This is a genomic window from Blastococcus sp. SYSU DS0828, from assembly GCF_054050975.1.
Genome location: NZ_JBJHAK010000017.1, coordinates 1 through 57671, shown reverse-complemented (window position 1 = coordinate 57671; position 57671 = coordinate 1). Strand labels below are relative to the sequence as shown.

Here is a 57671-nt window from a genome sequence, read left to right as displayed (position 1 = left end):
CACTGCGACTGGCCGAGTACGACGTCTTCGAGACCGTCGTCCTCACCGACATCGTGGAAGGCAAGCCCGAGGGGCTCGCGCTGGACATGAACCAGTCGCGCCCGATCGAGGGGTTCGAGACCCAGGTGGTGGGCGTCGGCGGAGGCTCCTACGAGGGCACCGAGGGCTCCGACGTCGTCGTCGTCACCGCCGGTCTGCCGCGCAAGCCCGGCATGAGCCGGATGGACCTGATCGAGACCAACGCGGGCATCGTCCGCCAGGTCTCGGAGAACATCGCGCGGACCTCGCCCGACGCCGTCGTCATCGTCGTCTCGAACCCGCTGGACGAGATGACTGCGCTGGCGCAGCTGGCGACCGGCTTCCCGAAGCGGCGGGTCATGGGGCAGGCCGGCATGCTCGACACGGCCCGCTTCACCAACAACGTCGCCGAGGAGCTCGGTGTCCCGGTCTCCTCGGTGCGGACCCTGACCCTGGGCTCGCACGGCGACACCATGGTCCCGGTGCCGTCCCGGTGCACCGTCGACGGCAAGCCGCTGGCCGAGGCGATGGCGCCGGACCGCATCGAGCACCTCGTCCAGCGCACCCGCAACGGTGGCGCGGAGGTGGTGGCCCTGCTCAAGACGGGGTCGGCCTACTACGCTCCCTCCGCCGCTGCCGCCCGCATGGCCCGGGCGGTCATGGAGGACTCCGGCGCCGTCATGCCGGTGTGCGCATGGGTCGACGGCGAGTACGGCATCTCCGGGGTGTACCTCGGGGTGGAGGCCGAGATCGGCCGGGAAGGCGTCCGGCGGGTCGTCGAGAGCGACCTGGCGGAGAGCGAAGTGGCGGGCCTGCGTGAGGCCGCCGAAGCAGTGCGCGCGAAGCAGGCCGACGTAGCCGACCTCTGAAGAACTAGAAGGACCCCGTCCTCCTCACCCCTCGCACGCTCGGGGCGAGCCTCGGGACGGGGCCGTGACCGCACAAGGAGAACGCGTGAGCAAGATCAAGGTCGAGGGCACCGTCGTCGAGCTCGACGGCGACGAGATGACCCGGATCATCTGGCAGTTCATCAAGGACCAGCTGATCCTCCCGTATCTCGACGTCAACCTGGAGTACTACGACCTGGGGATCGAGGCGCGGGACGCGACCGACGACCAGATCACCGTCGACTCCGCGAACGCCATCAAGAAGCACGGCGTCGGCGTCAAGTGCGCGACGATCACGCCGGACGAGGCGCGCGTCGAGGAGTTCGGGCTCAAGCGGATGTACCGCTCGCCCAACGGGACGATTCGCAACATCCTCGGCGGCGTCATCTTCCGCGAGCCGATCATCATGGAGAACGTGCCGCGGCTGGTGCCGGGCTGGACCAAGCCGATCGTCGTCGGCCGCCACGCCTTCGGTGACCAGTACCGCGCCACCGACTTCAAGTTCCCCGGCGAGGGCACGCTGACGATCAGCTTCCAGCCGGCCGACGGGTCCGCGCCGATCGAGCACGAGGTCTTCCAGTCGCCCGGCGGCGGCGTCGCCATGGCGATGTACAACCTGGACGACTCGATCCGCGACTTCGCGCGGGCCTCGATGAACTACGGCCTGCAGCGCGGCTACCCGGTCTACCTGTCGACCAAGAACACGATCCTCAAGGCCTACGACGGCCGCTTCAAGGACCTGTTCGAGGAGGTCTTCCAGGCCGAGTTCAAGGAGAAGTTCGACGCCGCCGGCATCACGTACGAGCACCGGCTGATCGACGACATGGTCGCCGCGTCCCTCAAGTGGGAGGGCGGCTACGTCTGGGCCTGCAAGAACTACGACGGCGACGTGCAGTCCGACACCGTGGCCCAGGGCTTCGGCTCGCTCGGCCTCATGACCTCGGTGCTCATGAGCCCCGACGGCCGCACGGTGGAGGCCGAGGCCGCTCACGGCACGGTGACCCGGCACTTCCGCCAGCACCAGCAGGGCAAGGAGACCTCGACCAACCCGATCGCGTCGATCTTCGCCTGGACCCGGGGCCTGGCCCACCGCGGCAAGCTGGACGGCACGCCCGAGGTGACCCGCTTCGCGGAGACCCTGGAGAAGGTCTGCATCGACACCGTCGAGAGCGGTCAGATGACCAAGGACCTGGCGCTGCTGATCAGCAAGGACCAGCCGTGGCTGACCACCCAGGAGTTCCTGGCGGCCATCGACACCAACCTGCAGAAGGCCATGGCCTGAAGGAGGACCCCGTCCTCCTCACCCCTCGCACGCTCGGGGTGAGCCTCTGGACGGGGCCGCTGCGCGTCCGGGGTCGGGTCGGCGGCGAGATGCGTCGAACCGGGCTCCCGAAGGGCTCGGGGAGCCCGATGTGCCGCATCTCGCGCCGCCTGTGGACGGCGCTCGCCGGGGTGCGCAGCCAAGGCGGGTAGGCGAGACCGGGCGAGTCAGCCGAACAGCTGGGTCCACCAGGGCCCGCCGGAGCCGGTCGCCACACCGACGCCCAACCGGGTCAGCCCGCAGTTCAGGATGTTGGCCCGGTGGCCGGGGCTGTTCAGCCACGAGGCCATGACGGCGGCCGGGTCGGCCTGGCCGCGCGCGATGTTCTCCGCCCGGGCGGAGACGCCTGCCCGGTCGGCCCGGTCGAACGGGTCGAGCCCGTCGGGGTCGACGTGGTCGAAGAACCCGCGGTCGCGCATGCCGGCGCTGTGCGCCCGGGCGACCGCGGCGAGCCCGGCGTCGGCCGCCACCCGGACCGCAGCCGGCCTGAGAGCGCTGGGCGTTCACCAGGGCCACGACCTCGCCCTCGGCGCCCGGGGCCGCCGGCGCGCTCGCGGCGCCGGGGGGCGGTGCCGCCGCGGCGGCCGTGGGGGCAGGGGCCCGGCTGGTCGACGCGGAAGGGCCGGCGGGCGCGGACGGCGGCGCAGCCCCGTGACCGGGCGCGGGCGCCGGCTCGGGGACGGCCGCCGCAGGCTGCCCGGAACCGGTTTCCGGCGCCGCGGCGGTGTCGCCGGACGGCCCGGGCGCTGCCGGGGCGGTGCCGGGCACCACCGACGTGGAGGAGTGGGGAGCGGATCCGGCCGAGGACGACGGGTCGAACGGGCGGGGCGCCTCCTCCGGCCCGGAGACCACGGGGGCGGTGAGCACGACGGCGGTGGCGCCGAACGCCATCGCGACGGCGAGACCCACCCTCGGGGACCGTCGGGTGGGCAGCAGGGGGCCGGACGGCCGGTGGCGCATGCGGCTCCTCAGAAGATCACGATCCGTTATCGATCGAAGACTATCCGTACGCACCCTGCGGCGAAAGCGCCTGGGAGTGCGCACACTCACGCACCCGACCGGGGTTCCCGGGCGTGCGGGCGCGGTCGCCGGGCAGCATGGACCCGGCACCATGGAACGGTCCGCCCCATCCCGAACCCCTGAGGAGCACGCCGCCGGTGAGCGACGTATGGCTCAACATCGTCATGGTCGTCGTCTTCATCCTGATCGGCGGCGCGTTCGCCGGCGCGGAGATCGCGCTGGTCTCGCTGCGGGAGTCGCAGGTCCGGGCCATGGCCGAGCAGGGTGGCCGCCGCGGCAAGGCGGTGCAGAAGCTCCTCGGGGACCCGAACCAGTTCCTCGCCGCCGTGCAGGTGGGGGTCACCCTCGCCGGGTTCTTCTCCGCCGCGTTCGGTGCGAGCACCCTTTCGGCGCCCCTGGCCGACTGGCTGCAGGACCAGGGCGTGAGCCAGAGGCTCTCCGGCACCCTGGCGCTGGTCCTGGTCACCGTCGCGATCAGCTACGTGTCCCTCGTCGTGGGTGAGCTGACCCCCAAGCGGCTGGCCCTCCAGCGGGCCGAGGGCTTCTCCCTCATGGTCGCCGCACCGCTGAACGCCATCGCCAAGCTGTCCCGGCCGGTCATCTGGCTGCTGTCGAAGTCGACCAACGGGCTCGTCCGGCTGGTCGGCGGTGACCCCAAGGCCAGCGGTGAGTCGATCAGCCAGGAGGAGCTGCGCGACCTGGTGGCCGCGCACGAGTCGCTCAGCAGCGACGAGCGCCGGCTCATCGACGAGGTGTTCCGCGCCGGCGAGCGCGAGGTGCGCGAGGTGATGACGCCGCGCACCGAGGTGCAGTTCCTCGAGGCGTCGATGACCGCCAGTCGCGCGGCCAAGCTGGTGGCGGAGTCGAACTGGTCGCGGTTCCCCGTCGTCGGCCAGGACGAGGACGACGTCGTCGGCTTCGTGCACGTGCGCGACCTGTTCCTGCCCAACCACCCGGCGGGGCGGGCGGCGACCGTGGGGGACCTGGCCCGCGAGGTCACCAGGCTGCCCGGCACCGCCGCGGTCCTGACGGTGCTCAGCGAGATGCGCCGGGACAACCAGCACCTGGCGATCGTCGTCGACGAGTACGGCGGCACCGACGGCATCGTCACGCTCGAGGACCTCATCGAGGAGGTCATCGGGGAGATCTACGACGAGTACGACGAGGAGGTCGAGCCCGAGGCCCGGCAGTCGCCCGACGCGCCGCGGGAGGTCGACGGCCTCCTCAACCTCGACGACTTCGCCGAGGCCACCGGGCTGCGGCTGCCCGAGGGGCCGTACGAGACGGCCGCCGGCTACGTCCTGGCCGAGCTCGGCCGGCTGCCCCGGGTCGGGGACACCGCCGAGGCCGAGGGGCGCAGCATCGAGGTGCTGGAGCTCGACGGCCGGCGGATCGCCCGCCTGCGCGTCGGCCCGCCCCCGGCCCCCGACGTCCCGGAGGACGACGAGCGCAGCGAGACCCCGACCGCCTAGGAGCGCCCGCTGCGTCGGGCGTCAGCGGGACCGGGCGACCGCCCAGGCGTCGCGCACGATGCCGACCAGGTCGGTGTGCTTCGGCGCCCAGCCGAGGTCGGCGCGGATGCGGTCGCTGGAGGCCACCAGCTGCGCCGGGTCGCCGGCCCGCCGTTCGCCGATGGTGACCGGGATGGGGTGGCCGGTGACCGTGCGGGCGGCCTCGACGACCTCCTGCACGGAGAAGCCGGTGCCGTTGCCCAGGTTGTAGATGCGGTGCTCGCCGGCCGCCGGTGCGGGCAGCGCGAGCAGGTGGGCGTCCGACAGGTCCTCGACGTGCACGTAGTCGCGGATGCAGGTGCCGTCGGGGGTCGGGTAGTCCTGGCCGTAGACGGTCAGCGACTCACGCTGCCCCGCCGCCACCTGGAGGGCGATGGGGATGAGGTGGGTCTCGGTGGCGTGCCGTTCGCCGAGCCCGTAGGCGGCGCCGGCGACGTTGAAGTACCGCAGGCTCACCGCGGCGAACCCGTGGGCGACGGCGTACGAGGTGAGCATGTGGTCGACGGCGAGCTTCGAGGCGCCGTAGGTGTTGGTCGGCCGGGTGGGTGCGTCCTCGCGGATGGGCACCTGGTCCGGCTCCCCGTAGGTCGCGGCGGTGGAGGAGAAGACGATCCGCCGGCAGTCGACCGCGCGCATTGCCTCCAGCAGCGCGAACGAGCCGCCGACGTTGGTGTGCCAGTAGTCCTCCGGCTGCTGCTGGGAGACCCCGACCAGCGACTTGGCCGCGAAGTGCAGCACCGCCTCGGGCCGGACCTCGGCGAGCACCGGCGCGGAATCGTGCAGCGACACCTCGGCCAGCGTCGCGCCCTCGGGCACGGCGTCGGCGTGCCCCGTCGAGAGGTCGTCGAGGACGGTGACGTCGTGACCGCGGTCGAGCAGGGCGGCGGTCACTACGCTGCCGATGTAGCCGGCGCCGCCGGCGACGAGTACGCGCATGGGCACACCTTAGAAGGACGGCCCGTGGGAAGCGGAGGATCTGGTGGTCAGTGCCCGACCGGCGGTGCAGTCGCTGCCCGCGTACCGGCCCGGCCGGAACCCGGCGGACCTGGCCCGCGAGATCGGCGTCGAGCGCGCTGTGAAGCTCGCGAGCAACGAGGTCGCGTTCCCGCCGCTGCCCGCCGTCGTCGAGGCGGTCACCGCCGCGGTCGCCGAGACCAACCGGTACCCGGACAACGGCGCCGTCGTCCTCACCGGCGCGCTGGCCGAGCGCTACGGGGTCGACCCCGCGCAGGTCGCCAGCGGCTGCGGGGCCGTGGCGATCTGCCAGGAGCTCGCCCAGGCGTACAACGACCCCGGGACGAGCATCGCCTTCGCCTGGCGGTCGTTCGAGATGTACCCGCTGCTCGCCCGGGTCGCCGGCGCCCGCGCGATCCAGGTGCCGCTGGTCCCCGGCCGGCCCGGCGGGTCTCCCGACACCCACGACCTCGAGGCGCTGGCCGCCGCATTGGACGACGCCACGCGGCTGGTGTTCGTCTGCAACCCCAACAACCCCACCGGGACGGCGGTGCGCCGAGCCGAGCTGGAGCGCTTCCTCGACGCGGTGCCCGCGGAGACGCTGGTCGTCCTCGACGAGGCCTATCGCGAGTTCGTCACCGACCCCCGGGTCCCCGACGGCGTGGAGCTGATGCGCGGGAGACCCAACGTGGCGGTCCTCCGCACCTTCTCCAAGGCCTGGGGGCTGGCCGGGCTGCGCGTCGGCTACCTGCTCGCCGAGGACCCGGCGGTCGCCGAGGCGGTGCGCAAGACCCACCTGCCGTTCAGCGTCGGCATGGTGGCCCAGGCGGCGGCGGTCGCGGCGCTGGCCAGCGAGGACGAGGTGCGGGTGCGGTGCGCCGCGGTCGTCACCGAGCGCGAGCGGCTCACCGCCGCGCTGCGCGACCGGGGGCTGGAGGTCGCCGACAGCCAGGCCAACTTCGTGTGGCTGCCGACGGGGGAGCGCACGGCCGAGCTCGCGGCTGCCCTGGAGGCCCGGGCGGTGATCACCCGGCCGTTCGCGGGGGAGGGCATCCGGGTCACCGTGGGCACGCCGGAGGAGGACGACGCCTTCCTCGCCGCGCTCGACGACGCGCTCCCGGTCACGGCACGCTGACCAGCACCGACCCCGCCCCTGCGGCGGCCGGTGTCCCGGCGGTGCGGGGGAGCCCGGAACGGGCGCCGGCCCCGGCTGGTTTGATGGCCGACGTGGCTCTTCCCCGAGTGCTCTCCGGCATCCAGCCGACGGCGGACTCCTTCCACCTCGGCAACTACGTCGGCGCCCTCCGGCAGTGGGTGAGCATGCAGGAGGACCACGACGCCTTCTACTGCGTCGTCGACCTGCACGCGATCACCCTCGAGCCGCCGGACCCGGCCGTGCTCCGCCGGCGCACGCTGGTGTCGGCGGCACAGCTGCTCGCCCTGGGCGTGGACCCCGCCCGCAGCACCCTGTTCGTGCAGAGCCAGGTGCCCGAGCACGCCCAGCTGGCCTGGGTGCTGCAGTGCCTCACCGGCTTCGGGGAGGCCGGCCGGATGACCCAGTTCAAGGACAAGAGTTCCCGCGAGGGGGTCGGTCCGACGTCGGTGGGGCTGTTCACCTACCCGGTGCTGCAGGCCGCGGACATCTTGCTGTACCAGGCGCACCGGGTGCCGGTGGGAGAGGACCAGCGGCAGCACCTGGAGCTCACCCGCGACCTGGCCGGCCGGTTCAACGGGCGGTACGGCGAGACGTTCACGATGCCCGAGGCCTACATCCCGGCGGGCGCGGCCAAGGTGCTGGACCTGCAGACGCCCGAGAAGAAGATGAGCAAGAGCCTTCCCCCGGCCGGCTGCATCAACCTGCTGGACGACCCGAAGGTGACGGCGAAGAAGATCCGTTCCGCGGTCACCGACACCGGGCGGGAGATCGTCGCCGACCCCGAGAACAAGCCGGGCGTGACGAACCTCCTCACCATCCACTCCGCCTTCTCCGGACGGAGCACCGCGGAGCTGGAGGAGCACTTCGCCGGCCGCGGGTACGGCGACCTGAAGAAGGAGCTCGCCGAGGTCGTCACCGACGCCCTTGCCCCGGTGCAGCGGCGCACGGCGGAGCTGATGGCCGACCCCGCCGAGCTCGAGCGCCTGCTCGCCGCGGGAGCGGCACGCGCCCGGGAAGTGGCCGGCCGCACGCTGGCCACGGTCTACGAGCGGGTCGGCTTCCTGCCACCCGCGGGGCCGGTGGCATGAACGACGACACCTTCGTCGGCCGGCTGGGGACGCCGCCGGAGACGGCGGTGCTCGGGGTGATCGTGCCGATCCCCGAGCCCTGGGCGTCCCTGCTCGTCGACTGGCGCGCCAAGGTCGGCGACCCGCAGGCGACGCTGGTCCCGCCGCACGTGACCCTGCTCCCGCCGACGGAGGTGCCGGTCGCCGACCGCGCCACCATCACCGAGCACCTCGCCGACGTCGCCGCGGCGCACCCGCCGTTCGACATGCACCTGGCCGGTACCGGCACGTTCACGCCGGTCTCCGACGTCGTGTTCGTGGCCGTGGCTCGGGGGATCGGCAACTGCGAGCTGCTGGCCAACGACGTCCGCCGCGGTCCGCTGGCCCGTTCGCTCTCCTTCCCGTACCACCCGCACGTCACCGTCGCCCACGACGTGCCGGCCGACATGCTCGAGCTGGCCTACTGCGGGCTGCAGGACCTCTCCGCCGAGTTCCGGGTGGACCACTTCACCGAGTTCGAGCAGACGGCGGCCGGCGCCTGGGAGATCGCCCGCGAGTACCCCCTGACCGGCCGGGAGCGCTGAGGGCGCGCACCCGGCGGCCAGCCGCCAGACTCGGGCGGTGAGCTCCGCCCCTCCCCGCGACGCCCCCGCCCGGAAGGGGTTGCCGGCGCGGACGTGGGACCGCGTCGAGGGGACGGTCGACGCCGCTCGGCGGCGGTCCCCCTGGTTCGACCACCTGGCCCGTGCCGGTGGGCGGTACCGGCGGACGCAGGGGGACCTCATGGCCGCGGGCGTCACCTACTTCGTGTTCCTCGGGTTGTTCCCCGTGCTGCTGCTGGTGGCCTCGGTGATCGGGCTGGTGCTGGCCGGGAACGAGCTGCTGCAGCGGGAGCTCTACGAGGCGATCCGGGAGGCGTTCCCCGGCAGCACCGGGCGGGACATCGTCGCGGACCTGCGCGGGGCGGTCGGCTCGGCCGAGGTGGTCGGCGTGATCGGCCTCGTGGGGTTCGTCTACGCCGGGCTGCGGGCGATGGACAAGCTGCGCATCGGCATGGAGCGCATCTGGAAGGGGCGCGCCGATGAGCCGGAGTTCCTCCGCGACAACGTCCAGGACCTCTTGGCGCTGGTGCTGCTGGGCGCGGTCGGGCTGGCGAGCCTCGTGCTGACCGGGGTCGCCACGGGGGCGACGTCGTGGTTCCTCGACGTGCTCGGGCTGACGGACGCGACGGGGCTCGCGGTGTTCACGACCGTGGTGGGGCTGGCGCTGGCCTTCCTCGGCGACACCGTCGTCTTCCTCTGGCTGCTGAAGGTGGTCCCGGCCACGCCGCACCCCGTGCGGCGGCTGCTGCCCGGGGCGCTGTTCGGCGCCGTGGGCTTCGAGGCCATGAAGCTGATCGGGAACCTCTACCTGTCGCTCATCTCCGGGAGCGTGACCGCGTCGGCCTTCGGCGGCGCCGTCGGCATCCTGGTCTGGATCAACATCGTGTTCCGGTTCGCGTTCTTCACCGCCGCCTGGACCGCCACCCTCCCCGCGGTGGAGGGCGCCGGCCGGCAGCCGGAGGAGCGGGCGCCCGTCGCCGCCGCCGCGCCGTCGCGCTGACCGCGCCGAGCGCGCCGAGCCCCAGCCCGGCGAGGGCGGCCACGGCCCAGGGCGACGCGGCCGCGTGCGGCGCGGGCGCGGCGAGCATCGGGCGACGCGGCGCCGGGGAGGTCGGGGCGGAGGGTGCGGGCGGGGTGGCGGGCGCCGCCGGCGTGGCGGGGGCCAGGTCGGCGGGGCGGACCAGCGTCCCCACCCCCGGGACGGTGGTGGGGACGGCGAACCCCCAGTCGAGCAGCAGCGCCGCCTGGTCGGCCGCCCGCAGCGGTCGGTTCTCCGTGTCCAGGACGCTCACCACGAGCCGGCGGCCGTCGCGCTCGGCTGCGGTGACGAACGTGTGCCGGGCGGCGTCGGTGAACCCCGTCTTCCCGCCGAGGTTGCCGGGGTAGCCGGTCAGCAGCGGGTTCTGGTTCTGGATCTGGAAGCCCGGGAACCGGTCCCCGACCGCCGGCATGTCCGCCGTCGGCGTGCGTAGCACCGCCGCGGTGACCGGGTCCTCTACGAGCGCGCGGAAGATCAGCGCCAGGTCGTAGGGGGAGGAGGACTGGCCGGCGACGTCCAGCCCGGACGGGGTGCCGGCGACCGTGTCGTAGGCACCCAGCTCCACGGCCGTCCGGTTCATCGCGGCAACCGTGGCCGCCTCGCCGCCGGCCGCCCGCGCCAGCGCCGATGCGACGTCGTTCCCCGACTGCAGCATCAGCGCCGTGAAGAGCAGCGGGACGGGGTAGCGCCCGCCGGCCACGAGCCCGACGCGGCTGCCCTCGATCTGCTCGTCCTCGACCGTGCCCACCACCACCTCGGCCGGGTCGAGCCGGTGCGCCAGCGTCAGGAGGGTCAGGGTCTTGAGGGTGCTCGCCGGGTAGTACCGCCCGTGCGGGTCGCGGGCGGCCAGCACCGCCCCCGTGCCCGCGTCGGCGACCAGCCAGCCGGACGCGACCACGCCGTCGGGGAGCGGGGGAGCGCCGTCGGCGACGACGAGGCCGCGGGTGCGCAGCCGCTCGCCGCCCACCGTGCTGCCGTCCGGGGCGGTGCCCCGCGGGGGCAGGCCCGTGCGGGGCGCGGTCGGCGTCGGCGCGGTGAGGTCGACCGTGGGGCGAGGCGGGGTCGCCGTCGTGGTCGGCGGCGGCGGGGTCGCTCCGGCCGGGCCGGCCGGGCCCGCCACGAGAGCGAGTGTCACGGCGCCCGCCAGACAGGCCGCACGTCGTCGTCCCATGCCCGGAGGCTATGCGGAGGTGAGGTGGGACACGGCTTCCGGGGAGAAGGCGGCCCGATCGGATGAGGGTTCGCAACGATCGGGTTTCAGTCCGCCGCAGAGTTTGGGGCGTGCCGGGTCCGCGCGGTTAGCGTCCTGGGTCGTGGCCCACGACGGCCCGCTCCACGCGGGCCCGCGAGCCACCGCAGTTCACACCCCCGGGAGAACCCCGCCACGCGTGGGTCCTCCCCCCAGAGAGGAGATCGTCTTGCGCCGAGCGCGGATGACGAAGGCCGCGGCGCTGCTGCTGGCCGGCAGCCTGGCCCTGGCGGCCTGTGCCAGCGACGAGGAGCCCACGGCCGGCGGCGACAGCGGCGGCGGCAGCGGTTCGGGTGACCTCCAGGTCGGCCTCGCGTACGACGTCGGTGGCCGCGGCGACCAGTCGTTCAACGACTCGGCCTACGCCGGTGTCGAGGCGGCCATCGGGGCGCTGGACGGCGAGGTCCAGGAGTTCAGCCCCAACGACGACGGCTCCGACCGCGTCGAGGGCCTGGCCAACCTGGCCGAGGCGGGCTACGACCCGGTCATCGCCGTCGGCTTCGCCTACAGCGACTCGATCGGCGAGGTCGCCGAGGACTTCCCCGACACCACGTTCGCCGTCGTGGACGTCCGCACGGAAGAGGAGGGGATCGAGACCGAGAACCTGACCGGCCTCGTCTTCGCCGAGGAGGAGGGCAGCTTCCTCGCCGGCGTCGCGGCGGCGCTGAAGAGCGAGACCGGGCACGTCGGCTTCGTCGGCGGCGTCGAGATGCCGCTGATCCAGAAGTTCGAGGCCGGGTACGTGGCCGGTGCCAAGGCCGTCAACCCGGACATCCAGGTCGACGTCGAGTACATCTCGCCGGCCGGCGACTTCTCCGGGTTCGGTGACCCGGCCCGCGGTCAGATCCTGGCCCGCAGCATGTACGACGCCGGCGCGGACATCGTGTTCCACGCGGCGGGCGGCTCGGGCACCGGCGTCTTCCAGGCGGCGGCCCAGACCGGCAACCGGGCGATCGGCGTCGACTCCGACCAGTACCAGACGGTCGACGACCCCGCGCTGCAGGCGGTGATCATGACTTCGATGCTCAAGCGGGTCGACAACGCCGTCGAGAGTTTCATCACCGACTACGCCGAGGGCAACGTCCAGGGCGGCATCGACCTCGTCTACGACCTGGAGAGCGACGGCGTCGGCCTGGCCACCTCGGGTGGGCAGATCGACGACATCCAGGGCCAGCTCGAGGAGTGGCGCCAGCGCATCGTCTCCGGCGAGATCGAGGTCCCCACGACCCCGTGAGGCCGGGTGCGCCGGCCGGACAGCTCCGGCCGGCGCACCGGAGCGACCCTCCGACGGCGGGTCCGGGCATCCCGCCCGGGCCCGCCGTCGTGGCGAGCGGGCCCCGACCCCGCGGGGGGCACGGTCCCGGTCGCCGCGAGGGTGCGACATCATGCGCAGGGCGGGTGCCCGAACCCCGGTCACCCCGCCCGACCACCGGTCATCCGGGGGACGACGACCCGACCGGCGTCGTCACCGGTGCGCCGGATCGAGACCAGCGCCGCCCGCGCGGCGCACCGTCAGAGAGAGGCCCACCCATGGCCCAGGCTCCAGCCGCCGGCGCCACGTCCGGCGACGAGGCGGCCCGATCGCCCTACGCGGTCCAGCTGCGCGGCATCACCAAGCGCTTCCCCGGCGTCGTGGCGAACAAGGACATCGAGCTGGCGGTCCGCCGCGGCGAGGTGCACGCCATCGTCGGGGAGAACGGGGCCGGCAAGTCCACGCTGATGAAGACGCTGTACGGCGAGCACCGGCCGGACGAGGGGACGATCCTCGTCGACGGCCGCCCCGTGCAGTTCCGCAGCCCGGCCGACGCCATCGCGGCCGGGATCGGCATGGTCCACCAGCACTTCATGCTGGCCGACAACTTCACGGTCCTGGAGAACGTGGTCCTGGGCAGCGAGCCCACGAAGGGCGGCCGGCTGGACCGGGACGGCGCCCGCCGCCGGATCGAGGAGATCTCCGACCGCTACGGCCTCGGGCTGCGCCCCGACGCGCTGGTGGAGGAGCTCGGCGTCGGTGACCGCCAGCGGGTCGAGATCGCGAAGGTGCTCTACCGCAACGCCCGCACTCTCATCCTCGACGAGCCGACCGCCGTCCTGGTGCCCCAGGAGGTCGACGAGCTCTTCGGCAACCTCGCGGAGCTCAAGCGCGAGGGCCTCACCGTCATCTTCATCTCGCACAAGCTCGACGAGGTACGCAAGGTCGCCGACACGATCACCGTGATCCGCCGGGGCACCACGGTGGGGGAGGCTGATCCGCGCACGACCACGGCCAAGCAGCTCGCCGAGATGATGGTCGGCGCCGAGCTGCCCACGCCGGAGCTCCGCAGCTCCACCGTGCGCGAGGTCCCGGTGCTCCGGCTGTCGGGCGTCACCGTGGCCTCGGACATGGGGCGGCCGCTGGTCGACTCCGTCGACCTGACCGTCCGCGAGGGCGAGGTCGTGGGCATCGCCGGGGTCGAGGGCAACGGCCAGGCCGAGCTGGTCGACGCGATCATGGGCCTGCGCCCGCTCGCCGCCGGCAGGGTCCGGCTCGGCGAGGACGACGTCACCGGGTGGAGCACGCGGGCCCGCCGCGAGGCCGGCATCGGCTTCATCCCGGAGGACCGCCACCGGCAGGGGATGCTGCTCGACGCCCCGCTCTGGGAGAACCGGATCCTGGGCCACCAGACCCGGCCGCCGGCGGCCCGGGGCCCGTTCATCGACCGGAAGGCGGCCCGCGCCGACACCGAGCGGATCATGCGCGAGTACGACGTCCGCGCGCCCGGCCCCGAGACGCTGGCCGCCGCGCTCTCCGGCGGCAACCAGCAGAAGCTCAACGTCGGCCGCGAGATGAGCGCCGGCCCGCGGCTGCTGATCGCCGCCCATCCCACCCGAGGGGTCGACGTCGGCGCCCAATCGGTCATCTGGGAGCTGCTCAAGGACGCCCGCGGCGAAGGGATGGGGATCGTGCTGGTCTCTGCCGACCTCGACGAGCTGATCGGGCTCTCCGACACCCTCCACGTCATGTTCCGCGGCCGCCTCGTGGCCACCGTGGACCCCCGCCAGGTCACCCCCGAGGAGCTCGGCGGGTACATGACCGGCGCCCGGACCGCGGCGGGTGCCGCGTGAACCGCCTGCGCCGCACCGGCCTGACGCTGCTGGGCCCGGTGCTCGCCGTCCTCGTGGCGCTGGTGATCTCCGCCCTCGTCATCGCCCTCATCGGGGAGAACCCGTTGCGGGCGCTGCAGGTCATGGTCGACCTGGGCGAGCGGCCCTCGCAGCAGGTGCAGTCGATCGTGGTGATCCTCAACCGCGCCGTCCCGCTGTTCCTGGCCGGGCTCGCCGTCTCCATCGCCTTCCGCATGGGGCTGTTCAACATCGGCGTCGAGGGCCAGTACCGGCTGGCCACCGTCGTCGCCGCCGCCGTCGGTGCGGCCGTGGCGCTGCCCGGCCCGCTGCACGTCCTGCTGGTCATCGTCGTGGCCATGGTGGTCGGCGCCTTCTGGGCCGGCATCGTGGGCGTGCTCAAGGTGACCCGCGGTGTCAGCGAGGTCATCAGCTCCATCATGCTGAACTTCATCGCGCTCGGGCTGGCGTCCTTCCTGCTCACCGGTCCGTTCCGGGGCAGCCCGGAGGGCGCGTCGATCATCACCACGACGCCGCTGCCGGAGTCGGCGTGGTTCCCGGGGCTGGGCGGGGTGCTCGGCGCCTTCGGGCTGGCCGAGCCGCGCACGGAGCTGTTCGGCTTCCTCGTCGTGGCCGTCGTGGTGGGGATCGTGATCGCGGTGCTCGTCCAGCGCACCCGGTTCGGCTTCGACCTGCGGGCCACCGGCATCTCGGCGTCCGCCGCCACCGCCAGCGGTGTCGACGCCCGCCGCATGGTCGTCACGACCATGCTGCTCTCCGGTGCCGTCGCGGGGCTCATCGGGTTGCCCGACCTGCTCGGCGAGACGCGCGCCTTCGGCACCGAGTTCACCGCCGGGCTCGGTTTCCTGGGCATCGCCGTGGCCCTGCTCGGGAGGAACAACGTCCTCGGCATCGCGTTGGCGGCGCTGCTGTTCGCGTTCCTCGACCGTGCGGCGCTGCCGCTGCAGTTCGCCGACATCCCCGCGTCGGTGGTGACGATCATCCAGGGGACGATCGTGCTCGCCGTCGTGATCGCCAACGAGGTCGCCCGCCGGCTGGCCCTGCGCTCGGCCGAGCGGTCCGCTGCCGAGGCGACCGGCGCGCCGCCGGACCCGGGTGGCGGTGCGGGCCCCGGCGGTCCCGGCCCCGGCGCCGGTCCGGACGGCGGGCACCGGGTCCGCACCGGAGTCCCGGGCTCTTCCGAGGAGGCGCGCGCATGACCACCGCGACCCCGGCCGGCGGCAGCACCGCGACCCGGCCCAGCCGTGGCCCGCTCACCGACCGGCTCACCGGCGGGAGCCGGGGCAGCAGGATCCTGTGGCTGGTCGTCGGCCTGCTGTTCGTCTTCTCCGTCACCCGGGCGGTCTCCGGCGAGGAGGCGCTGACCTCGTCGTCGACGATGCGGGCTGCGCTGCTGCTGGCGGTGCCGATCGGGCTCGCGGCGCTGGGTGGCCTCTACTCCGAGCGCGCCGGCGTGGTCAACATCGGCCTCGAGGGGATGCTGATCCTCGGCACCTGGGGCGCCGGCTGGGCCGGCTGGCAGTGGGGCTGGGTCGGCGCGATCATCGGCGGCACCGTGCTCGGGGCCATCGGCGGCCTGCTGCACGCCATCGCGACGGTGACCTTCGGCGTCGACCACGTCATCTCCGGGGTGGCGATCAACATCCTCGCCGCGGGTGTCGTCCGCTTCCTGTCGGAACTGGTCTACGTCCAGGGCACCGGGGGCGGCCCGACGCAGTCGCCGTCGGTGGGCGGCGACCCGCCGAGCTTCTCGATCCCGGTGCTCTCCTCCGGGCCCGACCTGCTGGGCGACCTGGAGGACACCGGCTGGTTCCTGCTGAGCGACCTCGCCGGGGTGCTCCGCGGGCTCACCAGCGGGCTCGGTGTGGTCACCCTGCTGGCGATCCTGCTCATCCCGATCTCGTACGTGATCCTCTGGCGGACGGCGTTCGGGCTGCGGCTGCGGTCGTGCGGCGAGAACCCCGCGGCGGCGGACTCGCTCGGCGTCCCGGTCTACCGGATGAAGTACATCGCGGTGATCATCTCCGGCGCGCTGGCCGGGCTCGGCGGCGTCTTCCTCGTGTTCGTGGCCGGCATCTACCGCGAAGGGCAGACCGGTGGCCGCGGCTTCATCGGCCTGGCCGCGCTGATCTTCGGCAACTGGCGGCCGGGAGGCCTGGCCGCCGGCGCCGGGCTGTTCGGCTTCTCCGACGCCCTGCAGCTGCGCAGCCGGACGGCGGTCGTCGCGCTGCTGCTCCTGGTCGCCCTGCTGCTCGTCGGCGTGGCCGTGTACCAGGCGCTGCGCCGCCGCTGGGTGCCCGCGGGCCTCGCCGTGGTGTTCGCCGCCGTCGCGCTGGTCGGCTTCCTGACCATCGACGAGCTGCCCGACGGCATCGTCTTCTTCACCCCGCACCTGACCACGCTGCTGGTCCTCTCGCTGGCCTCCCAACGGCTGCGGATGCCCAAGGCGGACGGCCTGGTGTACCGACGAGGGGAGCACTAGTGCCCGACCTGCCCGAGCCCGACTGGGATGCCCTTCGGACCGCGGCCCGCGAGGCCATGACCCACGCCTACGCCCCCTACTCGAGGTTCCCGGTCGGGGTCGCCGGGCTGGTCGACGACGGCCGCGTCGTCACCGGGTGCAACGTGGAGAACGCCTCGTACGGGCTGGGCCTGTGCGCCGAGTGCGGGATGGTCAGCGACCTGGCCCGCACCGGAGGCGGCCGGCTGGTCGCGGTGGCCTGCGTCGGCGGGGACGGTCAGCCGCTCATGCCGTGCGGCCGCTGCCGGCAGCTGCTCTGGGAGCACGGCGGCGCCGACATGCTGATCGAGACGGTGTCCCTCGGCATCGTGCCGATGCGCGAGGTGCTGCCCGACGCCTTCGGTCCCGAGGACCTGACGGCTGCCGCCGAGCGGGGCCAGGGCTGATGGCCGGTCACGACGCCATCGACGTCATCCGCGCCAAGCGGGACGGCGTGCCGCTCACCACGGAGCAGATCCGCTGGGTGATCGGGGCCTACACCGCCGGTCAGGTCCCCGACGAGCAGATGAGCGCGCTGCTCATGGCGGTGTTCTTCCGCGGGATGACCGCCGACGAGCTCGCGTCCTGGACCCAGGCGATGATCGACTCCGGCGAGCGCAAGGACCTGTCGTCCCTCGGCCGGCCGACCGCCGACAAGCACTCCACCGGTGGCGTCGGCGACAAGATCACCCTTCCTCTGGCGCCCCTCGTCGCCGCCTGCGGGGTGGCCGTGCCGCAGCTCTCCGGCCGGGGCCTCGGCCACACCGGCGGCACGCTGGACAAGCTCGAGGCGATCCCCGGGTGGCGGGCCGACGTGCACGAGGAGGCCTACCTGGCGCAGCTGCGCGACGTGGGCGCGGTCATCTGCGCCGCCGGCCACGACCTGGCGCCGGCCGACAAGCTGCTCTACGCGCTGCGCGACGTCACGGGCACCGTCGAGTCGATCCCGCTGATCGCCAGCTCCATCATGAGCAAGAAGATCGCCGAGGGCGCCGACGCGCTGGTCCTGGACGTCAAGACGGGCTCCGGGGCGTTCATGAAGGACCCCGCCGCGTCGCGCGAGCTGGCCCGCACGATGGTCGGGCTCGGGGAGGCGGCCGGGGTGCGCACCGTCGCCCTGGTGACGGCGATGGACCGGCCACTGGGCCGCGCCGCGGGCAATGCCGTGGAGGTCGCGGAGTCGGTGGAGGTGCTCGCCGGTGGCGGCCCGGCCGACGTCGTCGAGCTGACCCTGGCGCTGGCGCGGGAGATGCTGGTCGGTGCCGGGCGCGACGACGTCGACCCCGCCGAGGCGCTGGCCGACGGGCGGGCCATGGACGTGTGGCGGCGGATGATCGCCGCGCAGGGCGGCGACCCCGACGCCCCGCTGCCGCGCCCGGCCGAGACGCACGTGGTGACCGCGCCGGCCACCGGCATGCTGACCCGCCTGGACGCCTACGCGCTCGGCGTCGCCGCCTGGCGGCTGGGCGCCGGCCGAGCCCGCAAGGAGGACCCGGTGTCGGCCGCCGCGGGGATCACCTGGACGGCCGGCGTGGGGGAGCTGGTGACCGCCGGCCGGCCGCTGCTGGAGCTGCACACCGACGACGCCGCGCGCATCCCGCGGGCGCTCGCGGCGCTCGAGGGGGCCATCGGCGTCGACACCGGTGACGAGCCGCTCCCGCTCGTCCTCGACCGCATCACCGCAGGGTCGTAGGGGACACTGGTCTCTCGTGCAGAAGGACTCCCTCCTCCCCACCACTCGCACGCTCGCGGCGGGCCCCGAGAGGGAGCCGTTGAACCCGGACGCAGCCATCTCCATCCGCGGCCTGGTCAAGCGGTACGGCGACCGTGCGGCCGTCGACGGCCTGGACCTCGACATCCACCGCGGGGAGATCTTCGCCCTGCTGGGTCCCAACGGTGCGGGGAAGACGACCACCGTCGAGATCTGCGAGGGCTACCGCGATCGCGACGGTGGTGAGGTCCGCGTGCTCGGGGTCGACCCGGCGCGGGGCGGGCGCCGCTGGAAGGCCGAGCTCGGCATCGTGCTGCAGTCCGGTGCGGGGGACAGCCAGCTCTCGGTGCGCGAGCTGCTGTCGGCGCAGGCGTCCTACTACGCCGATCCCCGCGACCCCGACGAGGTGCTCGACCTCGTCGGTCTCACGGAGAAGGCGGGCGCCCGCGGCCGCACGCTCTCGGGTGGGCAGCGGCGCCGGCTGGACGTGGCGCTGGGCATCGTGGGCCGGCCCCGGCTGCTGTTCCTGGACGAGCCCACCACCGGGTTCGACCCCGAGGCCCGCCGCCAGTTCTGGGCGCTGATCCGGTCGCTGCGCGAGCTGGGCACCACCATGCTGCTGACCACCCACTACCTCGACGAGGCCGAGGAGCTGGCCGACCGGGTCGGGGTCATCGCCCACGGGCAGCTGGCCGAGGTCGCCGTCCCCACCGCGCTCGGCGGCCGCGGCACCGCGCCGGCCGTCGTCAGCTGGACCGAGGCCGGCGCCCGGCGCACCGCCGAGACCGCCACGCCGACCGCCTTCGTCTCCGAGCTCGCCGCGCGCTTCCCGGGCGAGGTGCCCGACCTCGCCGTCAGCCGGCCGACGCTCGAGGACGTGTACCTGAAGATGATCGGGGACCGCTCGTGACCACCACCGCCCCAGGGCGCGCCGCGCTGCCCTCGGTCGCCCGGGTCTCCCGCACCCGGGCGGGGGTCGAGCTCAAGGAGTTCTTCCGCCAGCGTGAGTCGGTGGTCTTCACGCTGCTGTTCCCGGTCATCCTGCTGCTGGGGCTCGGCGCGGTCCTGGACTACGACCTCGGCTCCGGCGTGGACTTCCCGCAGTACTTCATGGCGGGCGTCATCGCCGCGGGGATCGTCGGGGCGAGCCTGCAGAACATGGCGATCCACATCGCCGGCGAGCGCTCCGACGGCACCCTCAAGGCGCTGGCCGGCAGCCCCATGCCGAAGACCGCCTACTTCGTCGGCAAGGTCGCGCAGGTCGTCGCCGTGACGATCGCGACGATCCTCGCGCTGCTGGTCGTCGGCGTGCTCGTGTTCGGCATCAACCTGCCGACCGGGGCGGACTGGCTGACCTTCGCCTGGGTGACAGTGCTGGGCGCGGCGGCCTGCACGCTGCTCGGCATCGCCGTCTCCTCCCTCGCCCGCAACGCGCGGTCGGCCTCGGCGACGGTCACCCCGATCGCGCTGGTGCTGGAGTTCGTCTCCGGCGTCTTCATGCCGTTCGACCAGGTGCCCGGCTGGCTGCAGGACGTCGCCTCGGTCTTCCCGGTGAAGTGGCTGGCCCAGGGACTGCGGTCGGTGTTCCTGCCCGACTCCCTCGCCGCCCGGGAGCCGGCGGGCTCCTGGGAGCTCGGCACCGTCGCGCTGGTGCTCGGGATCTGGTGCGTCGTGGGCCTGCTGCTGTGCGTGCGCACCTTCCGCTGGCAGGACCGGGACGGCCGGTAGGTAGCGTTCTCCCGTGCCCGCTCCGCTCACCGCCGACGACGTCCGCCGCGCCCCGAAGGTCCTGCTGCACGACCACCTCGACGGCGGGCTGCGGCCGCAGACGGTGCTCGACCTGGCCGCCGAGCTCGGCTACCGCGACCTGCCCGCGGGCGATGCCGAATCCCTCGGCCGGTGGTTCCGCGAGGCCGCGGACTCCGGCTCCCTCGTGCAGTACCTGGAGACGTTCGCGCACACCGTCGCCGTGATGCAGACGCCGGACGCCGTGGCGCGGGTCGCCCGGGAGTGCGCGCTCGACCTCGCCGCGGACGGCGTGGTGTACGCCGAGGTCCGGATGGCGCCCGAGCTGCTCACCGCCGGGATGCCGATGGAGGCGGCCGTCGAGGCGATGCTCGACGGGTATGCGCAGGGGAGCCGGGAGGCCGCCGCCGCGGGCACGCCGATCCGGATCGGCACGCTGCTGTGCGGGATGCGGCAGAACGACCGCTGGGAGGAGGTCGCCGACCTCGTCGTCCGCTACCGGGACGCCGGTGTCGTCGGCTTCGACCTCGCCGGCCCGGAGATCGGCTTCCCGCCGGACCGCATCCCCGCCGCCATCGCCCTGCTGGACCGCGCGGGGGCGCACCGGACGGTGCACGCGGGGGAGGCCGCCGGCATCGCCAGCATCGAGGCAGCGCTGGACGGCGCCGGTGCCGAACGGCTCGGCCACGGCGTGCGGATCGCCGACGAGGTCGCCGCGGACGGCGCCCTCGGCCCCGTGGCCCGGCGGGTGCGCGACGCGCAGGTGACGCTGGAGGTGGCGCCCTCCTCGAACGTGCAGACCGGCGCCTACCCCTCGCTGGCCGAGCACCCGGTGGACCGGCTGCACCGGCTCGGCTTCGCCGTCACGCTCAACACCGACAACCGGCTGATGAGCGGCGTCTCGGTCACCAGCGAGGTCACAGCGGTGGCGACGACGTTCGGCTGGACGTGGGACGACGTGCAGACGGTGACCGAGCGCGCGCTGGCCGGTGCCTTCCTGCCCGCGGAGGAGCGGCAGCGGCTTCTCGACGACGTGGTCCGCCCGGGCTACGCCGCGCTGCGGGGCTGACGGCGGTGGACGTCCTGCTCGCCGAGGCGGCCGGGCAGTCCTGGGACCGGTTGGGCGACCTGGGGGTGGCCTTCCTCCTCTCGGCGCTCATCGGGTTCGAGCGGGAGCTGCGGCAGAAGGCGGCCGGGCTGCGGACGCTGACCATCGTCGGGTTCGCCGCGGCGCTGTTCATGGTGATCAGCCGGGCTGAGTTCGGCGACTCGCGCGTCGCCGCGCAGGTGGTCTCCGGGCTGGGGTTCATCGGCGGCGGCCTGATCTTCGTCCGGCGCGACGCCGTCCGCGGGCTCACCACCGCGGCCGTCGTCTGGCTGACCGCGGCCGTCGGCATGGCCGCCGGCGCGGGGCTGTGGCTGTACGCCGTCGTCGCGACCGCCGGCCACCTCCTGGTGGCCTACGCCTTCACCCCGCTGGCCCGCCGCTTGTCGGGGCGGGCAGCGCACTCCTACTCCCTGGTGCTGACCTACCGGGACGGCGAGGGCGTGCTGCGCCGGGCCCTGGCCGAGTGCACGCAGCAGGGCTTCACCGTGCGTCACCTCGACACGGCGGTCGAGGCCGAGCGGCGGGGCGGCGCCGGCCCGCAGGCCACGGTGCGGATGACGATGGAGGGGGCGGGGTCGGTCACCGCGCTCGCCGCCCGGCTGGCCGACCTCGAGGGGGTGCTGGCGGTGTCGGCCGGGCACCAGGACGAGGACCGCGACTGACCGCCGGCGCGCACGGGCCGGCCGCGGGTGGGGGGCGTCACTCCGGCCTGCGGGAATCGCGTCGTGATCTCCGCTGCTACGGTAAGTGCACCGGCACAAGGCCGGTCATCCTCCCGGACGGTTTGTCCGGGCACGAGCGCATCCGTGCAGATCCAGCGTTCCATCCCTGGGCGCAGACGATCGCCAAGTGAGGACGCCGGTACGTCACGGTGCTCCTCCTCTTTCACGGGACGCGCTCCGAGCAGTATCGGAGCCCCACCCCGCATGACTTTGGTCCACCCTGCCGCGTTCGAGTCGTCCACGACCGAGAACGCTGTCGAGAACACCACCGAGAACACCATCGTGAACACCACCGGCAACACGGCCGAGGACGCCGCGGCGGAGACCGTCGCCGAGACCCCGGCCGGCCCCACCTTCGGTCAGCTGGGTCTGCCCCAGCAGCTGGTGACCGCGCTCGAGCGGCGCGGCATCCACCGCCCGTTCGCCATTCAGACCTCGGCCCTGCCGGACGCCCTCGCCGGGCGTGACGTGCTGGGCAAGGCCGCCACCGGCTCGGGCAAGACGCTCGCGTTCGGGCTGCCGCTGCTCGCCCGCATCGGCGCCGAGGTCAAGAACGGTCGTCGGGCCCCGCGCGGGCTGGTCCTCGTGCCCACCCGCGAGCTCGCCCAGCAGGTGCACGACAACCTGGCGCCGCTGGGCCAGGCGACCGGCGTGCAGCTGGCCACCGTCTACGGCGGCGCACCCATGTACCGCCAGATCCAGCAGCTGCGCCGCGGCGTGGACGTCATCATCGCCACGCCGGGCCGGCTGCAGGACCTGATCAGCCAGGGCGAGGCCACCCTCGCCGAGGTGGTCGTCACGGTGCTGGACGAGGCCGACTTCATGGCCGACCTGGGCTTCCTCCCGGTCGTCAAGGAGCTGCTCGACCAGACCGACCGGAACGCCCAGCGGCTGCTGTTCTCGGCCACGCTGGACGGCGAGGTCGACTCCCTGGTCCGCCGCTACCTCAAGGACCCGGCCCGGCACGAGGTCAAGCGGGCCGGCGACGACGCCCCGCCGGCGGAGCACCTCGCCTTCAGCCTCGCCTTCCGCGACAAGCTGCAGGTGGCCACGGAGCTGGCTGCTCGCCCCGGCCGCACGATCATCTTCGCCCGCACCCAGCTGGGCGTGGACCGGCTGGCCGAGAACCTGAAGGCCGCCGGGATCAAGGCCGAGGCCATCCACGGCGGGCTGCCGCAGTCGGCGCGCAAGCGTGCGCTCGAGGAGTTCACCGACGCCCGCTCGCCGGTGCTGGTGGCCACGGACGTCGCCGCGCGCGGCATCCACGTCGACGATGTCTCGCTGGTCCTGCACTACGACCCGCCGACGGACGCGAAGACCTACCTGCACCGCTCGGGCCGGACGGCCCGCGCCGGCGCCGCGGGTGTGGTCGTCTCGCTGCTCCTCCCCGACCAGGTGGGACAGGCCAAGCGCCGGTTCCGCACCGCGAAGGTGGACCCGCCCCTGGACCGCACGCGGCCCGGTGACCGGCCGATCCTCGAGCTGGTCGCCTCCGGCATCCCCGTGGAGCCCAAGGAGCGCACCCAGCGCGACATGCGCCGCGGTGGCGGTGGCCCCGGCGGCCGTCCGCGTCGCGAGGGCGACCGCCCCGGCGGTTCCCGTGGTGGCCCCCGTCGCTCGTACGGCGACCGCAACCGCTCCGGTGGCGGCGACCGCCGCTTCGGCGGCGAGCGCTCGGGCCGTCCTCCGCGCCAGGGCTGAACGAGGACCCCGTCCCCCTCACCGCTCGCGGTGAGCCTCCGGACGGGGGCGACGACGGCGGCCCGTCCCGGTTTCCCGGGGCGGGCCGCCGTCGTCTCAGTCGCGGAAGACCAGGGCGCCGCTCACGGCGGTGACGACCTCGTCCCAGGCGGGGCGCAGCTGCCCGGCCTCGGCCGCGTCCAGGGGCTCGTCGGGCTGCCGGTCGGCGCGGGCCACCGCCCGGCCCAGCGGGGAGGTGGGGGCGAGCAGTTCGTCGACCCGGGTGAGCCGGGCGTACTCGGCGAGGTCCCGCACCCCTTCGGCCGGCTGCACGAGCGCCCGGTGGGGGACCAGGCCGGCGGCGCCGTCGGCGACCTCGGCCAGCACCTCCGAGACCTCGGTGAGGTCGTAGCGGTCCTGCTCGGCGGGCAGCGGCAGCGTGTCCGTGTCGGCGACCTCGGGCCAGGTGGCGATCTCGACGAGGTCGTGCTGCTCGTTGCCGGCGCAGAAGCGGGCCAGGTCGGCCGGGGTGTCGAAGACGAACACCTCTCCGTCGCGGCCGAGGAAGCGGGCGACGTCCTCGACGTAGCAACGCAGGGTCACCCCGGCGCCCTCGGGGACCACGATCTCGACCGGCAGGATGCCGACCGCCTCCCAGAACTCGGCGGCGGCGGCGACCGCGGCGGGGGAGGCGGTGACCCGGCTCCCGCGTGCGATGGTGCTCACGCCCGGCCGGCCGGCCACCGAGGTGGCGGTCGCACCGGCGGGCGCGCCGGCGGCCGTCTCCGCCTGCTCGGGCAGGTCCTCGTCGGCGAGGGCGCCGAGCTGGTCGTCCGCGGACTCGGCGGCCGAGGGGTACTCCTCGATCGTGGCGGTGCCCCCGCCGGTCCAGTCGAAGTGGTCCGAGAGCTCCTCGACGACGTCCTCCCACAGCTCGTCGAAGACCGTGCCGACGCCGATCCACGCGTCTTCGCCGGAACGCCCGGCGAAGGCCTCCACGCCGAGCCCGAGAGAGCCGATCTCCGGCTTGGCGGCGAGCTCGGCGACGGCCTCGAACTGCTCCTCGTCGTCGTCCTCGGTGGTGTCCAGGCACTCGGCGAGCCGGCTGACGATGTCGACGGTCGCGGCGAGCTCCTCCACCGCCCACCGGTCGGGGTCCTCGGCGGCGACGTCGTACACCCCGTCGAGGTCGTACCGGTGGTCCTCGTCCGGGGTGAGGTCCGCTGCGTCCAGACCGGCGACGACCGGCCACACCGGGTGGTCGGCCAGGTCGTGGTCGGTGCGGGTGCGGCAGAAGGCGGCGAGCTTCTCCGGCGACGGGAAGAGGTGCACCGTGGCGCGCCCGCCCGCGCCGTCACCCTCGGTCGTGCCGAGGAACGCCTGCCACTCCTCGCCGTCCTCCTCCCACGGCGGAGCCCACAGGGTGTATCCGGTGCGGTCGTCGAGGGTCAGTGCGATGGGGACGATGCTGGGCCTGGCCACCGCACCATCCTGCCTTGTCGGCTCGGAGTTGCACCTCCGGGCCGCGCGGCGGGACCCCGAGGTTGATCATGTGGCCGGCGCGGCCGTGGATCGCCTCCTGCGCCCTGCTCAGATCCCCATCGGGTGCCACACCGTCTTGGTCTCGAGGAACGGGGTGATCCGGGACAGCCCGGGGTCGACGGTCCAGTCCGGCTCGGTGGCCGGCGGGCGGACGACGCGCTTGATCGTGCCGGCGGCCTCGCGCTCGAGCTCCATCGCGCGGTCGGCCGGAGCGCCGGTGAGGTCGATGGCGTCGACGTCGGCGTGCTCGGCCAGCCACGGGCCCAGCTCCCCGGCGTCGCCGGTGAGCAGGTTGACCACCCCGCCGGGTACGTCGCTGGTGGCGAGCACCTCGCCCAGGGTGACGGCCGGGATCGGCCGCTCCTTGGAGGTGACGACGACGGCGGTGCTGCCGGTCGCGAGCACCGGGGCGAGAACGCTCACCAGTCCGAGCAGCGACGACTGCTGGGGCGCGAGGACGGCGACCACACCGGTGGGCTCGGGCAGGCTGAAGTCGAAGTACGGCCCGGCGACGGGGTTCGCGCTGCCGAGGACGGCGGCCAGCTTGTCGGTCCAGCCGGCGTACCAGACCCAGCGGTCGATGGCGGCGTCGACGGCGGCCCGCGCCTTGGACGCCGACAGGCCCTCGGCCGCGCCGACCTCCTCGCAGAACTGGACGTGCCGGCCCTCCATCACCTCGGCCACCCGGTAGAGGACCTGGCCGCGGTTGTAGGCGGTCGCGCCCGACCACTTCGCGAAGGCGCCGCGGGCGGCGACGACGGCGTCGCGGGCGTCCTTGCGGCTCGCCCACGCGACGTTGGCGAGGAAGAGGCCCCTGGCGTCGGTGACCTCGTAGGTGCGGCCGGACTCCGAGCGCGGGAAGGCGCCGCCCACGTACAGCTTGTAGGTCTTGCGGACGGCGAGACGATCGCTGCTCACTGCTCGGCACCCTTCAGGTATGCGGCCAGACCGTGCCGGCCGCCCTCCCGCCCGTAGCCCGACTGCTTGTAGCCGCCGAACGGCGACGTCGGGTCGAACTTGTTGAACGTGTTGGCCCACACCACGCCGGCGCGCAGCTGGTCGGCGATCTTCAGGATCCGTGACCCCTTCTCGCTCCAGATGCCGGCCGACAGCCCGTAGGTGGAGTTGTTGGCCTTGGCGACCGCCTCGTCCGGCGTCCGGAAGGTGAGCACCGACAGCACGGGGCCGAAGACCTCGTCGCGGGCGATGCGGTGCGCGGGGGAGACGTCGGTGAAGACCGTCGGGGGGAACCAGTAGCCGCGCTCGGGCAGCTCGCAGGCGGGCTGCCAGCGCTGCGCGCCCTCGGCCTCGCCGATGTCCGACAGCTCGCGGATGCGGGCGAGCTGCTCGGCGCTGTTGATCGCGCCGATGTCGGTGTTCTTGTCCAGCGGGTCACCCACCCGCAGCGTGCCGATCCGCCGTTGCAGGCTGGCGATGACCTCGTCGTGGATCGACTCCTGCACCAGCAGCCGGGAGCCCGCGCAGCAGACGTGGCCCTGGTTGAAGAAGATGCCCTGCACGATGCCCTCGACGGCCTGGTCGATCGGGGCGTCGTCGAAGACGATGTTCGCCGCCTTGCCGCCGAGCTCCAGCGTCAGCTTCTTGCGGGTGCCGGCGACCGCGCGGGCGATCTGCCGGCCGACGTCGGTGGACCCGGTGAAAGCCACCTTGTCGACGTCGTCGTGCTCGACGACCGCGCGGCCGGTGTCGCCGGCGCCGGTCACGATGTTCACCACGCCCGGCGGCAGGTCGGCCTGGCGGCAGACCTCGGCGAACAGCAGCGCGGTGAGCGGGGTGGTCTCGGCGGGCTTGAGGACGACGGTGTTGCCGGTCGCGAGCGCCGGGGCGACCTTCCACGCGAGCATCAGCAGCGGGAAGTTCCACGGGATGACCTGGCCGGCGACGCCCAGCGGCTTCGGTCCCGGCCCGAGGCCCGCCCAGTCCAGCTTGTCGGCCCAGCCCGCGTGGTAGAAGAAGTGCGCCGCGGCCAGCGGGACGTCGACGTCGCGGGACTCCCGGATCGGCTTGCCGTTGTCCAGCGACTCGAGGACGGCGAACTCGCGGGCGCGCTCCTGCAGCAGCCGGGCGATGCGGAACAGGTACTTGCCGCGGTCGGCGGGGCGCATCGGACCCCAGGTCCTCTCGAACGCCTTCCGGGCGGCGCGCACCGCGCGGTCGACGTCGGCGGTGGTGCCGGTGGCGACCTCGGCGAGCACCTCCTCGGTGGCCGGGTTCACCGTCTTCAGCGGCTCGCCGGAGCCGTCGACGAACTCGCCGTCGACGAACAGGCCGTACGAGGGGGCGATGGTGACGATCGACCGCGACTCGGGCGCGGGGGCGTACTCGAAAACGCTGGTCATCGCTGTCAGTCCACCGTGACGTAGTCGGGGCCGGAGTAGTGGCCGGTGCGCAGCTTCTGCCGCTGCAGCAGGAGGTCGTTGAGCAGGCTGGAGGCGCCGAAGCGGAACCAGTCGGGGTCCAGCCAGTCGGGGCCCACGGTCTCGTTGATCAGCACGAGGTGCTTGATCGCGTCCTTCGTCGTCCGGATGCCGCCGGCGGGCTTGAAGCCGACCTGCCGGCCGGTGGCGAGGCGGAAGTCGCGGACCGCTTCCAGCATCACCAGGGCGACGGGCAGTGTGGCGGCAGGGCTCACCTTGCCGGTGGAGGTCTTGATGAAGTCGCCGCCGGCGAGCATGGCGATCCAGCTCGCGCGCCGGACGTTGTCCAGCGTCATCAGCTCGCCGGTCTCGAGGATGACCTTGAGGTGTGCGTCCCCGCAGGCCTCCTTCACCGCGACGATCTCCTCGTAGACGTCGAGGTAGCGGCCGGCCAGGAACGCGCCGCGGTCGATGACCATGTCGATCTCGTCGGCGCCGTTCGACACGGCGTCCCGGACGTCGGCCAGCTTCACCGCACGGCTCGCGCGGCCGCTGGGGAAGGCGGTGGCGACGGCGGCCACGTGGATCCCGGTGCCGGCCAGCACCTCCCGCGCGACGCCGGCGAGGTCGCCGTAGACGCAGACGGCGGCGACCTGCGGCGTCGTCGGGTCCGACGGGTCGGGCTGCTTGGCCTTGGCGGCCAGGCTGCGCACCTTGCCGGGGGTGTCGGCGCCCTCGAGCGTGGTCAGGTCGACCATCGAGATGGCGGTGTCGATCGCCCACGCCTTCGAGGTGGTCTTGATCGACCGGGTGCCCAGCTGCGCGACGCGCGCCTCGGCGCCCACCTGGTCGACGCCGGGCAGGCCGTGCAGGAAGGCGCGGAAGGCCGAGTCGGAGCGGGTCACGTCGTCGTACGGCGGCGACGGCGCGTGCACCGCGGGGGTCGCCCCGGGCAGCGCGTCGGGGTCGAGCACGTGGGTCATGCCGGCCATTCTCCCCTGCCGGGGGACCGGTCCCCGAACGCGCTCACCCGCAGGGGCGGTCCTGACCCGCAGCCGAGCTCGTGACGTTCCCGCGGGAACGCGCTCGGCCCCCTCGGACCCGGGTGGCGGACCCCCCGGTCGGGCGTTCCCGCGGGAACGTCCCCCTTGCTGGGGGTGGCGCCCCGTCCGTCGGGCGCTCCCGCGCGGGAACGTGCCTGCTGGGCCGGAGATGTCACCCCCCGCTCCTACGCTTCGATCACACGTCCGAAGGAGGCGTCGTGGTGGAGAAGTCCGTGCCGGAACTGGCACGCGAGATCGCGTCCGGCGCGGTGCGGCTGGCCGCCGCCACCGCCGCGTGGCTGCGGCTCGTGGCCGAGTTCGATCGGCGGGAGGGCTGGCGCGCGGTCGGGATCCTGTCGTGCGCCCACTGGCTGGCCTGGCAGTGCGGCATGGCCCCGGGCACGGCCCGGGAGCACGTCCGGGTCGCCCGGGGTCTCGGTGCGCTGCCGCTGATCTCCGCCGCCTTCGCCGAGGGGCGGTTGTCCTACTCCAAGGTCCGGGCGTTGACCCGCGTCGCGGAGCCCGACACCGAGCGGGAGCTGCTGGAGACGGCGCTCGAGGCCACGGCCTCGCAGGTGGAACGCCTGGTCCGCTCGTGGCGGCGGGCGGACCGCGCCGACGAGGGGACCATCGCACTGAAGCGGCAGTTCCAGCACTGGTGGGACGACGACGGCATGCTCGTCGTACGGATGCGCCTTGCGCCCGAGGAAGGTGCGGACTTCCTCGCGGCGGTCGACTCGCTGGCCGAACGCGAAGCCCGTCGGGACCGCGCCGCGGCGAAGCGGGCAGCCGCGGAGCGGGAAGCGGGCGTGGCCGGAGGCCTGGAGCGGGACGAGGACCTGGAACGGGAGGAGATCGCGTGCGCCCGGGAGCGGACGGGGGCCCGGCGCTGCACGGCGGTCGCCCGGCTCGCCGGAGCCGCCCACCACGCCGACCGGCGGCCGGGTGACCCACCCCGGCGCGAGGTCGTGGTGCACGTCGACGCCGCCGTCCTCGCCGACGACGCTGCCGCCGGGCAGGCCTACCTCGATGGCGGCCCGGCGCTGCACGCGACCGAGGTCCGGCGGATGCTCTGCGAGGCGACCGTCGTGACCATGCTGGAGTGCGGGCGGGAGGTCCTCGGCGTGGGCCGCAAGCGCCGGCTGGCCACCCGCGCGCAGCGGCGTGCGCTGCTGCGCCGGGATGGGGGCTGCGCCCGGCCGGGGTGCACCGAGACGCGGATCGAACGGCTGCACGCCCACCACATGCGGCACTGGCTGTTCGGTGGTGGGACGGACCTCGACAACGCTGCACATCGCCAACCCACCTCCTAGAGGACTTCGCCTGCGGCTCGGCCATGTGCACGTGCGGACCGAACTTCGAGGCGAGTTGTCCCCGCGTGTCGCCGCGGGCCGCGCGTGTATGGCGGTACGTTCGCCGCAGTGCCGACGACGATAGGACCCACGATGGCCCGCCAGCCCGAAGACGTCTTCACACCCAAGACGATCGCTAGCCGTGAAATGTTCGAGCGCCGCAACGAGGCGGACCTTGACGGCAACCCTGGTCTTCAGGACAACCTCCGTGACGCCCTCCGCGAGGCGGGAGGTCAGGTAATCCTCTACGGGGACACCGGAGTCGGAAAGTCGTCCCTCCTGCGCTATGCCGCAGAGGATGAGGATCTCGACGCAGTGGTTATCGAATGCCTCTCCTCAAAGTCCTACGAGGACCTGATGGAAGACGCGATCCGCAAGTTGGTTGATGTGAAGGAGATCTCCCGCACGTCAACGAACCGAGTCGGTGCGGAAGCTGAAGGTGAATTCAAAGTCAAGTGGCTAGTCTCCCTTAAGGGCAAGCTGACTGGCGAAAGGGAGAAGGCCCGAGAGTTCGAAGTGGTGCAGGAGACACCATTTGACGCACTTCTCTCCGCAATGCGTGCGTCTAAGACCAGCCTGATCGTCTTCGACAACTTCCAAAACATCTCGGACTCGACGACTCGCCACCTGATCGCTCAAACAATGGAGTTTCTCTCTGACCGCGCCGCCGAGACGGGAGACGTAAAGGCTGTCGTGATCGGCATCGCGGAGGACGCGCCGTCACTCCTAGGCGGCTCGGGATCCTTTCGTCGGCGAGTCACGGAGATTGGCGTCCCGCGAATGCCGGACGATGAGATTCGCGCCATCCTAGTTCGGGGTTTTCACCTCCTGGATGTCACCGTTGGTGACGATGTGCTCGATCGTCTGGTCTTCTTCAGTGACGGGTTCCCGTTCTTTGCACACTTGCTCGGATTACATCTCTCGCGATGGGCGCGTCGGCAGTCCGATCACGTCGTTAGTCGGGCCGACATCGACAAGGCGCTGAAGCGGGCCATCAGTTCGGTGGATCGCTCATACGCTCAGCGAGTCGAGAAGGCCTTCGAGGCTGGTGGTGAGATTCAGCCGCGCAAGAGTCTGCTGAAGATCTTCGCGCAGTCGGATCGTAGGGAATGGAAGAGTCCCGATGTAATCGCCGCCTGGGAGGCCAACTACGGCGCCCGGGACGCCTACCAGTTCTTGCACGTGGCCTTAGCTGCACTCCTCGATGACGAGCACGGAAAGATCCTTCGTCGCAAGGGGACGAGGAACAAGTACGTCTATCAGTTCGAGGATCCCTACATGAGGCCGTACCTGCGATTGACGCAGGCGGACACCTAGGAACCGGTGCATGTAATCCGGTTGGGCAAGGCGGGTCGGCGGATTGGGTGACCGACGACCGCTTGGCGGTGGGGGTCCGGGGGTGTTCCTTCCCCCGGACCCCCAACTGCCGGGTGCGGTCGCTCCACTTCGCTGACCGCCGCCCGAGGGCGGTGGTCAAGGGTGGCCGCAGGTCACCGCGTAGCGGCGCGGAGCGCCCTTGACGACCGCGTACCCGAGTCGGGACGGGCACGGCGCCGGAGGCGCCCTTGGTACTACTCACGAATAGTTACTCCATCGCAGGTCAGGCGCCTAATAGCCCGGCAACATAAGTTCACGGATGCGGCAAGGTACGTTCACGCCGTGAACCGGTCCCAACGGCGCGCCGCAGAGCGGCGCGCAGCCAAGCTGCGCCCAAAGGTCAGCCCCGCTGTCGTCTCGCCAGCACCGGCGGCGCAGCCGCCGCGTGCGGCGGACGCAGCCCCTGGGGCCGGGTTGTCGGCGGTCAGCGAGGTCGACGTGCTCGTGCGGCTCCGCCGCGCGGCACGTCAACGGGCGGCAGCCGAGCGGGAACTGGTCGACGCCATGCGGCAGGCGCGGGAGGCCGGACTGTCCTTCGCCCGGATCGGCGGCGCAGTGGAGGTGTCGGCTCAGGCCGTGCGTCAGCGGTTGATGCGGGCCTGACGCCAGGGTTGTCGGAGGGGTGCGGCAGACTGGGAGGCGCACGGAGCAGTCGGCGGGCCACCCACTCGGGTCCGGCGGCGGGTAGGACCCCAATCCCCGTGTGCTGGGCCTCTCCCGAGACGAGTGGGCGGCACCCTGCTGATGCCGAAGCAGGAACCACCTGAGCCGATGGCGTAGGCGCCGGGGTCGATCCCCTACTGGATCGATGCCTCGGAGCGCGTCGTGGATTCTCGTTCTGCCCTGTCGCCTGGTGGGCCGCCGTGGCGAAGCTGACCCCTGAGCAGGTCGCGGCCTGGCTGGCGACCTCCTGCGCAGCGCAAGGTGTCCCTGTCAGGGTGACCGACCCGCAGACGCTGGCGACGGTGGCCGCACTGCTGACGCCCGCCGGTGGCGGTCCCCGACCCCGCGCGGAGCGCGGGTAGGGGCCGCCCCGGCGGCGTCACAGCCGCCAGACCGCCCGCACCCGCGACGGGTCCAGCGACCGGGCGCCGGACTGGCCCGGCTCGATCACCGCATGGTCGAGCACCGCTGCAACGATCGCAGCCTGCCGCGACAGGCTCAGGCTGTCCCACTGATCGCGGAGCTGGCCGCCGTTGCCGGGCAGGCCGGTCAGCGCGTCGGTGCGGGTCAGCGTCGCGAGCTGCCGCTGGCGGTCGGCCATGCGGCGCTCGATCGGCTCGCGGGCGGCGCGCCACTCGCGGGCGCTGATCTCCTGCTTGCCGAACATCACCGCCAGCTCGTCGAGCTGGGCCTGGTCGCCGGCCAGGCCGTCGGAGAGCTCGGCGGCGCCGTCGTCGCTGCGCCGGCCGGCCAGCACCTCGCCCAGTTCGGGGCCGTCGAGCCGCTGCAGGACCGCCTCGACCAGCATCGCCTCGAGCGGCTCTGCGACGACAGTGAGGCGGCCGCAGCCGCCGTGGTCGGGGCCCTTGAGGCAGACGTAGCGGCGGGAGTTCTCGCGCGGGGAGGCGTAGAGCTTGCCGCTGCACTTGCCGCAGCGCAGCAGCCCGGACAGCACGTAGCGGCGCGGCGTGCGGCGGCCGGTGGCGACGCGCTCGGCCATGCGGGCCAGCACCCGGTCCCGGTCGGCGGGGTAGATGATCGCGGGCCACTGGGCGGGGCCGACGACCTCGCCCAGGTGCTCGCGCAGCCCGGCGATCCGCCCGGACCGCAGCAGGCCGCGCAGCGTCGGGGATCGCCACTCCCGGCCGGTCACCGTGGACACGCCCTGCTCGGTGAGCCAGGTGCAAAGCGACCGCAGGCTCTCCCCGGCCAGGTAGCGGGCGACCAGCGCCCGGATCACCTCGGCCTCGTCCGGGCGCACGGTCACCCGGTCGGCCTCGTAGCCGAACGGGCGGACGCTGCCGCCGTGCGGGACGCCGGAGGCGGCGTTCTGCTCCCACTTGCGCCGCATCCGGCGGCTCTTGGCCGCTGACTCGTTCGCTGCCACCGCCGCCATGATCCTTCCGATCAGCAGCCCGTCCCCGGTGCCCAGGTCCATGTCCCCGGACACGAACCGCACCTTGCGCACCCCGGCGGCGTCCACCGTGGCGACGAACTGCTCCAACTCCACCGGGCGGCGGGTCAGCCGGTCAACGTGGTAGCAGATCACCGCATCCCGCAGCCCGTCCGCTAGATCGGTGAGCATCTGCTGATAGGCCGGGCGGCGCTTGCCGGAGTAGGCGGACAGGTCGTTGTCCACGTACTCCTGCCCGATGGGCCAGCCCATCTGCTCGGCCAGGCGGCGGCAGTCCTCCAACTGGCGGGTGACGCCCAGGGCCCTGCCCTCGGTGTCGCTGCTGATCCGCGCGTAGACCGCCGCTGCTCTGACCCCTGCCGACATGGGGGCAGATTAGCGAAGCGCCACGAACCTGGTGCTGCTCTGCGACGTCGACCACGGATCGGTGCACGAGCTGGACCTGGTGCTGACCCGGCGCGACGGCCGGTTGGTCGCGCTCGCCCCCGATGGGCGGCGGGTGTGGGGCGCCGCGGACGCCGCCTTCACCCATGGTCTGGCGGGTCTGGCCGGGAGCCCCGAGGTCCCCGCCGAGGCGGCCTTCGTCGGCGTGCAGCCGGTCGACGAGATGGCCGCCCGCCGCCCGGAGCCTCGGCCGTCCCCGCGACCGGCGGCCGGTGCCCCCGGTGCGTCGGCGGACCCGTTGTTCCCGGACGGGAAGCCGCCGCTGCCCGACGCGATGCGCGCGGGGGGCGAGCGCATGGACATGGCCTGGGCCGTGGGTGTCCTGATGGGGAACCGGGACCTGCGGCGTCGCCTGGCCGCCGAGGCCCGTGGCAACCCGTTGGTGGCCGCCTGAGCGCCAGGTCGGAAGGCGCCCCCAGTGACCGGGCGAACGCAGCGCCGGGTGCCGATACGGTGTCCGGCGTGCAGCTCACCGTCGTCGACCACCCGCTCGCCCGTGCCCGCCTCTCCCGGATGCGGGACGAGCGCACGGACAACGCCATGTTCCGCGCCGCCCTGCGCGAGCTCACGCAGATGCTGGTCTACGAGGCCACCCGCGACCTCGCGGTGGCCGAGGAGCCGATCACCACCCCCGTCACCACGACGACCGGCTACCGGCTGGCCGCGCCGCCGCTCATCGTCCCGGTGCTGCGGGCGGGCCTCGGCATGGCCGACACCGCGCACGGGATGCTGCCGGAGTCGCAGATGGGCTTCGTCGGGCTCGCGCGCAACGAGGAGACCTTCCAGCCGGAGGCCTACATGGCCTCGCTGCCGGAGTCGCTCGTCGGCCGCGACGTCTTCGTCCTCGACCCGATGCTGGCCACCGGCGGATCCCTCGTGCACTGCTGCCAGCTGCTCACCGCGCGCGGCACGACCTCGATCACGGTGCTGTGCGCGCTCGCCGCTCCGGACGGCATCCGCCGGCTGGAGGAGAGCGGGCTGCCGCTGCGCGTCTTCACCGCCAGCATCGACGAGGGGCTCAACGACAAGGCCTACATCGTGCCCGGCCTGGGTGACGCCGGCGACCGCCAGTTCGGCGCGGTCTGACCGTGCGCTTCGGAATCCTCGGCACCGGTCACTGGGCGCGTGCCGTGCACGCGACCGCCCTCGCCGGCCACCCGTCGGCCGAGCTGGTGGGCGTGTGGGGCCGCGACCTCGCCAAGGCGAAGGCGCTCGGCGCGGAGTTCGAGGTCCCCGGCCACGGCGACGTCGAGGCGCTGCTGGCCGAGGTCGACGCGGTGGCGATCGCGCTGCCGCCGGACGTGCAGGCGTCGCTCGCGGTGCGCGCGGCGGAGGCGGGCAAGCACCTGCTGCTGGAGAAGCCGATCGCGCTCGACGTGGCAGCGGCCGACCGGGTGGTCGACGCGGTGCGCGCCGCCGGGGTCGCCTCCGTCGTCTTCTTCACCTTCCGCTTCCAGACGGCGACCTCCACCTGGCTCACCCAGGCCGCGCGCACCCGCCTGGCCGGCGGAGCCGGCTCCTGGCTCTCCTCGTTGGCCGGCACCCCCTTCGCGGCCTCGCCGTGGCGGCAGGAGCACGGGGCGCTGTGGGACATCGGCCCGCACGCGCTGTCGGTGCTGGTGCCGGCGCTGGGGCCGGTCGTCGCGGTGCAGGCCGGCCCGGGGCTCCGGGACACCGTCCACCTGGTGCTCACGCACGAGTCGGGGACGGCGTCGACCGTGACGCTCTCGCACACGGTGGCGTCCATGTCGACCGGCATCGAGTTCTTCGTGCACGGGGACGCCGGCCGGCTCGTCCTCCTGCCCGACGTCGAGGCACCGGTGGAGGCGTTCTCCGTCGCCGTCGACGAGCTGACCTCCGCTGCCATCGCCGGCGGGACCCACCCCTGCGACGTGGAGTTCGGCCGGGACGTCGTCGCCGTGCTGGCGACGGCCGCCCGGGCGCTGGACTCCGGCTGCCGCGAAGCCGTCCGCGGATGACCAGCGCCGCACCGGTGCGGCGGTCGTGGACGCCGTTGGACTGGTACCTGCCCACCGGGCGGATCCGGCGGCGGGACTGGTGGCTGCGCTACGTCCTGGTCTTCGCCGTGCTCGGGCTCGTCGCCACCTCGATCGACGCGACCTGGTTCCCGGACAGCTACCCCCGAATCAGCCGCGGCGAGGGGTTCGACCTCCTGTGGCCGTTCCCGGACGAGGGCGGACCGCTGACGGCGATCTCGGCGCTGGTGCTGCTCGTGCCGAACATCGCCGCGATGGTCACGCGACTGCACGACCGGGACCACTCCGCCTGGTGGCTGCTGTGGCACCTGCTGCCGGGCATCGGCTGGCTGGTCCTGCTGGTGACCGTCGGCTTCCTCGGCAGCGAGCCGCGCGTCAACCGCTACGGGCCGCCCCCCGGCTGAGCCGGCCCGCCGATCACCAGCCGACGAGCGCCAGGAGGTCGGTCTCGAACCGCGGTCTGACGGTGCGCATGTAGGTCGCCGTCACGTGCGCGGACTCCATGTACACCCGCACATTGCCGATCAGCGCCGGGCACACGTCCTCGACGCAGAAGTAAGGGCTGGTGTCGAGCAGCCTGACGCCCCCGGGCAGCTCCGCCGGCGGTGAGTCGAACAGGTCGTCGTCGTACACCAGTGACCGCGGCGCCTGGCACCTCGGCGACGTATCGCCCCATTCGGCCATGCAGTCGGGGACGTCCACGGTGTGCCGCGGGCTGTCGCGCAGGCCGATGACCTGTATGCCCGACTCCAGAAGCGGCTGCCACGCGGCCACATGGCCCTCCGGCAGCCACTCCCTGTCCTCGCCGGCGGCGGTGCGGGTGCCGAGGGCGATCACCAGGTCCGGCTCCAGCGAGAGGATCTGGTCGGTGAGCCGGGAACGCCAGGCGGCGCACTCCTCGTAGTCCGTCCAGCCCTCCTGGATGAACTCCGACTCCGTCGAGAGGTTGCAGCCGCCGCGGAGCATCGAGATGACCTGCCACCCGTGGTCCTCGGCGATGGCGGTCAACGGGGTGACCCAGTGCGCGACGTGCGAATCGCCGACGGCGACCACCCTGCGCGAGGCGTCGTCGTCCCCGATCACGCACCTCTCCATCTCGGCGGGAACGGGTTCGCTCTCGAGGACGTCCGTGGTGCAGGAAGCGTGGTCGGGAGGGCCGGGCCAGTCGTCGCGGATCAGCGTCATCGGCGGCAACGGGTCGGCACCCCCGATGGGACCGGCTTCCCAGAAGTTGCTGCCCAGCGCCGCCGCCCCCGGGTACGCCGGGTCGTCCACCAGCGCCGCGACGCGGTCGGCCTCCCGGTCCATCCAGACGATGGTGGCCGCGCCGGCCAGCAGGAGCGGAGCGCTGACCGCGGCGACGGCGACCACCGCCGCGGCGGGCCGCCAGGACCGGAGCCGTGCGCCCGCCGGCCGCTCGACCAGCCGGTACGTCGCCTCGCTGAGCAGCAGGGACAGCGCGATCACCGCCGCGGCCCCCTTGATCGACGGCGCTTCGCGGCCGGTGTGCACCAGGTAGAGCACCAGGATGGGCCAGTGCCACAGGTACAGGACGTAGGACCGGGAGCCCAGCCAGCGCGCCACGGGGGAGGACAGGACCCGGTGCGCGCCCGCCCGTCCGGCGGCGTCGGCGGCGACGATCACCGCGACGGCCGACAGCACGGGCCACGCGGCCTGATACCCGGGGAACTCGTGGGCCCCGTCGAGCACCGCACCGCACGCCACGAGCGCCACGAGGCCACCCCAGCCGAGCGCGGTCGCCACGTGCCGGTGCGGGCGCCACCCGGCCAGCAGGAGCGCCACCAGCGCCCCCGCGCCCAGCTCCCACACCCGCGGCAGGGTGGAGAAGTACGCGGCCTGCTGGTCCGCGGCCGTCGCGACGACCGAGTACGCCAGCGAGGCGCCCGTGGCCACGACCACAGCGGCGACGGCGATGCGCCGGCCGTGCCGGGACCAAGGGGACCGGCGCAGGAGCAGCACCGCGCCCGCCGCGAGGAACGGCACCGCGACCAGGACCTGGACCTGGATGGACAGGGACCAGAACTGCTGCATCGGGCTGGCCAGCACGTTGCTGGCGGAGTAGTCGGCGGCCTCGGCGACCAGGCGGCGGTTCTCGGTGAACGTCGCGGAGGCGAGGAGGTGGCCGGCGATCTCTCGCCACCGGGTGCTGGGCATGACCACCGCGCTGGCCAGGAGCGTCCCGGCGAGCACGAGCGCCGCGGAGGGGACCAGGCGGCCGAGGGTGCGGCTGACCGCCCGCAGCGGGCGCACGGTCCCGGACCGTTCGAGCTGGCTCGTGAGGGTGTGCACGAGGAAGAAGCCGGTGAGCACCAGGAAGACGTCGACGCCACCGGACACCCGACCGCTGAACACGTGGTAGCCGACGACCAGCGAGACCGCCAGGGCGCGCAGGCCGTCGATCTCGGTCCGGTACCGCCGTGGCTCCGCGGACGTACCGCCCTGGGAGAGCGGGATGCTCGGTGCAGACATGTGGTGCGTCAGATCCCCGGTGTCGACAACTCTGTGAGCGGAGCGGAGCGGGTCCGGCTCGGTCTCGCCGCGGATGCCGCGGGCCGGTCGGCCCGGCCAGGCCAGGGACGACCGGCCCACGATAGGCCGCGGGCGCGGACCCGGTTCGGGACCGGTCACACACGTCCCACGCGCACCCAGCAGGGGTGGCAGCCGGCATCACGCGGCACACCGGGGGAGCACCGCCGCAGGCACCCGGACGGACGGGATCAGGGAACGCGGGTCGGCGGATCCAACCGGGACGGTTCGTCGTCCTCCACCGATTCCTGCGCGGCCCGGCGCGCGCGCCGCCGGTCCACGACCCGGGCGAACTGGATGGCGCCCTCGAACAGCACGCACATCGGCAGCGCGAGCACCACCATCGTGACCGGGTCGGGTGGCGTCGCGAGCGCCGCGAAGACCAGCGACAGGAAGAAGATCCACTGCCGCGCGCCGGCCATCGCACGGTGCGACAGCGCCCCCGCCAGGTTCAGGCACACCGCGAGCAGTGGTAGCTGCAGGGCGAGGCTGAAGGCCAGCAGCAGGGTGGTGACGTACCGCAGGTAGTCCTGGGCGGTCAGTGCGACGATGACGTCCGAACCGGCCATCGTGAGCAGGAATCGCAGCCCTGTCTCGAGCACCAGGTAGGCCAGCACCGTCCCGACGGCGAACAGCGTGGACGCCGCCACGACGAAACCGGCCGCCGCGCGCTTCTCGTTCCGGCGCATGCCCGGGGCGAGGAAACGCCACAGCTGGCCCAGCCACACCGGCGCGGCGAGGACGACCCCGGCGACGAGGCTGATCTTGAGGCGGACGAGCGCACCGCCGAAGACATCGGTCACCAACAGTCCGCACCCGCCCGATGCGTCCGTGTACCGCAGCTGCGGCGGGAGGTCGCAGTAGGGAGCGCGGACGAGCTCGCCGAGCCCGTGCTCGTACCACCAGAACGCCAGCGCGGTGGCGATGGCCACGGCCACCAGCGCCAGCGCCACGCGACGGCGCAGCTCCCGCAGGTGCGCGGTCAGGGGCATCGTCGCCGAGGCGTCCCGGCGTGGGGTGGTCGCGCTCCTCACCGGATGCACCCGGTGTCGTCCGCCATGTGCCGGTCCGTCCCCTCGTCGAGCCCGGCCGGCGGCTGCCGACGGGCGCTCACCGGATCCCGCCGGTCCGGGTCGCGGAGGCAGGACCGGCGGTTGCGTGACGCATCGATCCGATGCTGAACGGGACGGCCGGGCGACGGCCGCTCGGGGGCGGCGAGGTGAGTCACGGGCGCGCGTCCTCGGCGGCTGCCCTCCGGCGACGGACCACCAGCACCAGGACGACGGCGAGGACGACGAGCAGGATCGCGCCACCCCACGCGAAGTCGCGCAGCAGGGCTTCGGCGGCCTCGCCCAGCAGGTAGACGACTGCGGTCGTGACTCCCGCCCAGACGAATGCGCCGGTCCAGTTCGCCAGGGCGAAGGTCCGGTAGGGCATGCCCAGGGAGCCCGCCAGCGGGCCCGACAGGATGCGCAGCAGGGCCATGAACCGGCCGAAGAAGACCGCCCATACGCCGTAGCGCTGCATCAGCCGCACGGCCGACTCCACCCGCTCGGGCCCCAGGTGCCTGGGGGAGCGGCGGGCGAGGAAGGCGAACAGACGGTGCCCGTGGCGACGTCCGACGAGGTAGCCGATCGAGTCACCGACGGCCGCTCCGAGGGCTGCGGACACGGCGACCAGGACCGGCGAGACGACGTCCTGCCCGGCCAGCAGCGCTGCTGCCACCAGCAGGGTCTCGCCGGGGAGCGGGATCCCGATGCTCTCGACCCCGACGACGAGGCCGAGCGTGAGGTAGACGGCGAGCGGGGGACGTCGAGGAGCCAGTCGATCATCCGATACCCAGGGCGGCCGACATCTCCGCGCGCAGCTGGTCCAGCTCGTCGGCGCCGCGGCCGCGGGCGGCGATCAGGCCGGCGTCGTCGTGCACGGGGACGACCGTCTCCAGGTAGGCCTTCAGCTTCGGCTCGGTGCCGCTGGGCCGCACGATCACCCGCACCCCGTCACCGAGCAGCCGGACCGCGTCCACCGGCGGCGACCCCTCGGCGAGATCGGCGAACTCCACCGGCCGGCCCAGCAGGGTGGCCGGTGGCGCCGAGCGCAGCCGCGCCATCGCCCCGGAGATGACCGAGAGGTCCTCCACCCGCACCGACAGCTGCCCGGTGACGAACAGGCCGTGCTCGGTGGCCAGCTCGTCCAGCCGGTCCAGGACGGTCCGCCCGTCGGCCTTGAGCTCCGCCGCCAGCAGAGCGACGGCGAGCGCGGCGGAGATGCCGTCCTTGTCCCGCACCACCGACGGCGCCACCGAGTAACCCAGCGCCTCCTCGTACCCGTACACCAGCGGCGCCGCCTCCGACCCGGCCCGCATGATCCACTTGAACCCGGTCGGCGTCTCCTCCGACGGGGCGCCGTGCGCCTCGGCGACGGCGTGCATCAGCGAGCCGCTCACCAGCGATGACGCGTACGTGCCGCGCACGCCGCGGCGCAGCAGCCAGTCGGCGAGCAGCGCACCCACCTCGTCACCGGTCAGCTGCCGCCCGCCGCACACCACCGAGCAGCGGTCGGCGTCGGGGTCCTCGGCGATCGCCACGTCGGCGCCCACCCGCTCGGCCAGCGCCAGCAGCAGGTCCACCGCCCCGGGCTCCTCCGGGTTGGGGAAGGAGACGGTCGGGAACGCGGGGTCGGGGGCGTCCTGCTCCGCCACGCTCACCGGCGCCGGCAGCCCCGCGGCGGCGAACACCGCACGCGTCGTCCCCGCACCCACGCCGTGCATCGCCGTGTAGGCCACGGTCAGTGCCGTGCGCAGTTCCGCCGGCACCCGGCCGGGGTCGACCGCCCGGGCGACGGCGTCGACGTAGTCGGTCTCGATGCCGTCGTCGAGGGTCACCCAGTCGTCGGACCGGGGCACGTCGCGGGCCGGTCCGACCGCGCCGATCGCGGCCTCGATCTCCCGGTCGGCCGGCGGCACCAGCTGCGCACCGTCACCGAGGTAGACCTTGTAGCCGTTGTCGTCGGGCGGGTTGTGGCTGGCGGTCACCATGATCCCGGCCGCGCACCCCAGGTGGCGGACGGCGAAGGCCAGCACCGGCGTCGGCAGCGGGCGGGGCATGACCTGCACGGCGAAGCCCGCCCCGGCCAGCACCTCGGCGGAGATGCGGGCGAACTCGTCGGACCGGCGGCGTGCGTCGAACCCGATCACCACGCCGCCGCCCGCGTGCCCGGACGCCGTCAGCCAGGAGGCCAGCCCCGCGGCAGCACGGGTGACGACGGCGGCGTTCATCCCGGCCGGCCCGGCGCGCAGCGGTCCGCGCAGCCCCGCCGTCCCGAAGGTCAGCGGACCGGCGAAGCGGCGGGCCAGCTCGGCGGTGTCGCCGGCGTCGACCAGCGCCGTGATCTCGGCGCGGTCGCCCTCGTGCGGGTCCGCCTCGGCCCAGGCGCGTGCGGTGTCGAGCAGGTCCTGCGTCATCCCGTGAAGTTCTCCGCGTTGAAGTCGGCGGTCGTGTACTCGCCCCCGACCCGGTGGTGCACCGGATCGGCGGGGTCGGGCTCGCCGTGGGCGCCGATCAGCGCCCCGGCGTACCGCTCGGCGTCGTCGGTGGACCGGTAGCCCAGGGCCTCCGCGGCGGAGAGGTCCCACCAGCGGCGGGTGTTGTCGGAGACCCCCCACACCACGCGGAACCCCGGCGACGGCGCGGTGAGCGCGGCCTCGACCAGGGCGACGGTGTCGGCGGGGGAGAGCCAGGTGGAGAGCTGGCGGGTCGTGGTCGGCTCGGCGAAGGCGCTGCCGATCCGCAGGCAGACGACGTCGAGGCCGTAGCGGTCCACGTACAGCGAGCCCAGGGCCTCCATCGCCACCTTCGAGACGCCGTAGTACGTGTCCGGACGCGGCGGCGCGTCCTCCTCGCGGAGCAGGCCGTCGGCCGGACGCTTGGTGTACCCGGACGCGTGGTTGCTGCTGGCCAGCACCACGCGCTGGACCCCGGCCTGCCGGGCCGCCTCGAGCGCGCAGTAGGTGCCCTCGATGTTGGCGTGCGCGATCGCCGCCCACGTCGACTCGCCCGAGATGCCTGCGAGGTGGACGACGGCCGACGCGCCGCGGGCGGCGTCGGTCGTCGCCGCCAGGTCGGTGACGTCGGCGACGAGGTGCTCCTCGCCCGGGCGCGGCTCGGGCACCGGCACGACGTCGAGGCTGCGCACCGCCCAGCCGCGCTCGGGCAGCCCGCCGCGCAGGACCGTGCCGATCCGGCCGGCGGCCCCCGTCACGAGGACCGGCCCGGTCACGGGAGCCGCTCGATGAGCTGCACCAGGAACTGCCCCAGCCGCCCGGCGGCGGCCTTGCCCGCCGCGAGGACCTCCTCGTGGTTCAGCGCCTCGCCGGTGATGCCGGCCGCGGCGTTGGTGACCATCGACAGGCCGAACACCTCGACCCCCGCGGCGCGGGCGGCGATGGCCTCCAGCGCGGTGGACATGCCGACCAGGTCCGCGCCGAGGGTGCGCAGCATGCGGATCTCGGCCGGCGTCTCGAAGTGCGGGCCGGGCAGCTGGGCGTAGACGCCCTCGACCAGTGACGGGTCCAGCTCCCGGGCCAGGGCGCGGAGCCGGCCGGAGTAGAGGTCGGTGAGGTCGACGAAGTTCGCGCCGACCAGCGGCGACCGGGCGGTCAGGTTCAGGTGGTCGGAGATGACCACCGCCTGGCCCACCCGGTGCTCGGGGGCCAGCCCGCCGGCGGCGTTGGTCAGGACGATCGTCCGCACGCCCGCGGCCGCGGCGGTGCGCACACCGTGGACGACCGGTTCCACCCCGCGCCCCTCGTAGTAGTGGGTGCGGCCCAGGAACAGCAGCACCCTGCGCTCGCCCACCCGGACCGAGCGGATCTCGCCGCCGTGCCCGACGACGGTCGGGGCCGCGAAACCGGGCAGGTCGCCGATGGCCACCGATCCGGCGGTCTCGCCGAACGCGTCGGCCGCCGGTGCCCAACCCGAGCCCATGACGACGGCGACGTCGTGCGGACCCCCGAGCGCGGTGGTCAGGGCGTCGGCTGCCTGCGCGGCCAGGGCGGTGGGATCGGTCGCGGGGTGCTCGCTCACGCAGGGACGCTAACGCAACCGGCGCAGGCGACGTGCTGGAGCGGCCTGCCTGCAGGGCCCCGGCCGGTCCGGGGGGAGGGGGTCGTCGCTCCGCCGCCGGGTGGGGAGGCGCGTGCGTCCTTAGACTTCCGGAGGTGGAGATCCCTTTCCGTAGCTCGGAACGCGCCAGCCTCGGGGTGGAGTGGGAGCTGCAGCTCGTCGACCGGGAGACCCGTGAGCTCTCCTCCGGCGCCAACGAGGTCCTGGAGGCGCTGCGTCCCGACGGGGCCGACGAGCACCCCAAGGCCAAGCACGAGCTGCTGCAGTCGACCGTCGAGATCATCACCGGCGTCTGCACCACGGTGAGCGAGGCGAAGGCCGACCTCGCCGGCACCCTCGCGGAGGTGGTCGCCCAGGCCGACCGGCGGGGGCTGGGCGTGCTGTGCGCCGGCACCCACCCCTTCACCGACTGGCAGTCCCAGGAGATCTCGCCCAAGGAGCGCTACCAGCAGCTGGTCGAGCGCATGCAGTGGCTGGCCCGCCGCATGCAGATCTTCGGCGTCCACGTGCACGTCGGCGTCCGCGCCCCGGAGAAGGTCATCCCGATCGTCAACGCGCTGTGCCAGTACGTGCCGCACTTCCTGGCGCTGTCGTCGTCCTCGCCGTTCTGGGTCGGCTGCGACACCGGCCTGGCCTCGGCCCGGACCAAGGTCTTCGAGGGCATGCCGACCGCGGGGCTGCCCTTCCAGCTCGACGGCTGGGGCGAGTTCGAGGAGTACATGGAGACGCTGATCTCCACGAAGAGCATCGAGAGCGTCCGCGAGGTGTGGTGGGACATCCGCCCGCACCCCGACTTCGGCACCGTCGAGCTGCGCATCTGCGACGGCCTCCCGACCCTCGACGAGGTCGGCGCCGTCGCCGCGCTCGCGCAGTGCCTGGTCGAGCAGTTCGACACCCAGCTCGACCGCGGCTACACCCTGCCCCGCCCCGAGGAGTGGGTGGTCCGCGAGAACAAGTGGCGGGCGTCCCGGTACGGCCTGGACGCCGAGATCGTCGTCGACGAGCAGTACGCGGTCCGGCCGGTGCGCGAGGCCATCGCCGAGCTGGTGGAGGAGCTGATGCCCACCGCCAGGCGCCTGGAGTGCGAGGCCGAGCTGGCCGACGTGCTGCGCATCCTGGAGGTCGGCGCCTCCTACCAGCGGCAGCGGGCCGTGGCCCTGGAGCACGACGGCGAGCTGGTCCCCGTCGTCGACAGCCTGCTCGCCGAACTGCGCGACGGCCTGCCGGCGAGCGGTCCGGCGGGGCGCCCCGACGGCCCGGTGCCCGGGCCGGCCGAGTGCGCGGATGGGCACGCGGCGTGACCCCCGTCGTGGAGAAGCTGGGTGCCGCGGTCGACGAGTGGACCACCGCCAACGCGCCCGCGCTGTCGGCCACCCGGCGGCACCTGCACGCCCACCCCGAACTCGGCTACGCGGAGTTCGAGACCACCTCCTTCCTCGAGGAGCGGCTGCGCCACCACGGGCTCACCCCGCGCCGGCTGCCCACCGGCACGGGGCTCACCGTCGACGTCGGAACGGGCGAGGGCCCGGTCGTCGTGCTGCGCGCCGACATCGACGCGCTGCCCCTGAAGGACCTCAAGGACGTCCCGTACGCCTCCACCCGCGAGGGGCTGGCCCACGCCTGCGGCCACGACGTGCACACCACGGTGGTGCTCGGCGTGGCCATCGCGCTCGCGTCGCTGGACGGCATCCCCGGCACGGTCCGCTGCGTCTTCCAGCCCGCCGAGGAGACCGTGCCCGGCGGCGCCACGGAGGTCGTCGCCTCCGGCGTCCTCGACGGGGCGTCCCGCGCCTTCGCCCTGCACTGCGACCCGTCGATCCCGGCCGGGAAGGTCGGCCTGCGCACGGGTCCGATCACCGCCGCCTGCGACCGGATGGACATCACGCTCACCGGGCCCGGCGGGCACACCGCCCGCCCGCAGCTCACCGTCGACCTGGTCGACGCCCTCGGCCGGCTGATCACCGACCTGCCCTCGCTGCTCTCCCGGCAGGTCGATCCCCGGGCGGGGATGTCGCTGGTCTGGGGCGCGGTGAACGCCGGGGTCGCGGCCAACGCCATCCCGCAGCGCGGCACGCTCCGCGGCACGGTCCGGGTGCTCGACCGGGAGGCCTGGAAGGACGCGGAGGACCTGCTGCGCTCCCTGGTGGAGCGGGTCGTCGCCACGACCGGCGCGCAGGTCGACGTGGACTACATCCGCGGTGTGCCACCGGTGGTGAACGACCCGCGGGCGGTCGCCCTGCTGCGCACGGCGGCGCTGGGCACCGTGGGCGCCGACAGCCTGGTCCTGTCGCCGCAGAGCATGGGCGGGGAGGACTTCGGCTGGTTCGCCGACGTCATGCCGATCGCGCTGGCCCGGCTGGGCACCCACGGCGGCGGCGCCCCGCTCGACCTGCACCGGGGCACCTTCGACGTCGACGAGCGGGCCCTCGGCGTCGGCGTGCGGCTGCTCGCCCGCACGGCGCTGCTGGCACTGGAGGCCGACGCCGAGCCCGCGGCGACCGGCGTCCAGGCACCCCCTCGCACGCGCCGACCCGCGCCCGGAGACACTTCTGCCCGACGAGCCCTGGACGAGAGGCGGGAACCCGAGGATGAGTTCCACCGACCAGCAGACCAGCAGCGGTCCGGGAAGCGCACCGGCTGACGCCGACGTGCCGGCCGAGCACGCGGTCCCCGACGACCTGGTGCTCGCGGGCGACTTCGACGCGGTGACCCGCGAGCAGTGGCGCGAACTGGTCGCCGGCGTGCTGCGCAAGGCCGGCCGCGAGGACCTCCCCGACCCGGTCGAGGACGCGTTGCGCCGCCCGGTGGCCCCGGGTGTGACGGTGGCGCCGCTCTACACCGCCGAAGACGCCGGCGACCTCCCCACGGGCGTCGGGGTGCCGGGCCTGCCGCCGTTCGTTCGCGGAGCCCGCCCCGCCGGCGGGCCGGCCGGGTCGACCGAGGTCACCGCGTCCGGCGGCGCCGAGGGTGGCGCGTCCGGCGGGTGGGACATCCGGCAGCGGCACGCCCACCCCGACGTCGCCGTCACCCGGGAGGCGATCGCCGCCGACCTGGAGAACGGCGTCACCTCGCTGTGGCTGGTCGTGGGCGAGGGCGCCGTTCCCGTCGACTCCCTCGGCGACGTCCTCTCCGACGTCTACCTGGACCTGGCCCCGGTGAGCGTGCAGGGTGGACCGGCCGCTGCCGCGGCCTTCCTCGACCTCGTCGAGGGCCGCACGGACCTCGCGCCCGGCGGCTCACTGGGCCTCGACCCGCTCGGGGTGCACGCCGCCTCGGGCGAGGAGCAGGACCTCTCCGGGCTGGCCGACGTCGCCCGCCGCGCCGCGGCCCATCCCGGCCTGCGCGCGATCGTCGTCGACGGCACGGTCTTCCACGACGCCGGCGCCTCGGTGGTCGAGGAGCTCGGCTGCTCGCTGGCCGCCGGGGTGGCCTACCTCCGGGCGCTGACCGACGGCGGGCTGGGCGTCGACGACGCGATCGCCCAGCTCGAGTTCCGCTACGCCGCCTCGGCCGACCAGTTCACGACCATCGCCGCACTCCGCGCCGCCCGGCGGCTGTGGGACCGGGTCGGCGAGGTCAGCGGCGCCTCGCCCGCGGCGCGCGCCCAGCGCCAGCACGCGGTCACCTCCTCGGTGATGACGACGAAGCGCGACCCGTGGGTCAACATGCTCCGCACCACCGTGGCCTGCTTCGCCGCCGGGGTCGGCGGCGCGGACGTCGTCACCGTGCAGCCGTTCGACGCCGCGCTCGGGCTGCCCGACGCCTTCTCCCGCCGGATCGCGCGGAACACGCAGAACCTGCTCGTGGAGGAGGGGCACCTCGGCCGGGTGCTCGACCCCGCCGGTGGGTCCTGGTACGTGGAGTCGCTCACCGACGAGCTGGCTCGGGCGGCCTGGGCCTGGTTCACCGAGATCGAGCGGGCCGGCGGGCTGGCGGCGGCGCTCTCCTCGGGGCTCGTCCGTGACCGGATCGCGCAGGCGTGGGACGCGCGCGCGAAGCGGCTGGCGACGCGGGCGGACGCGATCACCGGCGTCAGCGAGTTCCCCAACCTCACCGAGAAGCTGCCCGAGCGCCGGCCGGCCGCCGAGGTGCTGCCGGCCACCGGCGGGCTGCCCCGGGTGCGGGCCGCTCAGGAGTTCGAGGAGCTGCGCGACGCCGCCGACGCGGCGGCGTCGGCGGGTGGGGAGCGGCCCGCCGTCTACCTCGCCACGCTCGGCCCGATCGCCCGGCACACCGCGCGCGCCACGTTCGCGGCGAACCTGTTCCAGGCCGGTGGGCTCGCCACGCCGGCCGCCGACGGGGCATCGGGCCTGGCGGAGGCGGGCACCACCGTGGCCTGCATCTGCGGCACCGACAAGGACTACGCCGAGACCGCGGCCTCGCTGGCCGGGGAGCTCAAGCAGGCCGGCGCCACGCAGGTGTGGCTGGCCGGCAAGCCCGATCTGGCCGTCGACGGCGTCGACGGGTACGTCTTCGCCGGATGCGACGCCCTCGCGGCGCTCCGGACGGTCCACGAGCAGCTGGAGGTCCGAGCATGAGTGCGATCCCCGACTTCGGCGACGTCGAGCTGGGCACCCCGTCGGCGGGCACCTCGGCGGACGACTGGGCCAAGGCCTTCGAGGAGGCGACCGGGCGCGGCGTGGCGGAGGCGACCTGGGAGACCCCCGAGGGCATCGCCGTCCCGCCGCTGTACACCCCCGCCGACCTGGGGGGCCTGGACTTCCTGGAGACCCTGCCCGGGCTGCCGCCGTTCCTGCGCGGCCCCTACCCGACGATGTACACGACGCAGCCGTGGACGGTCCGCCAGTACGCGGGCTTCTCCACCGCGGCGGAGTCCAACGCGTTCTACCGGCGCAACCTCGCCGCCGGGCAGAAGGGCCTGTCGATCGCCTTCGACCTGCCCACCCACCGCGGCTACGACTCCGACCACCCGCGCGTGGTCGGTGACGTGGGCATGGCCGGCGTCGCGATCGACTCGATCCTGGACATGCGCCAGCTGTTCGACGGCATCCCGCTGGACAGGATGAGCGTCTCGATGACGATGAACGGCGCCGTGCTGCCCGTGCTCGCGCTCTACATCGTCGCGGCCGAGGAGCAGGGCGTGGCGCCGGGGCAGCTGACCGGCACCATCCAGAACGACATCCTCAAAGAGTTCATGGTGCGGAACACCTACATCTACCCGCCCAAGCCCTCGATGCAGATCATCAGCGACATCTTCTCCTTCACCTCGAAGGAGATGCCGCGGTTCAACTCCATCTCGATCTCCGGTTACCACATCCAGGAGGCCGGGGCGACGGCCGACCTGGAGCTGGCCTACACCCTCGCCGACGGCGTGGAGTACCTCAAGGCCGGCCAGGCCGCCGGGATGGACGTCGACGCGTTCGCGCCGCGGTTGAGCTTCTTCTGGGCCATCGGCATGAACTTCTTCATGGAGGTGGCGAAGCTGCGGGCCGGGCGCCTGCTGTGGGCGAAGCTGGTGAAGGAGGCCGGCGCGACGAACCCCAAGTCGCTCTCGCTGCGCACCCACTCGCAGACCTCGGGCTGGTCGCTCACCGCGCAGGACGTCTACAACAACGTCGTCCGCACCTGCCTGGAGGCGATGGCCGCGACCCAGGGCCACACCCAGTCGCTGCACACCAACGCCCTGGACGAGGCGCTCGCGCTGCCCACCGACTTCTCCGCGCGCATCGCGCGCAACACCCAGCTGATGCTGCAGCAGGAGTCGGGGACCACCCGCGTCGTCGACCCGTGGGGCGGCTCGGCCTACGTCGAGAAGCTCACCTACGACCTGGCCCGCCGCGCCTGGGCGCACATCCAGGAGGTCGCCGAGCACGGCGGCATGGCGCAGGCCATCGACGACGGCATCCCGAAGCTGCGCATCGAGGAGGCCGCCGCCCGCACCCAGGCGCGGATCGACTCCGGCCGCCAGCCGGTCATCGGCGTGAACAAGTACCGGGTCGACGCCGACGAGGCGATCGAGGTCCTCAAGGTCGACAACGCCGACGTGCTCGCCCAGCAGAAGGCCAAGCTCGAGCAGCTGCGTGCCGACCGCGACGGCCGCGCCGTGACCGAGGCGCTGGGCCGGCTCACCGATGCCGCCCGCGCCGCCGCCGAGGGGCGCCGGGGCAACGACCTCGGGACCAACCTGCTGAAGCTCGCCGTGGACGCCGCGCGGGCCAAGGCGACCGTCGGGGAGATCTCCGACGCGCTGGAGGTCGTCTACGGCCGGCACGCCGGCCAGGTGCGCACCATCTCCGGCGTCTACCGCGACGAGGCAGGAGCATCGGGGCCGATGGAGGAGACGCGCCGGCTGGCCGAGGAGTTCGCCGAGGCCGAGGGCCGGCGGCCGCGCATCCTGGTGGCGAAGATGGGCCAGGACGGGCACGACCGCGGGCAGAAGGTCATCGCGACCGCCTTCGCCGACCTCGGCTTCGACGTCGACGTCGGCCCGCTGTTCCAGACCCCCGACGAGGTCGCCCGGCAGGCGGTGGAGGCCGACGTCCACGTCGTCGGCGTCTCGTCGCTGGCCGCCGGTCACCTCACGCTGGTGCCCGCGCTGCGCGACGCGCTGGCCGCGCTCGGCGCGGACGACGTGCTGATCGTCGTGGGCGGGGTCATCCCGCCCGACGACGTGCCGGCGCTCCGGGAGATGGGCGCCGCCGCGGTCTTCCCGCCCGGCACGGTCATCGCCGAGGCGGCGCAGGAGCTGCTGCGGACGCTGTCCGAGCGTCTGGGGCACTGATGCCGCGGGACGTCGACGTCCCCGCGCTCGTCGAGGGGGTGCTGGCCGGCGACCGGCGGGTGGTGGCGCGCGCCATCACCCTGGTCGAGAGCCGGCGGGCCGACCACCGGGAGAAGGCGCAGGAGCTGCTCGTCGAGCTGCTGCCGCACGCCGGGGGAGCTCGCCGCGTGGGCATCAGCGGCGTGCCCGGCGTGGGCAAGTCGACCTTCATCGACCAGCTCGGGGTGGACCTCACGGCCGGCGGGTCGAAGGTCGCCGTGCTCGCCGTCGACCCGTCGTCGGCCCGCTCGGGCGGCTCGATCCTGGGCGACAAGACCCGCATGGCCCGGCTGGCGGTGGACGAGCACGCGTTCATCCGGCCCTCGCCCACCTCCGGCACGCTCGGCGGGGTCGCGCAGGCCACCCGCGAGTCGATGGTCGTCGTCGAGGCGGCGGGCTACGACGTCGTCCTGGTGGAGACCGTCGGTGTCGGGCAGTCGGAGATCACCGTCGCCGAGATGGTCGACTCGTTCCTCTTCCTGACCATCGCGCGCACCGGCGACCAGTTGCAGGGCATCAAGCGGGGCATCCTCGAGATCGCCGACGTCATCGCCGTCAACAAGGCCGACGGACCGGCGGCGGTCGACGCCCGGAAGGCCGCGCGCGAGCTGTCGCAGGCCATCCGGCTGCTGCGCGGGCGCGGCTCCGGCTGGGACGTGCCGGTGCTCACCTGCGCCGGCCTCACCGGCGAGGGGCTCGACGAGGTGTGGGCCAAGCTGGTCGAGCACCAGGAGCGGGCCAAGGCGTCGGGCGCCTTCGACGAGCGCCGCCGCGCCCAGCAGGTCCGCTGGACCTGGCAGCTGGTGCGCGACGGGCTGGAGCACTCGCTCCGGGCCCACCCCGGCGTGCGCGCCGCCGTCCCCGACCTGGAGAAGGCAGTGCTGGCGGGGGAGCTCACCCCCGCGCTGGCGGCTCGGCAGCTCCTGCAGACCTTCCACGCCGGCGCCGGTCGCGGGGAGACGTGACGGACTGGTCCATCGGGACGCAGTCGTCACACCCGCCACTGGCATGACTGTCGGTAGGTGAGTCGCCACAGATTGGCACCGGTTTCGACTTAACGTCGATTTGTCGACCGGAGATGCCAGTCGTGGAACAGAGGTCCAGATGCGCAACGCCGATGGGGTCACGGACGGACTGCGCCTGCGGGCGCTCGATGGCCTGCGCTTCGTCGCGGCGTTCGCCGTCGTGGCCTTCCACTTCACCGGCCGGGACAACCCGGGCTGGGACGAGAACGTCGGTGAGGTCTTCCCGCGGCTGAGCGCGATCACCGTCTACGGCGGGTTCGGCCCGTACCTGTTCTTCATGATCAGCGGTTTCGTGATCCTGATGAGCGCCTGGGGTCGCTCGATGCCCAGCTTCATCGCCTCGCGCGTCGGGCGCCTCTACCCGGCCTACTGGGCGGCGGTCGTGATCATCGCGATCGTGCTCTGGATCTTCCCGATCATGAAGCACTGGGAGGACCTCGGGCTGGCGGGGGTGCTCGTCAACCTCACGATGTTCCAGACCGCCTTCGGGGTCGCGCACGTCGACGGCGTCTTCTGGACGCTGTGGATCGAGCTGAAGTTCTACGTGCTCCTCGCGCTGGTCGGCCTCGCCGGCGGCTTCACCCGTGGCCGGATGCTGCTGTTCTGCCTCGCGTGGCCGCTGCTCGGGGCGATGGTCGGCCGCACCCCGCTGGGGATCGCCTTCCTTGAGCCGACGTACGCGCCGTTCTTCTGCATCGGGATCGTCCTCTACCTGGCCCACCGCTTCGGCTGGGACCTGCCGACCGGGTTGATCCTCGGGGTGAACGTCGCCACCGCACTGTGGATCTGCAAGGACCACTACATCCCGTGGTCGGAGCGGGTCGCCGGTGTCGAGGTGTCGATGGGCACCCTGACCCTCGTGATGTTCGGCTGCGTCGGCGCGGTGGTGCTGGCCACGCTGACCCCGGTGGCCCGCCTCGACTGGCGCTGGCTCACCACCGCCGGTGCGCTGACCTACCCCCTGTACCTGGTGCACGAGATCCCGGGATGGGTCCTCATCCAGAAGATCTCCCCGGTGCTGCCGGCGTACGCCACGCTCGCCGTCGTCACGTCGATCGTCCTCGTCGCGGCCTATGCCATCCACCGCTTCGTCGAGCGCCCCTTCGGCCCCCGCCTGCGGCGGGCGGTGGAGCGCGACCTCGTCCGGCTCGCCCTGCCCGCCCCCGCGGCGGAGGTGCCGGCGGCCGCGTCGACCGCCCCTCGCGACGAGCGCCCGGCCGGTCTCCCGGTCCACGACGGACGCGACAGGTCCTGGCGCGACGCCATCCCGGTCCCCAGCCGCCCGGCGGCCGCTCCGAGGGAAGGTGCGCAGACCCCTGGGGCCGGAGCGATGACGGCGTCCCGGGACCTCGCGCACGTCGTCGCCCGGAGCGCCGGGCGTCGCGGCAACCTCGACGATCGTCCCGAGGTGGCGCGCCGGCGGTAGCGGCCGTCCCGCCCCCACTCCTGGCGCGGGCAGCCCGCTGCCGACGGGGCGCCCGGTGCGCCGACGGCGGGCGGTGGCGCCGCGCCGGGATCGACCGGGGACAATGGCGGCGACGGACCGACCGGCAACGGAAGATGGACCCATGACCCGCATCGTCATCATCGGTGGTGGCCCAGCCGGCTACGAGGCTGCGCTGGTCGCCGCGCAGCTCGGCGCGCAGGTCACCGTGATCGAGCGCGACGGCATCGGCGGGGCCAGCGTGCTCACCGACTGCGTGCCCTCCAAGGCCCTCATCGCGGCAGCCGGCGCCATGACGTCGGTGCGCGACTCCGCCGTCCTCGGCGTGCACGGCGCGGAGCTCGCCACCGTGAGCCTGGACCTGCCCGCGGCCAACCAGCGGGTGAAGAACCTGTCGATGGCCCAGTCGGCCGACATCCACGCCCGGCTCGAGGCCGAAGGCGTGCGGATCGTCGCCGGGCAGGGCCGGCTCGCCGACGACGAACCCGGTCTGGCCGCCCACGAGGTCGAGGTCCTCGACCGGAACGGCAGGGTCGTGGACACGGTCGAGGGCGACGTGGTCCTCATCGCCACCGGCGCCGACCCTCGGGTGCTGCCCGGTGCGGAGCCCGACGGCGAGCGGATCCTGGACTGGCGCGACGTCTACGACCTCCAGGAGCCGCCGGAGCACCTGGTCGTCGTCGGGTCGGGCGTCACCGGGGCCGAGTTCGCCTCCGGCTACCTGGAGGCCGGCGTGCCGGTGACCCTCGTCTCCTCCCGCGACCGGGTGCTCCCGGGGGAGGACTCCGACGCCGCCGAGGTGCTCGAGCAGGTCTTCCAGTCCCGCGGCGGCCGCCTCGAGCGCGGCCGGGCCGCCGGCGTGCGGCGCACCGAGAAGGGCATCTCCGTCGAGCTCACCGACGGGCGCTGCGTCGAGGCCTCGCACGCGCTCATGACCGTCGGCACCGTGCCCAACACCGCCGGCCTCGGGCTCGAGCGGGCCGGCGTGCAGGTGACCGAGGCCGGGCACGTCGTCGTCGACCGGGTCTCCCGCACCTCGGTACCGGGCATCTACGCCGCCGGTGACGTCACCGGCGTCTTCCAGCTGGCCTCCGTGGCCGCCATGCAGGGCCGGATCGCGATGTGGCACGCGCTGGGCGAGGCCGTGGCGCCGATCAAGCTCAAGACGGTGGCCGCCAACGTCTTCACCCACCCCGAGATCGCCACCGTCGGCGTGCAGGAGAAGTCGCTCGCCGAGAACGCCGACGTCGAAGCGGTGCGGCTGCCGCTGGCGACCAACGCGCGGGCCAAGATGAGCGACCTGCACGACGGCTTCGTGAAGCTGTTCGCCCGGCGTTCCACCGGGGTGATCGTCGGCGGGGTCGTCGTCTCGCCGGGGGCGTCGGAGCTCGTCCTGCCGATCGCCCTGGCCGTGACCAAGGGGCTCACCGTCGACGACCTCGCGCAGACCTTCGCGATCTACCCGTCGCTGTCGGGTTCCATCACCGAGGCCGGGCGCCGTCTCATGGGGGCCGACGACCTGGCCTGAGCCGGTGCCCCGGGGGGACCCGGGGCACCTGCGGCGGGTGTGACGGGAGTTCGGCTCAACATCCGGCGATCCGTGCCGATCCGGCGCGCGGCCGCCGATTCAGGAGTCGATGTCTCCTGACCACGACCTCCGCCGCGGCCGCCGCTCCTCCCGCCTCCTCGGGCTGGCCGGCGCCCTGCTCGTCGCCGCCCTCGGCGCCGTGGCCGCGCCGGCCGTCGCCGCTGCCGACAGCGGCACGACCACCCTCGTCGGTGAGCTCGTGCACGTGTGGGCGGAGGGCCAGGAGGGCCACCACGCCGGGGGGGCCGACGACGGCACGCGGCTGAGCTGGGTCGCCACCGCCCAGGGCGCGGTCCGCGTCCCCGCCGACCAGGTCGCCGGGGTGCCGGCGGGCGCCACCGTGGCGCTCACCGTGGGGGGCGCGGTCGAGGACCAGGCCAGCGCGGACGGCCACGAGCCCGCCCGCACCGTGCTGGAGAGCGACGTCCTCGCCCCGCCCCCGGTGACGGCGCCCGAACCGCTGCCCGCGCCGCGGGGCGGCCTGACCAACGAGGTCACGGTCGTGCTGGTGGCGCCGGCCGGGACCACGCCCGACGGGACGCGGCTCCGCGACGTCGTCACGACGGTCGACGGACCGGTGTCCCGCTTCTGGGCCGAGCAGACCGGTGGCGCCGTGACCCTCGGCGTCACCGCTCGGCACGACTGGCTGAGCACGACCGCAGGCTGCGCGAACCCGGAGGCGCTCTGGGACGAGGTCGCCCGGAAGGTCGGGTTCGTCGGTGGCCCCGGCAAGCACCTGCTGCTCCGGCTCAGCGGCGAGACCGCAACGCAGCCGGCATGCTCGTACGCCCTCGCCCAGGTCGGTGCGTCCCCCGCGTCCGGCGGGCGGCTCTACGTGCGCGACAACGGGGCCGCGGTCATCGCCCACGAGCTCGGGCACAACTTCGGCCTCGGCCACTCCTCGGCGGCGCAGTGCGACGGCGCGGTGGAGGAGGGGGTCTGCCGCACCGCCGGGTACCGCGACTTCTACGACGTCATGGGCGCCTCCTGGGCCCAGCTCGGCTCGCTCAACGCCGTCCAGGCCGCCGCGCTGGGCGTCCTCCCGGCCGCGGCGCAGCGCACCGTCGCCGTGGGTGACGCGGCCACGTCCGTGACGCTCGCCCCGTGGGCCGGGGGAGCGGGGCCGCGTGCCCTCCGGCTGGTCGATGCCGAGGGCGTGAGCTACTGGGTGGAGTTCCGCGCCGCGACCGGCCGGGACCGCTGGCTGGCCGGCCGGGACAACGTGTACCGCCTGGACGCCGGGGTGCTGGTGCGGCGGGCCGGCCAGTTCCCCGACACGTCCCTGCTCCTGGACGGGACGCCCAGCCCGGCCGACCGCTGGGACGCCGACCTGCAGTCCGCCCTCCCGGTGGGGACGGCCGTGGCCCTCTCCGGGGGAGACCTCACGATCACGGTGCGGCAGGTGGGCGACGACGGCGCGGTGCTGGACGTCGTGCCGGGTCCCCGCCCCGCTGGCGGCACCGCCGGGCCGGCGGCGGACCTGCCCCAGGGGACGACGATGCCGGCGGATGCCGCGGACGCTGCGGACGCGGTCGCCACCACGCCGCGGGCGGGCACGCCCCCGGTGGCCGCGCCGCAGCCCGCCGTCGCACCGGCCCCGGAGGCCTTCTGGGCGCCCGAGGTCCGGATCCCCTCGTCGACCCGTCCGACCGCCCTGGACCCGGTGGCCGACGCCTCCGATTCGCCCGGCGCGCTGTCGCTGCCCCTCGTCGCCGCTGTCGCCGCCGTGCTGGTGGCCGCGACGCTGCTGCTCGTGCGCACCCTCCGGCGCGCCCCGCGGCGTCGCTGACCCGCGTCGCGGGGCGCGCCGGCGGTCCGGGACCCGGTCACCTGGACGGGGCCGGGAGCGCGACCCCGCTTCAGAACGGGGGGTGGGCTGCCGATGACAGCTCGACTGCCCCTCGACGAGGAGAGAGCCTTGTCCTCCGCTGCCCGCTCGTGGTTCCCACGGCTGCTCGCCCCGGCCGCTGCGGCCGTCGTCCTCGGTCCGCTGCTGGTGGCCCTCCCCGCCGTCGCGGAGGAGGGGTCCACCGACACCGTCGTGGGCGAGCTCGTCCGCGCCTGGGCGGACCCCGAGCACGTCGAGCCGGCGTCGGGGCTGACCGATCCGCACGCCGAGCACGGCGAGGACGGGCTGCTGAGCTGGATCGAGGTGCCGGACGGCGGATCGGTCCGCGTCCCCACCGGGGACCTGGCCCACCTCGACGTGGGGACGACCGTCGCGGTCACGGTGGGGGAGCACATCGCCGACGAGGCGACCGTGGAGCACGGGCTGGAACCCGCTCGCGAGGTCGTCGGGACCGAGGTGCTGGCCGCCGCCACCGCCCCTGCGGAGACGGTCGTGCCCACCCATGCGGTCACCGTCGTGATGGTCCAGCCGGCGGGCGCGCCGCGGGACAGCCGGCAGCTGGCCGACGTCGTCGCCGCCGTCGACGGACCGGTGCGGCAGTTCTGGCACGAGCAGAGCAACGGCGCCGTCACCGTCGCGGTGACCGGCAGCCGCGACTGGATCAGCACGGCGGCGGGCTGCAGCGCGCCGCTGGACATGTGGAGGCAGGCGGCCGCAGCGATCGGCTGGACCACCGGTGCCGGGAAGCACCTCCTGCTCTACGTCCCACGCGGCACGGCGAACTGCTCCTACGGTCTCGGCACGGTGGGCTCGGGCCTGGGCTCGGGTGGATACGTGTACGTGCAGGACACGGCGACGTCGGTGATGGCCCACGAGCTCGGGCACAACTTCGGCCTCGGCCACGCGTCGGCGCGCCAGTGCGACGCGACCCCCGAGGCAGCCCCCTGCCGCACGGTCGCCTACCACGACCTGTACGACGTCATGGGCGCCTCGTGGCACCAGGTGGGCAGCCTCAACGCCCCGCACGCCGCACGGCTGGGGTTCCTGCCGTCGTCGGCCGCGCAGGTGGTGCCCGCCTCCGGCAGCGGCGGCACGTTCACGCTCACCCCGATGGGCGGCCGCAGCGGACTCCGGGTGCTGGCGCTGGACACCGGGAGCGGCCGCTACTGGGTCGAGTACCGCGCCGCGGTCGGGCGGGACGCCTGGCTCGCCGACCCCGCGGCGAACTTCGACCTCCGCCCCGGGGTCCTGGTCCGCGTCGACGGACCCGGGCCGACCAGCGACACCTCGCTGCTGCTGGACGCCACGCCGACGGCGCAGTCCTCGTGGGACCAGGACCAGCAGACGGTGCTGACGCCCGGCGGATCGATCACGCTGGGCGGCGGCTTCACTGTCGGCCTGACGGAGGCCACGGACTCGGGCGCGACGGTCACCGTCTGGACGGCCGCCGACGGACCGGTCGGCGAGGGGCCCATCACGACCAAGCACCAGTCGCTCGGCGGGTCGGCCGGCCGGCTCGGCGAGCCGACCAGCGCCGTGCGCTGCGGGCTGCGCGACGGCGGCTGTCTGCAGCACTTCCAGGGTGGGTCGATCTACTGGACGCCGTTCGCCGGTGCCCGGGCGATCGACGGTGACATCCGCGCCCGGTGGGGGCAGCTGGGCTGGGAGCTGGGGTACTACGGCTATCCGG

The 57671-nt window shown here is 73.8% G+C and carries 48 protein-coding genes (1 of these 48 running past the window's edge); 34 read left to right on the top strand and 14 right to left on the bottom strand.

The genetic code is table 11. The annotated features are described in order from the left end of the window. On the top strand, window positions 1-887 hold the 3' portion of the coding sequence (mdh, locus tag ACI79Q_RS14090; RefSeq protein ID WP_456614881.1) for a malate dehydrogenase. The gene continues 67 nt to the left of window position 1, outside the view; only the last 887 of its 954 coding nucleotides appear in the window; its start codon lies off the left edge, out of view; it ends in the stop codon at window positions 885-887. An 85-nt stretch (window positions 888-972) separates the two neighbouring features. Further along, window positions 973-2187 (top strand): NADP-dependent isocitrate dehydrogenase, encoded by a 1215-nt coding sequence (locus ACI79Q_RS14085; RefSeq protein WP_456590679.1) that lies wholly within the window; start codon window positions 973-975, stop codon window positions 2185-2187. Between the two features lie 206 nt (window positions 2188-2393). On the opposite strand, the gene ACI79Q_RS14080 is transcribed toward ACI79Q_RS14085, so the two are convergent. Then, the gene (locus tag ACI79Q_RS14080; RefSeq protein WP_456614880.1) at window positions 2394-2696 is read right to left on the bottom strand and encodes a CAP domain-containing protein; all 303 of its coding nucleotides are present in this window, start codon (window positions 2694-2696) and stop codon (window positions 2394-2396) included. Between the two features lie 687 nt (window positions 2697-3383). Between ACI79Q_RS14080 and ACI79Q_RS14075 the strand changes: the two genes are divergently transcribed. After that, window positions 3384-4718: a hemolysin family protein gene (locus ACI79Q_RS14075; protein WP_456614879.1), complete on the top strand. Its 1335-nt coding sequence runs from the start codon at window positions 3384-3386 to the stop codon at window positions 4716-4718. A gap of 21 nt (window positions 4719-4739) precedes the next feature. Here the strand turns inward: ACI79Q_RS14075 and galE are convergent, their stop codons facing one another. Then, window positions 4740-5693 carry a UDP-glucose 4-epimerase GalE gene (galE, locus tag ACI79Q_RS14070; RefSeq protein ID WP_456590676.1) on the bottom strand — a complete coding sequence of 318 codons (954 nt, stop codon included), beginning with the start codon at window positions 5691-5693 and terminating at the stop codon, window positions 4740-4742. 43 nt (window positions 5694-5736) lie between these two features. On the opposite strand from galE, the gene hisC reads away from it, so the two are divergent. From hisC to ACI79Q_RS14050, 4 genes are all read left to right on the top strand, one after another. Then, complete coding sequence (gene hisC, locus ACI79Q_RS14065) at window positions 5737-6846, top strand: histidinol-phosphate transaminase (protein ID WP_456613324.1); 1110 nt, start codon at window positions 5737-5739, stop codon at window positions 6844-6846. An 83-nt stretch (window positions 6847-6929) separates the two neighbouring features. Beyond that, window positions 6930-7955 carry a tryptophan--tRNA ligase gene (trpS, locus tag ACI79Q_RS14060; RefSeq protein ID WP_456600308.1) on the top strand — a complete coding sequence of 342 codons (1026 nt, stop codon included), beginning with the start codon at window positions 6930-6932 and terminating at the stop codon, window positions 7953-7955. After that, on the top strand, window positions 7952-8518 hold the full coding sequence (locus ACI79Q_RS14055) for a 2'-5' RNA ligase family protein (protein ID WP_456600307.1): 567 nt from the start codon (window positions 7952-7954) through the stop codon (window positions 8516-8518). Before trpS ends, ACI79Q_RS14055 begins: the two co-directional genes overlap by 4 nt. Window positions 8519-8555: 37 nt before the next feature. After that, window positions 8556-9536, top strand: a complete 981-nt coding sequence (locus tag ACI79Q_RS14050; protein WP_456600306.1) for a YihY/virulence factor BrkB family protein — start codon at window positions 8556-8558, stop codon at window positions 9534-9536. Here the strand turns inward: ACI79Q_RS14050 and ACI79Q_RS14045 are convergent. Beyond that, window positions 9439-10746: a D-alanyl-D-alanine carboxypeptidase family protein gene (locus ACI79Q_RS14045; RefSeq protein WP_456613325.1), complete on the bottom strand. Its 1308-nt coding sequence runs from the start codon at window positions 10744-10746 to the stop codon at window positions 9439-9441. The two genes, ACI79Q_RS14050 and ACI79Q_RS14045, sit on opposite strands and share 98 nt — an antisense overlap. 262 nt (window positions 10747-11008) lie before the next feature. Between ACI79Q_RS14045 and ACI79Q_RS14040 the strand changes: the two genes are divergently transcribed. The 11 genes from ACI79Q_RS14040 to ACI79Q_RS13990 all read left to right on the top strand — a co-directional run bounded on the left by ACI79Q_RS14040 (window position 11009) and on the right by ACI79Q_RS13990 (window position 23435). Beyond that, complete coding sequence (locus tag ACI79Q_RS14040; protein ID WP_456613326.1) at window positions 11009-12058, top strand: BMP family lipoprotein; 1050 nt, start codon at window positions 11009-11011, stop codon at window positions 12056-12058. Between the two features lie 296 nt (window positions 12059-12354). Further along, window positions 12355-13929, top strand: coding sequence for an ABC transporter ATP-binding protein (locus ACI79Q_RS14035; RefSeq protein ID WP_456614878.1), 1575 nt, complete (start codon window positions 12355-12357; stop codon window positions 13927-13929). Then, window positions 13926-15146, top strand: coding sequence for an ABC transporter permease (locus ACI79Q_RS14030; protein WP_456590668.1), 1221 nt, complete (start codon window positions 13926-13928; stop codon window positions 15144-15146). Before ACI79Q_RS14035 ends, ACI79Q_RS14030 begins: the two co-directional genes overlap by 4 nt. Then, entirely contained in the window at window positions 15143-16429 is a 1287-nt protein-coding gene (locus tag ACI79Q_RS14025; RefSeq protein ID WP_456598292.1) for an ABC transporter permease, read from the top strand. Before ACI79Q_RS14030 ends, ACI79Q_RS14025 begins: the two co-directional genes overlap by 4 nt. Next, on the top strand, window positions 16429-16854 hold the full coding sequence (locus tag ACI79Q_RS14020; RefSeq protein WP_456590666.1) for a cytidine deaminase: 426 nt from the start codon (window positions 16429-16431) through the stop codon (window positions 16852-16854). The genes ACI79Q_RS14025 and ACI79Q_RS14020 overlap by 1 nt, the downstream gene beginning before the upstream one ends. Then, complete coding sequence (locus ACI79Q_RS14015) at window positions 16854-18140, top strand: thymidine phosphorylase (protein ID WP_456614877.1); 1287 nt, start codon at window positions 16854-16856, stop codon at window positions 18138-18140. Before ACI79Q_RS14020 ends, ACI79Q_RS14015 begins: the two co-directional genes overlap by 1 nt. A gap of 16 nt (window positions 18141-18156) precedes the next feature. Further along, window positions 18157-19068 carry an ABC transporter ATP-binding protein gene (locus tag ACI79Q_RS14010; protein ID WP_456613328.1) on the top strand — a complete coding sequence of 304 codons (912 nt, stop codon included), beginning with the start codon at window positions 18157-18159 and terminating at the stop codon, window positions 19066-19068. Further along, a complete protein-coding gene (locus ACI79Q_RS14005; RefSeq protein WP_456614876.1) occupies window positions 19065-19886 on the top strand; it encodes an ABC transporter permease in 822 nt (273 codons plus the stop codon). The genes ACI79Q_RS14010 and ACI79Q_RS14005 overlap by 4 nt, the downstream gene beginning before the upstream one ends. Window positions 19887-19899: 13 nt before the next feature. Next, window positions 19900-20973 (top strand): adenosine deaminase, encoded by a 1074-nt coding sequence (locus ACI79Q_RS14000; protein WP_456613330.1) that lies wholly within the window; start codon window positions 19900-19902, stop codon window positions 20971-20973. Window positions 20974-20978: 5 nt separating this feature from the next. Further along, the gene (locus ACI79Q_RS13995) at window positions 20979-21674 is read left to right on the top strand and encodes an MgtC/SapB family protein (RefSeq protein ID WP_456590661.1); all 696 of its coding nucleotides are present in this window, start codon (window positions 20979-20981) and stop codon (window positions 21672-21674) included. Between the two features lie 264 nt (window positions 21675-21938). After that, on the top strand, window positions 21939-23435 hold the full coding sequence (locus tag ACI79Q_RS13990; RefSeq protein WP_456590660.1) for a DEAD/DEAH box helicase: 1497 nt from the start codon (window positions 21939-21941) through the stop codon (window positions 23433-23435). 96 nt (window positions 23436-23531) lie between these two features. Here ACI79Q_RS13990 and ACI79Q_RS13985 read toward each other — a convergent pair whose 3' ends face one another. From ACI79Q_RS13985 to deoC, 4 genes are all read right to left on the bottom strand, one after another. Continuing rightward, complete coding sequence (locus ACI79Q_RS13985; protein ID WP_456600301.1) at window positions 23532-24896, bottom strand: hypothetical protein; 1365 nt, start codon at window positions 24894-24896, stop codon at window positions 23532-23534. Between the two features lie 108 nt (window positions 24897-25004). After that, window positions 25005-25874 (bottom strand): aldehyde dehydrogenase family protein, encoded by an 870-nt coding sequence (locus tag ACI79Q_RS13980; protein ID WP_456614875.1) that lies wholly within the window; start codon window positions 25872-25874, stop codon window positions 25005-25007. Next, window positions 25871-27316: an aldehyde dehydrogenase family protein gene (locus ACI79Q_RS13975; protein WP_456590657.1), complete on the bottom strand. Its 1446-nt coding sequence runs from the start codon at window positions 27314-27316 to the stop codon at window positions 25871-25873. Before ACI79Q_RS13975 ends, ACI79Q_RS13980 begins: the two co-directional genes overlap by 4 nt. 5 nt (window positions 27317-27321) lie before the next feature. Further along, a complete protein-coding gene (deoC, locus tag ACI79Q_RS13970; protein WP_456590656.1) occupies window positions 27322-28317 on the bottom strand; it encodes a deoxyribose-phosphate aldolase in 996 nt (331 codons plus the stop codon). 278 nt (window positions 28318-28595) lie between these two features. On the opposite strand from deoC, the gene ACI79Q_RS13965 reads away from it, so the two are divergent. The 3 genes from ACI79Q_RS13965 to ACI79Q_RS13955 all read left to right on the top strand — a co-directional run bounded on the left by ACI79Q_RS13965 (window position 28596) and on the right by ACI79Q_RS13955 (window position 31709). After that, window positions 28596-29690: a DUF222 domain-containing protein gene (locus ACI79Q_RS13965; protein ID WP_456614874.1), complete on the top strand. Its 1095-nt coding sequence runs from the start codon at window positions 28596-28598 to the stop codon at window positions 29688-29690. 108 nt (window positions 29691-29798) lie between these two features. Then, window positions 29799-31046, top strand: a complete 1248-nt coding sequence (locus tag ACI79Q_RS13960) for an AAA family ATPase (RefSeq protein ID WP_456614873.1) — start codon at window positions 29799-29801, stop codon at window positions 31044-31046. A 342-nt stretch (window positions 31047-31388) separates the two neighbouring features. Beyond that, window positions 31389-31709 (top strand): hypothetical protein, encoded by a 321-nt coding sequence (locus ACI79Q_RS13955; protein ID WP_456614872.1) that lies wholly within the window; start codon window positions 31389-31391, stop codon window positions 31707-31709. 439 nt (window positions 31710-32148) lie between these two features. On the opposite strand, the gene ACI79Q_RS13950 is transcribed toward ACI79Q_RS13955, so the two are convergent. Continuing rightward, window positions 32149-33549 carry a recombinase family protein gene (locus ACI79Q_RS13950; RefSeq protein ID WP_456614871.1) on the bottom strand — a complete coding sequence of 467 codons (1401 nt, stop codon included), beginning with the start codon at window positions 33547-33549 and terminating at the stop codon, window positions 32149-32151. Between the two features lie 31 nt (window positions 33550-33580). On the opposite strand from ACI79Q_RS13950, the gene ACI79Q_RS13945 reads away from it, so the two are divergent. From ACI79Q_RS13945 to ACI79Q_RS13930, 4 genes are all read left to right on the top strand, one after another. Then, window positions 33581-34021, top strand: a complete 441-nt coding sequence (locus ACI79Q_RS13945; protein ID WP_456614870.1) for a hypothetical protein — start codon at window positions 33581-33583, stop codon at window positions 34019-34021. A 68-nt stretch (window positions 34022-34089) separates the two neighbouring features. After that, window positions 34090-34713, top strand: coding sequence for a uracil phosphoribosyltransferase (gene upp, locus ACI79Q_RS13940; protein WP_456590654.1), 624 nt, complete (start codon window positions 34090-34092; stop codon window positions 34711-34713). A 2-nt stretch (window positions 34714-34715) separates the two neighbouring features. Continuing rightward, complete coding sequence (locus tag ACI79Q_RS13935; RefSeq protein ID WP_456614869.1) at window positions 34716-35606, top strand: Gfo/Idh/MocA family protein; 891 nt, start codon at window positions 34716-34718, stop codon at window positions 35604-35606. Then, complete coding sequence (locus tag ACI79Q_RS13930) at window positions 35603-36028, top strand: DUF805 domain-containing protein (RefSeq protein WP_456614868.1); 426 nt, start codon at window positions 35603-35605, stop codon at window positions 36026-36028. Before ACI79Q_RS13935 ends, ACI79Q_RS13930 begins: the two co-directional genes overlap by 4 nt. Window positions 36029-36041: 13 nt before the next feature. Here the strand turns inward: ACI79Q_RS13930 and ACI79Q_RS13925 are convergent, their stop codons facing one another. The 6 genes from ACI79Q_RS13925 to ACI79Q_RS13900 form a co-directional block, all read right to left on the bottom strand. After that, entirely contained in the window at window positions 36042-38114 is a 2073-nt protein-coding gene (locus ACI79Q_RS13925; protein WP_456614867.1) for an acyltransferase family protein, read from the bottom strand. A gap of 248 nt (window positions 38115-38362) precedes the next feature. Next, window positions 38363-39205, bottom strand: a complete 843-nt coding sequence (gene tatC / locus ACI79Q_RS13920; RefSeq protein WP_456590650.1) for a twin-arginine translocase subunit TatC — start codon at window positions 39203-39205, stop codon at window positions 38363-38365. A gap of 190 nt (window positions 39206-39395) precedes the next feature. Next, a complete protein-coding gene (locus ACI79Q_RS13915; protein WP_456614892.1) occupies window positions 39396-39923 on the bottom strand; it encodes a DedA family protein in 528 nt (175 codons plus the stop codon). 76 nt (window positions 39924-39999) lie between these two features. Beyond that, window positions 40000-41634 carry a phospho-sugar mutase gene (locus ACI79Q_RS13910; protein ID WP_456600295.1) on the bottom strand — a complete coding sequence of 545 codons (1635 nt, stop codon included), beginning with the start codon at window positions 41632-41634 and terminating at the stop codon, window positions 40000-40002. Beyond that, window positions 41631-42449 (bottom strand): NAD-dependent epimerase/dehydratase family protein, encoded by an 819-nt coding sequence (locus ACI79Q_RS13905; RefSeq protein WP_456614866.1) that lies wholly within the window; start codon window positions 42447-42449, stop codon window positions 41631-41633. The genes ACI79Q_RS13910 and ACI79Q_RS13905 overlap by 4 nt, the downstream gene beginning before the upstream one ends. Further along, entirely contained in the window at window positions 42446-43255 is an 810-nt protein-coding gene (locus ACI79Q_RS13900) for a purine-nucleoside phosphorylase (protein ID WP_456590647.1), read from the bottom strand. Before ACI79Q_RS13900 ends, ACI79Q_RS13905 begins: the two co-directional genes overlap by 4 nt. A gap of 134 nt (window positions 43256-43389) precedes the next feature. Between ACI79Q_RS13900 and ACI79Q_RS13895 the strand changes: the two genes are divergently transcribed. The 9 genes from ACI79Q_RS13895 to ACI79Q_RS13855 all read left to right on the top strand — a co-directional run. Then, a complete protein-coding gene (locus ACI79Q_RS13895; RefSeq protein ID WP_456614865.1) occupies window positions 43390-44595 on the top strand; it encodes a glutamate--cysteine ligase in 1206 nt (401 codons plus the stop codon). Next, on the top strand, window positions 44592-45935 hold the full coding sequence (locus tag ACI79Q_RS13890; RefSeq protein WP_456590645.1) for an amidohydrolase: 1344 nt from the start codon (window positions 44592-44594) through the stop codon (window positions 45933-45935). The genes ACI79Q_RS13895 and ACI79Q_RS13890 overlap by 4 nt, the downstream gene beginning before the upstream one ends. Next, complete coding sequence (locus ACI79Q_RS13885) at window positions 45883-47832, top strand: methylmalonyl-CoA mutase subunit beta (RefSeq protein WP_456613333.1); 1950 nt, start codon at window positions 45883-45885, stop codon at window positions 47830-47832. Before ACI79Q_RS13890 ends, ACI79Q_RS13885 begins: the two co-directional genes overlap by 53 nt. Next, window positions 47829-50036: a methylmalonyl-CoA mutase gene (scpA, locus tag ACI79Q_RS13880; RefSeq protein ID WP_456614864.1), complete on the top strand. Its 2208-nt coding sequence runs from the start codon at window positions 47829-47831 to the stop codon at window positions 50034-50036. Before ACI79Q_RS13885 ends, scpA begins: the two co-directional genes overlap by 4 nt. Beyond that, complete coding sequence (meaB, locus tag ACI79Q_RS13875) at window positions 50036-51040, top strand: methylmalonyl Co-A mutase-associated GTPase MeaB (RefSeq protein ID WP_456614863.1); 1005 nt, start codon at window positions 50036-50038, stop codon at window positions 51038-51040. Before scpA ends, meaB begins: the two co-directional genes overlap by 1 nt. A 139-nt stretch (window positions 51041-51179) precedes the next feature. Continuing rightward, the gene (locus ACI79Q_RS13870; protein ID WP_456613336.1) at window positions 51180-52526 is read left to right on the top strand and encodes an acyltransferase family protein; all 1347 of its coding nucleotides are present in this window, start codon (window positions 51180-51182) and stop codon (window positions 52524-52526) included. Window positions 52527-52668: 142 nt separating this feature from the next. Continuing rightward, the gene (locus tag ACI79Q_RS13865; protein ID WP_456598312.1) at window positions 52669-54072 is read left to right on the top strand and encodes an NAD(P)H-quinone dehydrogenase; all 1404 of its coding nucleotides are present in this window, start codon (window positions 52669-52671) and stop codon (window positions 54070-54072) included. 109 nt (window positions 54073-54181) lie between these two features. After that, complete coding sequence (locus ACI79Q_RS13860) at window positions 54182-55921, top strand: reprolysin-like metallopeptidase (RefSeq protein ID WP_456614862.1); 1740 nt, start codon at window positions 54182-54184, stop codon at window positions 55919-55921. Between the two features lie 129 nt (window positions 55922-56050). Continuing rightward, window positions 56051-57671 (top strand): M66 family metalloprotease (locus ACI79Q_RS13855; RefSeq protein WP_456614861.1); only part of this gene is annotated, 1621 nt, incomplete at its 3' end.

Bases quoted from the DNA above. Each gene is read 5' to 3' on its own strand.
- galE (WP_456590676.1), bottom strand. From the start codon at position 5,693: ATGCGCGTACTCGTCGCCGGCGGCGCCGGCTACATCGGCAGCGTAGTG.
- trpS (WP_456600308.1), top strand. From the start codon at position 6,930: ATGGCCGACGTGGCTCTTCCCCGAGTGCTCTCCGGCATCCAGCCGACG.
- ACI79Q_RS14055 (WP_456600307.1), top strand. From the start codon at position 7,952: ATGAACGACGACACCTTCGTCGGCCGGCTGGGGACGCCGCCGGAGACG.
- ACI79Q_RS14045 (WP_456613325.1), bottom strand. From the start codon at position 10,746: ATGGGACGACGACGTGCGGCCTGTCTGGCGGGCGCCGTGACACTCGCT.
- ACI79Q_RS14040 (WP_456613326.1), top strand. From the start codon at position 11,009: ATGACGAAGGCCGCGGCGCTGCTGCTGGCCGGCAGCCTGGCCCTGGCG.
- ACI79Q_RS14035 (WP_456614878.1), top strand. From the start codon at position 12,355: ATGGCCCAGGCTCCAGCCGCCGGCGCCACGTCCGGCGACGAGGCGGCC.
- ACI79Q_RS14025 (WP_456598292.1), top strand. From the start codon at position 15,143: ATGACCACCGCGACCCCGGCCGGCGGCAGCACCGCGACCCGGCCCAGC.
- ACI79Q_RS14015 (WP_456614877.1), top strand. From the start codon at position 16,854: ATGGCCGGTCACGACGCCATCGACGTCATCCGCGCCAAGCGGGACGGC.
- ACI79Q_RS13990 (WP_456590660.1), top strand. From the start codon at position 21,939: ATGACTTTGGTCCACCCTGCCGCGTTCGAGTCGTCCACGACCGAGAAC.
- ACI79Q_RS13975 (WP_456590657.1), bottom strand. From the start codon at position 27,316: ATGACCAGCGTTTTCGAGTACGCCCCCGCGCCCGAGTCGCGGTCGATC.
- deoC (WP_456590656.1), bottom strand. From the start codon at position 28,317: ATGACCCACGTGCTCGACCCCGACGCGCTGCCCGGGGCGACCCCCGCG.
- ACI79Q_RS13950 (WP_456614871.1), bottom strand. From the start codon at position 33,549: ATGTCGGCAGGGGTCAGAGCAGCGGCGGTCTACGCGCGGATCAGCAGC.
- ACI79Q_RS13930 (WP_456614868.1), top strand. From the start codon at position 35,603: ATGACCAGCGCCGCACCGGTGCGGCGGTCGTGGACGCCGTTGGACTGG.
- ACI79Q_RS13925 (WP_456614867.1), bottom strand. From the start codon at position 38,114: ATGTCTGCACCGAGCATCCCGCTCTCCCAGGGCGGTACGTCCGCGGAG.
- ACI79Q_RS13910 (WP_456600295.1), bottom strand. From the start codon at position 41,634: ATGACGCAGGACCTGCTCGACACCGCACGCGCCTGGGCCGAGGCGGAC.
- ACI79Q_RS13885 (WP_456613333.1), top strand. From the start codon at position 45,883: ATGAGTTCCACCGACCAGCAGACCAGCAGCGGTCCGGGAAGCGCACCG.
- scpA (WP_456614864.1), top strand. From the start codon at position 47,829: ATGAGTGCGATCCCCGACTTCGGCGACGTCGAGCTGGGCACCCCGTCG.
- meaB (WP_456614863.1), top strand. From the start codon at position 50,036: ATGCCGCGGGACGTCGACGTCCCCGCGCTCGTCGAGGGGGTGCTGGCC.
- ACI79Q_RS13870 (WP_456613336.1), top strand. From the start codon at position 51,180: ATGCGCAACGCCGATGGGGTCACGGACGGACTGCGCCTGCGGGCGCTC.
- ACI79Q_RS13865 (WP_456598312.1), top strand. From the start codon at position 52,669: ATGACCCGCATCGTCATCATCGGTGGTGGCCCAGCCGGCTACGAGGCT.
- ACI79Q_RS13860 (WP_456614862.1), top strand. From the start codon at position 54,182: ATGTCTCCTGACCACGACCTCCGCCGCGGCCGCCGCTCCTCCCGCCTC.